This is a genomic window from Cryobacterium sp. PH29-G1 (assembly GCF_030063365.1).
GTDB lineage: Bacteria > Actinomycetota > Actinomycetes > Actinomycetales > Microbacteriaceae > Cryobacterium.
The window spans coordinates 1-57,671 of sequence record NZ_JASISY010000011.1; the positions used below are offsets into that span (position 1 = coordinate 1).

At 65.7% G+C, this 57,671-nt stretch carries 51 protein-coding genes and 2 pseudogenes; 33 read left to right on the top strand and 20 right to left on the bottom strand.

Annotated elements, in window-relative coordinates:
- Positions 1-388: pseudogene (locus QMK22_RS13180) on the top strand (hypothetical protein); the annotation flags it as partial.
- Between the two features lie 111 nt (positions 389-499).
- Here QMK22_RS13180 and QMK22_RS13185 read toward each other — a convergent pair.
- Positions 500-4,417 carry an SCO7613 C-terminal domain-containing membrane protein gene (locus QMK22_RS13185; protein ID WP_283498111.1) on the bottom strand — a complete coding sequence of 1,306 codons (3,918 nt, stop codon included), beginning with the start codon at positions 4,415-4,417 and terminating at the stop codon, positions 500-502.
- 66 nt (positions 4,418-4,483) lie between these two features.
- The gene (locus QMK22_RS13190; protein WP_283498112.1) at positions 4,484-5,299 is read right to left on the bottom strand and encodes an alpha/beta fold hydrolase; all 816 of its coding nucleotides are present in this window, start codon (positions 5,297-5,299) and stop codon (positions 4,484-4,486) included.
- A gap of 84 nt (positions 5,300-5,383) precedes the next feature.
- Between QMK22_RS13190 and QMK22_RS13195 the strand changes: the two genes are divergently transcribed.
- Positions 5,384-6,304, top strand: coding sequence for an AEC family transporter (locus QMK22_RS13195; RefSeq protein ID WP_283498113.1), 921 nt, complete (start codon positions 5,384-5,386; stop codon positions 6,302-6,304).
- A gap of 16 nt (positions 6,305-6,320) precedes the next feature.
- Positions 6,321-7,073, top strand: a complete 753-nt coding sequence (locus tag QMK22_RS13200) for a fumarylacetoacetate hydrolase family protein (protein ID WP_283498114.1) — start codon at positions 6,321-6,323, stop codon at positions 7,071-7,073.
- Between the two features lie 47 nt (positions 7,074-7,120).
- On the opposite strand, the gene QMK22_RS13205 is transcribed toward QMK22_RS13200, so the two are convergent.
- From QMK22_RS13205 to QMK22_RS13215, 3 genes are all read right to left on the bottom strand, one after another.
- Positions 7,121-7,783 (bottom strand): GntR family transcriptional regulator, encoded by a 663-nt coding sequence (locus QMK22_RS13205; protein ID WP_283498115.1) that lies wholly within the window; start codon positions 7,781-7,783, stop codon positions 7,121-7,123.
- 32 nt (positions 7,784-7,815) lie between these two features.
- Complete coding sequence (locus QMK22_RS13210) at positions 7,816-9,036, bottom strand: acyl-CoA dehydrogenase family protein (protein ID WP_283498116.1); 1,221 nt, start codon at positions 9,034-9,036, stop codon at positions 7,816-7,818.
- Positions 9,037-9,107: 71 nt separating this feature from the next.
- Entirely contained in the window at positions 9,108-10,328 is a 1,221-nt protein-coding gene (locus QMK22_RS13215) for a CaiB/BaiF CoA transferase family protein (RefSeq protein WP_283498117.1), read from the bottom strand.
- A 250-nt stretch (positions 10,329-10,578) separates the two neighbouring features.
- Between QMK22_RS13215 and putP the strand changes: the two genes are divergently transcribed.
- The gene (gene putP, locus QMK22_RS13220) at positions 10,579-12,087 is read left to right on the top strand and encodes a sodium/proline symporter PutP (protein WP_283498118.1); all 1,509 of its coding nucleotides are present in this window, start codon (positions 10,579-10,581) and stop codon (positions 12,085-12,087) included.
- Positions 12,088-12,180: 93 nt separating this feature from the next.
- Here putP and QMK22_RS13225 read toward each other — a convergent pair whose 3' ends face one another.
- On the bottom strand, positions 12,181-13,374 hold the full coding sequence (locus tag QMK22_RS13225; RefSeq protein ID WP_283498119.1) for an RsbRD N-terminal domain-containing protein: 1,194 nt from the start codon (positions 13,372-13,374) through the stop codon (positions 12,181-12,183).
- A 165-nt stretch (positions 13,375-13,539) separates the two neighbouring features.
- Here QMK22_RS13225 and QMK22_RS13230 point away from each other — a divergent pair, with 165 nt between their 5' ends.
- Genes QMK22_RS13230 through QMK22_RS13250 form a run of 5 tightly spaced genes read left to right on the top strand, consistent with a single transcriptional unit; the run spans position 13,540 to position 20,922 of the window.
- Complete coding sequence (locus QMK22_RS13230; RefSeq protein ID WP_283498120.1) at positions 13,540-14,871, top strand: MFS transporter; 1,332 nt, start codon at positions 13,540-13,542, stop codon at positions 14,869-14,871.
- Between the two features lie 34 nt (positions 14,872-14,905).
- Positions 14,906-16,558, top strand: coding sequence for a thiamine pyrophosphate-binding protein (locus QMK22_RS13235; protein ID WP_283498121.1), 1,653 nt, complete (start codon positions 14,906-14,908; stop codon positions 16,556-16,558).
- On the top strand, positions 16,558-18,240 hold the full coding sequence (locus QMK22_RS13240; RefSeq protein ID WP_283498203.1) for an amidohydrolase: 1,683 nt from the start codon (positions 16,558-16,560) through the stop codon (positions 18,238-18,240). The genes QMK22_RS13235 and QMK22_RS13240 overlap by 1 nt, the downstream gene beginning before the upstream one ends.
- Positions 18,237-19,487, top strand: coding sequence for a M20 family metallo-hydrolase (locus QMK22_RS13245; RefSeq protein WP_283498122.1), 1,251 nt, complete (start codon positions 18,237-18,239; stop codon positions 19,485-19,487). The genes QMK22_RS13240 and QMK22_RS13245 overlap by 4 nt, the downstream gene beginning before the upstream one ends.
- Before the next feature lie 52 nt (positions 19,488-19,539).
- Entirely contained in the window at positions 19,540-20,922 is a 1,383-nt protein-coding gene (locus QMK22_RS13250; RefSeq protein WP_283498123.1) for an NAD-dependent succinate-semialdehyde dehydrogenase, read from the top strand.
- Positions 20,923-20,941: 19 nt separating this feature from the next.
- Here the strand turns inward: QMK22_RS13250 and QMK22_RS13255 are convergent, their stop codons facing one another.
- Both QMK22_RS13255 and QMK22_RS13260 read right to left on the bottom strand, forming a co-directional pair.
- Positions 20,942-21,526, bottom strand: a complete 585-nt coding sequence (locus tag QMK22_RS13255; RefSeq protein WP_283498124.1) for an antibiotic biosynthesis monooxygenase — start codon at positions 21,524-21,526, stop codon at positions 20,942-20,944.
- A 6-nt stretch (positions 21,527-21,532) separates the two neighbouring features.
- A complete protein-coding gene (locus QMK22_RS13260) occupies positions 21,533-22,369 on the bottom strand; it encodes an exodeoxyribonuclease III (protein ID WP_283498125.1) in 837 nt (278 codons plus the stop codon).
- Between the two features lie 116 nt (positions 22,370-22,485).
- On the opposite strand from QMK22_RS13260, the gene QMK22_RS13265 reads away from it, so the two are divergent.
- Positions 22,486-23,487 carry a TIGR03557 family F420-dependent LLM class oxidoreductase gene (locus QMK22_RS13265; protein ID WP_283498126.1) on the top strand — a complete coding sequence of 334 codons (1,002 nt, stop codon included), beginning with the start codon at positions 22,486-22,488 and terminating at the stop codon, positions 23,485-23,487.
- 63 nt (positions 23,488-23,550) lie between these two features.
- Positions 23,551-24,348, top strand: a complete 798-nt coding sequence (locus QMK22_RS13270) for a coenzyme F420-0:L-glutamate ligase (RefSeq protein WP_283498204.1) — start codon at positions 23,551-23,553, stop codon at positions 24,346-24,348.
- 8 nt (positions 24,349-24,356) lie between these two features.
- On the opposite strand, the gene QMK22_RS13275 is transcribed toward QMK22_RS13270, so the two are convergent.
- The gene (locus QMK22_RS13275; RefSeq protein WP_283498127.1) at positions 24,357-24,737 is read right to left on the bottom strand and encodes a hypothetical protein; all 381 of its coding nucleotides are present in this window, start codon (positions 24,735-24,737) and stop codon (positions 24,357-24,359) included.
- 128 nt (positions 24,738-24,865) lie between these two features.
- Between QMK22_RS13275 and cofC the strand changes: the two genes are divergently transcribed.
- Positions 24,866-25,564: a 2-phospho-L-lactate guanylyltransferase gene (cofC, locus tag QMK22_RS13280; RefSeq protein WP_283498128.1), complete on the top strand. Its 699-nt coding sequence runs from the start codon at positions 24,866-24,868 to the stop codon at positions 25,562-25,564.
- A 6-nt stretch (positions 25,565-25,570) separates the two neighbouring features.
- Here cofC and cofD read toward each other — a convergent pair whose 3' ends face one another.
- From cofD to QMK22_RS13305, 5 genes are all read right to left on the bottom strand, one after another.
- On the bottom strand, positions 25,571-26,554 hold the full coding sequence (gene cofD / locus QMK22_RS13285) for a 2-phospho-L-lactate transferase (RefSeq protein WP_283498129.1): 984 nt from the start codon (positions 26,552-26,554) through the stop codon (positions 25,571-25,573).
- Complete coding sequence (locus QMK22_RS13290; protein WP_283498130.1) at positions 26,551-27,339, bottom strand: ABC transporter ATP-binding protein; 789 nt, start codon at positions 27,337-27,339, stop codon at positions 26,551-26,553. Before QMK22_RS13290 ends, cofD begins: the two co-directional genes overlap by 4 nt.
- Entirely contained in the window at positions 27,330-28,349 is a 1,020-nt protein-coding gene (locus QMK22_RS13295; protein WP_283498131.1) for a putative F420-0 ABC transporter permease subunit, read from the bottom strand. The genes QMK22_RS13290 and QMK22_RS13295 overlap by 10 nt, the downstream gene beginning before the upstream one ends.
- Before the next feature lie 91 nt (positions 28,350-28,440).
- Positions 28,441-29,466 carry a putative F420-0 ABC transporter substrate-binding protein gene (locus tag QMK22_RS13300; protein WP_283498132.1) on the bottom strand — a complete coding sequence of 342 codons (1,026 nt, stop codon included), beginning with the start codon at positions 29,464-29,466 and terminating at the stop codon, positions 28,441-28,443.
- Positions 29,467-29,612: 146 nt separating this feature from the next.
- Positions 29,613-30,980, bottom strand: a complete 1,368-nt coding sequence (locus tag QMK22_RS13305) for an aminotransferase-like domain-containing protein (protein ID WP_283498133.1) — start codon at positions 30,978-30,980, stop codon at positions 29,613-29,615.
- Positions 30,981-31,132: 152 nt separating this feature from the next.
- On the opposite strand from QMK22_RS13305, the gene QMK22_RS13310 reads away from it, so the two are divergent.
- From QMK22_RS13310 to QMK22_RS13350, 9 genes are all read left to right on the top strand, one after another.
- Complete coding sequence (locus QMK22_RS13310; RefSeq protein ID WP_283498134.1) at positions 31,133-32,011, top strand: nitrilase-related carbon-nitrogen hydrolase; 879 nt, start codon at positions 31,133-31,135, stop codon at positions 32,009-32,011.
- A gap of 15 nt (positions 32,012-32,026) precedes the next feature.
- A complete protein-coding gene (gene hydA / locus QMK22_RS13315; RefSeq protein ID WP_283498135.1) occupies positions 32,027-33,487 on the top strand; it encodes a dihydropyrimidinase in 1,461 nt (486 codons plus the stop codon).
- 9 nt (positions 33,488-33,496) lie between these two features.
- Entirely contained in the window at positions 33,497-34,513 is a 1,017-nt protein-coding gene (locus QMK22_RS13320) for a TIGR03842 family LLM class F420-dependent oxidoreductase (protein ID WP_283498136.1), read from the top strand.
- Positions 34,514-34,521: 8 nt separating this feature from the next.
- Positions 34,522-35,472: an ABC transporter permease gene (locus QMK22_RS13325; protein WP_283498137.1), complete on the top strand. Its 951-nt coding sequence runs from the start codon at positions 34,522-34,524 to the stop codon at positions 35,470-35,472.
- Entirely contained in the window at positions 35,469-36,323 is an 855-nt protein-coding gene (locus tag QMK22_RS13330; RefSeq protein WP_283498138.1) for an ABC transporter ATP-binding protein, read from the top strand. The genes QMK22_RS13325 and QMK22_RS13330 overlap by 4 nt, the downstream gene beginning before the upstream one ends.
- Positions 36,320-37,135 (top strand): ABC transporter permease, encoded by an 816-nt coding sequence (locus QMK22_RS13335; protein ID WP_283498139.1) that lies wholly within the window; start codon positions 36,320-36,322, stop codon positions 37,133-37,135. Before QMK22_RS13330 ends, QMK22_RS13335 begins: the two co-directional genes overlap by 4 nt.
- A gap of 102 nt (positions 37,136-37,237) precedes the next feature.
- The gene (locus tag QMK22_RS13340) at positions 37,238-38,386 is read left to right on the top strand and encodes an ABC transporter substrate-binding protein (RefSeq protein WP_283498140.1); all 1,149 of its coding nucleotides are present in this window, start codon (positions 37,238-37,240) and stop codon (positions 38,384-38,386) included.
- Positions 38,387-38,444: 58 nt separating this feature from the next.
- Complete coding sequence (locus tag QMK22_RS13345; RefSeq protein ID WP_283498141.1) at positions 38,445-39,800, top strand: aspartate aminotransferase family protein; 1,356 nt, start codon at positions 38,445-38,447, stop codon at positions 39,798-39,800.
- 28 nt (positions 39,801-39,828) lie between these two features.
- Complete coding sequence (locus QMK22_RS13350; protein WP_283498142.1) at positions 39,829-41,328, top strand: CoA-acylating methylmalonate-semialdehyde dehydrogenase; 1,500 nt, start codon at positions 39,829-39,831, stop codon at positions 41,326-41,328.
- A 107-nt stretch (positions 41,329-41,435) separates the two neighbouring features.
- Here QMK22_RS13350 and QMK22_RS13355 read toward each other — a convergent pair whose 3' ends face one another.
- A complete protein-coding gene (locus QMK22_RS13355; protein ID WP_283498143.1) occupies positions 41,436-42,350 on the bottom strand; it encodes a LysR family transcriptional regulator in 915 nt (304 codons plus the stop codon).
- A 324-nt stretch (positions 42,351-42,674) separates the two neighbouring features.
- Between QMK22_RS13355 and pyrE the strand changes: the two genes are divergently transcribed.
- From pyrE to QMK22_RS13370, 3 genes are all read left to right on the top strand, one after another.
- Entirely contained in the window at positions 42,675-43,223 is a 549-nt protein-coding gene (gene pyrE / locus QMK22_RS13360) for an orotate phosphoribosyltransferase (protein WP_283498144.1), read from the top strand.
- Positions 43,223-43,972, top strand: coding sequence for a hypothetical protein (locus tag QMK22_RS13365; protein WP_283498145.1), 750 nt, complete (start codon positions 43,223-43,225; stop codon positions 43,970-43,972). The genes pyrE and QMK22_RS13365 overlap by 1 nt, the downstream gene beginning before the upstream one ends.
- 69 nt (positions 43,973-44,041) lie before the next feature.
- Positions 44,042-44,674: a hypothetical protein gene (locus QMK22_RS13370; RefSeq protein ID WP_283498146.1), complete on the top strand. Its 633-nt coding sequence runs from the start codon at positions 44,042-44,044 to the stop codon at positions 44,672-44,674.
- Here QMK22_RS13370 and QMK22_RS13375 read toward each other — a convergent pair.
- From QMK22_RS13375 to QMK22_RS13385, 3 genes are all read right to left on the bottom strand, one after another.
- The gene (locus tag QMK22_RS13375) at positions 44,671-45,471 is read right to left on the bottom strand and encodes an HAD-IIA family hydrolase (RefSeq protein WP_283498147.1); all 801 of its coding nucleotides are present in this window, start codon (positions 45,469-45,471) and stop codon (positions 44,671-44,673) included. The two genes, QMK22_RS13370 and QMK22_RS13375, sit on opposite strands and share 4 nt — an antisense overlap.
- A gap of 135 nt (positions 45,472-45,606) precedes the next feature.
- Positions 45,607-46,257, bottom strand: coding sequence for a metal-dependent transcriptional regulator (locus tag QMK22_RS13380; protein WP_283498148.1), 651 nt, complete (start codon positions 46,255-46,257; stop codon positions 45,607-45,609).
- A gap of 21 nt (positions 46,258-46,278) precedes the next feature.
- Positions 46,279-47,550 (bottom strand): Nramp family divalent metal transporter, encoded by a 1,272-nt coding sequence (locus QMK22_RS13385; RefSeq protein ID WP_283498149.1) that lies wholly within the window; start codon positions 47,548-47,550, stop codon positions 46,279-46,281.
- Between the two features lie 89 nt (positions 47,551-47,639).
- On the opposite strand from QMK22_RS13385, the gene QMK22_RS13390 reads away from it, so the two are divergent.
- The 9 genes and pseudogenes from QMK22_RS13390 to QMK22_RS13430 all read left to right on the top strand — a co-directional run bounded on the left by QMK22_RS13390 (position 47,640) and on the right by QMK22_RS13430 (position 53,944).
- Positions 47,640-48,281 carry a TrmH family RNA methyltransferase gene (locus QMK22_RS13390; RefSeq protein WP_283498205.1) on the top strand — a complete coding sequence of 214 codons (642 nt, stop codon included), beginning with the start codon at positions 47,640-47,642 and terminating at the stop codon, positions 48,279-48,281.
- Between the two features lie 42 nt (positions 48,282-48,323).
- On the top strand, positions 48,324-48,692 hold the full coding sequence (locus QMK22_RS13395) for a nuclear transport factor 2 family protein (RefSeq protein WP_283498150.1): 369 nt from the start codon (positions 48,324-48,326) through the stop codon (positions 48,690-48,692).
- Positions 48,693-48,770: 78 nt separating this feature from the next.
- Positions 48,771-49,256, top strand: coding sequence for a DUF3151 domain-containing protein (locus QMK22_RS13400; protein ID WP_283498151.1), 486 nt, complete (start codon positions 48,771-48,773; stop codon positions 49,254-49,256).
- Positions 49,257-50,543 carry an adenylosuccinate synthase gene (locus tag QMK22_RS13405; RefSeq protein ID WP_283498152.1) on the top strand — a complete coding sequence of 429 codons (1,287 nt, stop codon included), beginning with the start codon at positions 49,257-49,259 and terminating at the stop codon, positions 50,541-50,543.
- A 57-nt stretch (positions 50,544-50,600) separates the two neighbouring features.
- Complete coding sequence (locus QMK22_RS13410; RefSeq protein ID WP_283498153.1) at positions 50,601-51,377, top strand: GNAT family N-acetyltransferase; 777 nt, start codon at positions 50,601-50,603, stop codon at positions 51,375-51,377.
- A 145-nt stretch (positions 51,378-51,522) separates the two neighbouring features.
- Positions 51,523-52,482 (top strand): DMT family transporter, encoded by a 960-nt coding sequence (locus QMK22_RS13415; RefSeq protein ID WP_502857694.1) that lies wholly within the window; start codon positions 51,523-51,525, stop codon positions 52,480-52,482.
- A 45-nt stretch (positions 52,483-52,527) separates the two neighbouring features.
- A pseudogene (locus QMK22_RS13420) lies at positions 52,528-52,851 on the top strand (chorismate mutase); the annotation flags it as partial.
- A 160-nt stretch (positions 52,852-53,011) separates the two neighbouring features.
- Positions 53,012-53,545, top strand: a complete 534-nt coding sequence (locus tag QMK22_RS13425) for an SDR family NAD(P)-dependent oxidoreductase (RefSeq protein ID WP_283498155.1) — start codon at positions 53,012-53,014, stop codon at positions 53,543-53,545.
- 18 nt (positions 53,546-53,563) lie between these two features.
- Positions 53,564-53,944, top strand: coding sequence for an SDR family NAD(P)-dependent oxidoreductase (locus tag QMK22_RS13430; protein WP_283498156.1), 381 nt, complete (start codon positions 53,564-53,566; stop codon positions 53,942-53,944).
- Between the two features lie 56 nt (positions 53,945-54,000).
- On the opposite strand, the gene QMK22_RS13435 is transcribed toward QMK22_RS13430, so the two are convergent.
- Together QMK22_RS13435 and purL are read right to left on the bottom strand one after the other, a co-directional pair.
- Positions 54,001-54,972: a putative endonuclease domain-containing protein gene (locus tag QMK22_RS13435; protein ID WP_283498157.1), complete on the bottom strand. Its 972-nt coding sequence runs from the start codon at positions 54,970-54,972 to the stop codon at positions 54,001-54,003.
- Between the two features lie 134 nt (positions 54,973-55,106).
- Entirely contained in the window at positions 55,107-57,413 is a 2,307-nt protein-coding gene (gene purL, locus QMK22_RS13440; RefSeq protein WP_283498158.1) for a phosphoribosylformylglycinamidine synthase subunit PurL, read from the bottom strand.
- Positions 57,414-57,671 lie beyond the last annotated feature (258 nt).

A 57,671-nucleotide genomic window follows, 5' to 3' on the forward strand; every position in this document is an offset into this window, starting at 1 on the left:
CCGCAACTGCGACCTCGACCACACCCGCGACAAACAATTCGGCGGCCCCACCACCGCCACCAACCTGGCCCACCTCTGCCCCGCCAACCACAACCTCAAACACTTCAGCAACTGGACCGTCACCGGCGCCCCCGACGGCACCCTCACCTGGACCAGCCCCGCCGGCAAACACTACGCCACCGACCCCGCCACCCGAATCAGACCCAAACCCCCACACACCGAACCACCCCCACCACCAGAACCCGTCATCGGACCAATCCCCCTGCCCCACGACCCCTGGGCACCCAACCGCACCACCGACCGTGCACCCAACCGCACCCCCAACCGTGCACCCAACCACACAGCCGCCCCGCACAACAACGTCGACACCAGCCCCCCACCGTTCTAACCCAGCCCCGCAGCAGCAGCCCGTGGGAAACGGCAACCCTTGAGCAGAGGTAGGAGCGGGCAGCGGTAGGCCGCGGGCCGCTCGCCGGCGGGGAGCCAGCGGCAGCGGTCGCTAACGCAGCGCGGTGATGCGCAGGGCCACCGACTTGAGATTCGCAATGCGCTGCTCGTAGCGAGCAGCGAGCACGATCAGCAGAATACCGCCGGCACCGAGCCAGAGGAACCACGGAATCACGCTGTAGGCGAGCGAGATCCACGGCCACAGCTGGGCGATGCCGTGAATGAGCAACACGGCAGCTCCGATCACGAACGGTGCCTGCAGTCGTCGTGTGCTGCCTATCACGAGCACAACGATCGCGGCGATACCGAGACCGACGATGCGCCAGAGTTCGTTGTAGGTCAAATCCTGGAGCAGCGACGGCCCGAGCAGCAGCACGAGTCCGACACCCAGCCAGCGCCAGCTGCGCGCCCGCGCATCGGTATTCAGGCGTAGCCAGCCCGAGCCGAGCAACGCGAGGGCCACCGGAACGGTGACGAGTTCGAACGGGGCGACCACACCAAAGCTGACCGTCGAAAAAGCGGCCAGGCCGGCCAACGCCAAAACGCTCCACGCTGTGAGCGGTCCGAGCGGTGCCTGCTGCCGCCACAGTGCAATCACGTGCAGCGCCGAGAGCCCCAGAACGAGCAGTACGGCCCGCGGCGTCGAGAGCCCAGCGTCGACGGGGGAGAGCACGACGGCAAGTTCGATCACGGTCACAACGGATGCCCACGCCAGCACGAGCGTGATGCTCGCGCCGCGGCGAAGTGACGCCGAGGCGGCATCCGCTTGGCGTGCCAGCAGGAAGGCGGTCGCGAGGCCGACCGTGGCAGAAAGCAGGAGCCAGAGTTCGATTCGCGCATCGGGAGCGCCCGGAGTGCCGCGCAGCCGCTGGGTTTGCGCGACCACTGTGATCACGAGGGCGACCGCTCCCGCGAGGCCGGCCGCCGACAGATAGTGCGATCGTGGCGGTGACCACCGCACTACGCCGGTACCGAGCAACAGCGCGGCTGAAACGAGCGCCACAATTGCCGGGCGCACGAGCGATCCCGTCTGCGATACGAGGGCGAGCGGCACGAGAGCGGTGAGCAGTCCGGCCAGCACGAGCAGCCCCGCCACCGGGCTCGCGGCACTGGCGCGATCGCTTTGACCGTACCGGCGAATGAGTAGAGCCGTGACGAGCACGACGCCGGCGACCGGCAGCACATACGGTTCGAGCGCGACGGTACCGGCCCGGTCGAGACCGAGCCAGAGGCCGACGGTGCCCAGCAGCAGGGCTAGCCAGCCGAAGTGACGGCGATTGGAGCCGGAGCCGAAGAGGCCGTCGGGCGCAATAGCCATGATAAGAGCCACGATGCCGGCGAGCACGATCACGAGCCACCCGAGCGAGCGGAGCGTGACCAACGCGGTGAACACGGCCGGGGCGAGCACGATAACCGCGCCGAGTTCGAGGGCCATGCGGTCGCGGCGGGCGAAGAGATCCGAGCCTGTGCCGCGGAACAGGGCGAGTGAGCAGATCACCAGAGCGAGCGCCGGTGCGGCGATGGTGAAAACGGATGCGACGGCGTCCGTCGCGAGAAGAACCTCGCGTGCCAGCAGGATCAGCGCCGGTGCCAGCGCGGTGGCGGCGATGGCGCGTTCCCAGTGCAGTTCGCCGCGGTTGGCGCGCACAAATACCCAGAGCGAACAGGCGGCGATGATCAGGCTTGTGCGCAGGATCGATCCGAACGGTTCGGGCTGCAGCAAAAAATCGTCGTCGGAAAGCACCCAGCGCCGCACGGGCAGAGCGAAGACGACGATGGTCGGAATGAGGAGGGTGAAGAAAGCCCAGCGTCGTTCGAGTTGGGTCAGCAACGTCGGCCGCAGGGCCGCGGCAGCAACCAACAGGTGCAACAGAGCCGTGGCGAGGGCGAGAGCCGCCGTGACATTGGCCACGTTGAGCGAATCCGACCCGAGCTGATCGGGGGCGAGCGCCAGTGGAACGTGCGCGACGCCGACCAGCGTGATGACAATCGCCGCGCCCACCAGAGCTCCCCGCGCGTGAGTGCGCCCCAGACTGGCCGGAATCGCGGGTCGTCGGGTAACCACCAGACGCGCACACCAGAGGGCGAGTACGAGTGACACCGTGCCGAACCACCACGTCGTGGGGTTCGCCCAGCTGATGAGATAGCCTAGGGTCTCGCCGGCAATCAGAAGACCGACGACGGCCGGAGTCAGAAACGCGAGCGAGAACGTGGCACTCGTGCGAGCGAGGAGCAGGGTGATGAGTGCTCCCGCGCCGAGTAAAAGGTAGAGCGTTACGATGAGCTCGATCGATTCGACGAAGGGCACCGCGAGAACGACAACGGCCAGCGCGAGGGCGGTCACGATCTGGCGACGCTGGTGCAGCAGCGCACCGAAGGTCCAGCCGATCAGGAGTATTGCACCGACGCCGACCAGGGCGAGCAACGCCCAACCGTTGTCGGCGGAGGCCAGCTGACCAACAACCTCGCGGCCGCGTAGCCCGTTTGCCGTGGCGTGAGTGAGAGGCCAAACGGCAGACGAGACCGTGAGAAGCAGCGGAATGGCCGCAACGATCGCTGCTGAACCGGCACCGAGGAGCCACGCGGTGCGAACAGGCGAGAGCCCGCCACTACGGCGACCGAACGACTCCAGGGCCACAGCCAGGGTCGCCGCTACGAGCAGGGGTACGGTGACGGAGAACGGCACGCTGTCGAAGCGCCCGGCAATGACCGGCGCGATGCCGGCGGCCGAGAACGCGGCCAGTGACGCCGCAGCAAACGCGAAATACCGGTACTCCGCCATCAACCGGGCGTTCTGCGGTGCCCGCAGCCCGATGACGACGTGGGCCGTGGCGACGACCGCGACCGCACCGAGACACCAGATCGGAGCGACGAGACTATCGGAGTCGACAAAGAACGCGAGGATGGCAGACGTGACGAGGGTCACCGCGCCCAGCAACACCAGCAGCATCCGCTCGGGCACGCGATCGATGGCGGGCCACCGGCTCGCCACCACCGCAGGCCGGGGGAACGTTACCCGGTGCAGCAACGCACCGATGGCGGCCCCGAGAAAGCCGACGAAAACCCGGGTGAGAGAGTCCTGGTTCTGCAGGAGACCGGCCGCGAGCAGCCCGAAACCGGGAACCGCAACGACGAAGCCGGCAATACTGCCCACCCGCAGCTTTGATTGGACGTGCCAGCCGAGGAACAACGCCGCACAGGCGAGCAGAGCGATGCCCCAGTAGATCGCCGCGTCACCCGCGGCGAGTCCGAACAGGTTGTTGCTGCGCATACCCCAGACGTCGAGCAGTACCAGCACGACGGCAAAACTACCGATTCCCTCGGCGGTGGACGTGAGCCGCGAGCGGCGTATGCGGGCAGCCACCAGAAGCGCCGCCACGGTCAATAGCGCGACAACGAAGGAACGAAAAGCGAGCCCGGCGATGATCCAGGCAACGGTGAGAAAGAAGATCGCGGCGACCGAAACCAACAGCACACCGATCGAGAGCAGCACGACCTGCACGCTGGAACGCTGGGGGCGGGTGGGCACAGCCGGCACAGCGTGCGCCGCCGCCAGGGACGGGGTTGTCGGGATCGCAGCGTTCGGTGCGGCTGGTGTTGGTGTCGGTACAGGGACCGACATAGCCGCAGGTCGTATCGGCAGGGTCGCAGGTTGCACCGGATGTGGTGCTGCGGCGACAACCGGGGGCGTCGTGATCCGGCCGGTCTTCGTTTCGTAGCGGATCCGCCCGATCAGTTCTGCGCGCCTCTCGAGCGCTGCGGCGGCCTCCGCCGACCGGTTCAGCAATTCGGTCGCGGCCGGGTTTCGCAGGTCGAGCTGGCACGCGGAACATACGGCAGACTTCAGCGGCGTGTGACAAGCCGGGCAGAGCGTCGTGTCAGTGAGCTCCAGGGTAGTGCGCGGCCAGATGATCCGACCGACATGACGCAGATAGAACTGCCCCGACGGTCCTGTTTCGAGCTCTGACATCGATCTCCCCGCGGTCGGTCACACTCGTCACAGGTTACCGGACGGCGAAAACGCGGGGCGTCGGTGTCAGAGGCTGTTGGTCGCGAGCCAGCTAATCAGTACGCGCTGAAACTCGAGCGGATGCTCCACGCTCGGCAGGTGCGCCGTATCGCGAAAAGTGCAACCGGTTGCTTGCGGAAGCATCTCGAGCAGAAATTCGTAGTGGGCCAGCGCCGACGTCACATCGAGCTCACCGACCGTGACGAGCGCCGGAACGTCGATGTCACTCACCCGGCCGAGCGCGGACGGTTCGAGCGGTATCAAGATCGGAGCTTCCGTGGCGTGCACCACGTTGCGCAGGTTGAGCTCCTGCGCGAGAGCCAGAAAAGCGGGGTCGACATCGGCCGCCTTGCGGGTCGGACCGACCGCCCAGAGAGCAACCTCAAGCCGAGCCAGCCGCGGCCATTGGCGAGCGGTGAAGGCCGCATCCAGCTTGTCGAACAGGACGTCTTCGCGCTCCGTCAGCTCCACATCGGGAAAGCCGCTGACCCCCGACCCGATCGTGACAAGGCCGGCAACCCGCTCAGGACTCGCCAGAGCCAGATCGATCGCGATCGTACCGCCGCGCGAGCAGCCGATGACGGTGACGTGGCCCACACCGAGATGATCGAGCAGGGCCAGGGCATCCGCTCGGTTGGAGAATTGAACATTCTCCGTGGTCGTCTGCCCGAAACCACGAGCGTCGAAGCGGATGACATAGTGATGCGCGGCGAGGGCCGCGACCTGCGGATCCCACATGCGCAGGGTCGCGATGCCCGCGTGGATGAGCAGCAGGGCTGGCGCGTCGGGTTCCCCCAGAGTTTCGTAATAGAGGGAAGCGCCTAGAACGTCGAGTCGGGGCATGCGATGAGCGTAACGTGCGCGCGCCCTTTCCCGGAAGAGCCCTGCGGGCCAGGCCTGCCCCGGCGAAGACTTAGGCTAGGCAGAATGGGCGGCGTGCTGGTGGGGTTTTCGATTATCGGATTTGTGATCCTGATCGGGTACTTCGTCGAGCGGTTCAGCATTGTCGGCGAGGGTGCCGGCTGGGTGCTCAACCGTATGGCCTTCTTCGTCGCGACCCCCGCGCTGCTGTTCACGGTGCTTTCCCACGCCGATGTGTCGGTGCTGTTCTCCGAGTTTCTGGTCGTCATCGTCAGTACGATCGTGGTCGGCGTGCTGTTCTACCTCCTGGCCGCACGGCTGTTCTTTCGCACGCCGGTGGCTGAGGCAGTGCTCGGCGCGTCCAGCGCCACCTACGTCAATGCCAACAACATCGGGCTCCCCGTGGCGATCTACGTGCTCGGCAGCGCCCAGTACGTAGCTCCGGTGCTGCTGCTCCAACTCGTGATTCTGGCCCCGACCATACTGGCGGTTCTCGATATCACCACCCGAGGTCGGGCCTCGTTCGTGTCGATTCTCACCCAGCCGATTCGAAACCCCATGATTGTCGCCTCGCTCGCCGGAGTACTCGTGGCGATCTTCGAAATCCAACTGCCGGCGACGGTACTGGCCCCGTTTGAACTGATCGGTGGCGCCGCGATCCCCCTGGTGCTGCTCTCCTTTGGCATGTCGCTGCACGGCCAACGCCTGCTGAGGGCCGGGACCGGCCGTAAACAGGTGCTCGCGGCCACCGTGATCAAGGTCGTGCTCATGCCGATCATCGCCTACGTGTTCGGGGCCTTCGTATTCCATCTCCAGGGCGCCGAGCTGTTCGCCGTGGTCGCCGTGTCGGCCTTACCGACAGCGCAGAATATCTTTAACTTTGCCTCGCGTTACGACCGGGCCATCGTCGTCACCCGAGATACTGTTTTGCTCACGACAATCACGTCCATGCCCGCTTTGCTCGTCATTGCGGCGCTTTTGGCCTGAGTCCCGAAAGGACCCGATGTCCCTATCCAGCCCGTCCCTATCCAGCCCGTCCCAGTCCAGCCCGCTCGCCGCGTTCGAATCCACCAGTTTGCCCATCGTTGATTCGAGCGAGCGGTTCTACGTGAACCGGGTGTACTGCGTCGGTCGTAACTACGCCGAGCATTCCCGCGAGATGGGCAACGACCCCGAGCGTGAATCGCCGTTCTTCTTCACCAAGCCGGCCGATGCTGTCTTTGCGGTCAACGAGGGCGTTGCCGAGCGTGGCGTTGCTCCCCACACCGTTCCCTACCCGCCGATGACCGACAACCTGCACTTCGAGATGGAACTCGTCGTCGCGATCGGCGTCGGTGGAGCCGACCTAGCGGCAGCGGATGCCCTCAGCCACGTCTTCGGCTACGGCGCCGGTATCGACCTCACCCGGCGTGACCTGCAGGCCGACGCCAAGGCTCAGCGCCGCCCCTGGGACCTCGCCAAGGGGTTTGATTTCTCCGGACCGGTCAGCCCGCTCGTCGCCGCGAGTGCGATCGGCCACCCGGCCAAGGCGCGCATCTGGCTCGATGTTGACGGTGAGACCCGCCAGGACAGCGATCTCGCCGATCAGATCTGGCCGGTCCCCGACGTGATCGCCGAACTATCCCGGTTCGTGACCCTGCGCCCCGGCGATCTTATTTTCACCGGCACCCCGGCCGGCGTCGGCAAAATCGAGCGGGGCAGCGCCATTACCGCTGGCATCACCGGAATCGGCGACCTCGACGTGCGCGTGGTCTGATCCACCGGCAGCTGCCGCTGTGTCGGCAGTCGCTGTGGCGGCGGCAGCTAGGTCGGCAGCAGTGCGCCGAGCGCGGTCGTGGCATGACCGCGATGCTCGTCGAGCAGGCGGATGACCAGCTCGGCATCACCGGCAGCGAACGCATCAACGATGCCCGCGTGCTCGTGTTCTACCCGCTGCCGGTTGCCGGATTCTTCGTAGTAGAGCCGGCGGTAGGCCTCGGTGGAATCCCACAGCGCCCGCAGGATGCGTTCGAGTCGGGGCATCCCGGCGCTCGTCACGAGCACGAAGTGAAAGCGCCGGTTGGCCTCGTTCATGGCCAGCAAGTCACCGACCTCGTTGGCGTGCTCCACGTCGGCGGCCGCCGCACGCAGGTCGACGAGCACCCGAGCGCCGCCCGCCGCGATCGTGGCACGCACGGCCTCCGCTTCCAGCAGCTGGCGCAGCCGGTAGACCTCGAGCATGTCGGCGAGCGACAGCGCGGTCACCCGATAGCCGCGATGCGGCTCGTGCACGACATGCCCCTCGGACTCCAGCGTGTTGAGCGCCTCGCGCACCGGGACCCGGCTGACGCCGAGGCGTTCAGCCAGGTCCTCCTGCCGCAGGGGCTGGCCGGGAACCAGCTCGCCGACTGCGATCAGGCGCCGCAGCTCGCCGAGGACGAACGCCGGAACGGTCGGCGGCCGGGAAGTTCGCTCGGTGGAAGGCACGTTGAAAACCCTAACTCAGCCCTTCCCGGGAATCAGCGAAAAGCTGCGATGCCGGTGATGTGCTGACCGAGAATCAGGGTGTGCACGTCGTCGGTGCCCTCGTAGGTGCGCACGCTCTCCAGGTTGTTAGCGTGGCGCATCGGCGAATAGTCGAGGGTGATGCCGTTGCCGCCGAGCATCGCGCGAGCCTCACGGCAGATGGCGATGGCCTCTCGGCAGTTGTTGAGCTTGCCCACCGAGATCTGGTGCGGAGCGAGCGTACCGGCGTCTTTCAGCCGGCCCAGCTGCAAGGCGAGCAGGGTGCCCTTGTTGATTTCGAGCGCCATATCAACGAGCTTCTGCTGCGTGAGCTGGTAGCCGGCGAGCGGCTTGCCGAACTGCATCCGCTCCTTCGAGAACGCCAACGCGGTGAGGTAGCTGTCGCGAGCAGCACCCATAACGCCCCAGACGATGCCATACCGGGCCTCGTTGAGGCACTCGAACGGCCCACGCAGCCCGCGTGCCTTCGGCAGCATGGCCGAGTCGGGCAGGCGTAGTTCGGTCAGTTCGATCTCGCACTGGATGGAGGCCCGCATCGACAGCTTCTGCTCGATCGGCGTTGCGACGAAACCGGGGGTGTCGGTGGGTACGACGAAGCCGCGGATTCCCTCGTCGGTCATCGCCCAGATGATCGCGACGTGGGCGACCGAAGCGAGACCGATCCAACGCTTGGTGCCGTTGATCACCCAATCGGTGCCGTCGCGGTGCGCGAAGGTGGTCATGCTGGCCGGGTCGGAGCCGGCACTCGGTTCGGTCAGTCCGAAGCAGCCGATGGCCTCACCGGCCGCCATGCGCGGCAGCCACTCGTTCTTCTGCTCCTCGGAACCGTGCTTGTGGATGGCACTCATCGCGAGTGAACCCTGCACGCTCACGAAGGTGCGCAGTCCGGAGTCGCCGGCTTCGAGTTCGAGCGCGGCGAGACCGTATTCCACCGAGCTGCGTCCGGGGCAGCCGTAGCCCTTGAGGTGCATACCGAGCAGACCGAGCTTGGCCATCTGCGGAATGATTTCGAGCGGAAAGACCGCCTTCTCGTACCAGTTGGCGATGTTCGGCTTGATGGTCGTGTTCACGAAGGCCCGCACCTCGTTGCGCAGGGCGATCTCGGAGTCAGTCAGCAGGGAATCGATGCTCACGAGGTCGGCGGCGTCGGTCAGGTCGGGTTCGGTCAGGTCGGTCTCGGTCAATTCGGCATTACTGAGAGCTGCAGCAGGCATGAGTCGTCTTTCGGTCGGTGAAGCGGATGCGGGGTGGCGGGGTGGCGGTGGAGCGGTGGAGCGGAAAACAGTTAGGCGTCGCGGGCGCTGAGTGCGCCGCTCAGGTCGGCGCCTTGGGGCTCGGCGCCCCGATCGGCGAACGTCGCGCCAGCGTGCTCACCGAGCAGGGGTGGCGGACGCAGGTAGCGCGCCGGGGTGTCGGAGAGGTTGATCGGGTTGGCGATTTGGCGACTCACTCGGGAGCCGTCGGCATCGGTGACCGGCACGATGGGTGCCAGGCCAAGCTCAGCGGCCAATTCCAGCGCCTCGGCGATCGAGTTCACCTTTCCGGCCGGCACTCTCGCGGCCGACAGCAGGGCCGTCCACTCGGGGGCCGGCCGAGTTTCGAGCTGTTTCTCGAGCATGGTCTTGAGCACGTCGCGGTGCGCGAGGCGGTCTGCATTGCTGCCGAATCGGGCATCCTCGGCGAGATCGGGCACCCCGAGTACCTGTACGAGGGCGGCGAACTGTTTGTCGGTACCGACGGCGACCGCGATCGGGTCGTCCAGCGTGCGAAAGGTCTCGTAGGGCGCGATGCTCGGATGTGCGTTGCCCAGCCGTTTCGGAGCGATCCCGGTCGCGAGTGTGCTCGAGGCCTGGTTGACGAGTCCGGCGAGCAGGGAAGAGAGCAGGTTCACGTCCACCCGCTGGCCGCGACCGGTCTCATCGCGGGAGCGCAGCGCCGCGAGAATGCCGATCACCGCGTTTTGTCCGGTGAGCACGTCGACCAGGGCCACACCAACCTTGCTCGGTTCAGAATCGGGTGATCCGGTGACGCTCATCAGTCCGCCGACGGCCTGCACGAGCAAGTCGTAGCCGGGCAGGGCCGCACCGCCGGCGCGGCCGAATCCGGTGATGGAACAGTAGACCAGTTCCGGGCTTTCAGCCTTCAGCGTGGCGTAGTCGAGGCCGTACTGCTCCATGACTCCGGGACGAAAATTCTCGATCACCACGTCGGCCTGCAGAGCGAGCGCGCGCGCCTCGGCCAGGCCGCGCTCGGTGCGCAGATCGCAGGTGACCGAACGCTTATTGCGGTTGACGCTGGCGAAGTAGCTGCCCATGCCGTTCTCATCGACCGGAGGCACCCAGGCGCGGGTGTCGTCGCCGAGCGGATGCTCGATTTTGATCACGTCGGCGCCAAAATCGGCGAGCATCATGGTGGCGAATGGCCCGGCCAGCACGCGGGAAAAGTCGGCGACACGGATGCCGTGCAGCGGCCCGGTCGCGGATATTTCGTCTTCATTCCAAGTCATCTGGATACTGTATCCAATTTGGTGGGAAAACGGAAGAGTCGCTGAGATTACGCGCCGTGTGGGTCAGGTAACGCGTCCATTGACCAGCCGCGGAGAGGGGATTGGCCTCGCTTCGGACCTCGACCGCAGCGGCGGAGCCAACTTTCTTTCTGGCAAAAAGCCCCTTTTTCTGCGAGAATGGAGTTTTGACCTAGCTCGGATCTCGGGCGGTCACGTCCAGAAACATCGGGCATCCCAAAGAAGGAAACCCATGACGGATCAAACTTTTCAAATTATCGCGATCGTCTTATATCTCGCTGGCATGGTCGCCATCGGCTATTTTGCGTTCCGGCAAACCAACGATCTTGACGACTACATGCTCGCCGGCCGTGGCCTCAAACCCGGCACCGCAGCGCTGAGCGCTGGTGCCTCTGACATGTCCGGTTGGCTGCTGCTGGGTCTGCCCGGTGCGATTTATGTTTCTGGACTCGTCGAAGCCTGGATTGCCATCGGCCTCACCATTGGCGCGTGGCTGAACTGGAAGTTCGTTGCCCCGCGACTGCGCTCCTATACCTTCGTGTCGAAGAACTCGATCACGATCCCGAGCTTCTTTGAAAACCGGCTCAAAGACACCTCACGCGTGCTGCGCGTCGCCTCCGGTGTCATCATTCTGGTGTTCTTCACGTTCTACGTCTCTTCCGGCATGGTCGCCGGTGGTGTGTTCTTCGAGAACTCCTTCGGTTCGACCTTCCTCACCGGCATGCTCATCGTCGCGGGAGTCACACTGCTCTACACGCTGTTCGGTGGCTTTCTCGGGGCAACCCTCACCGACGTGGCGCAGGGCATCCTCATGTTCGTCGCGCTGGTGGCCGTTCCACTCTTTGCCCTCAACGCCACGGGCGGTGTCACGGCCACGCTCGACTCCATCCGCGAGGTCAACCCCGACCTGCTCTCCATCACGGCCGGCGGTTCCGTGCTCGGTGTGATCTCCGCAGCGGCCTGGGGCCTGGGGTACGTCGGCCAGCCGCACATCATCGTGCGCTTCATGGCCATGCGCACCCCGCAGGACGCCACCGCCGGCCGTCGGATCGGCATCGGCTGGATGGTCATCACCGCGCTCGGCGCCATCGCCACCGCGCTGATCGGCATCGCGTACTTCCAGCAGCACCCCGAAGTGACGCTGGGGAACCCCGAGACGGTCTTCCTGCTGCTCTCGCAGACGCTGTTCCACCCCTTCATTGCCGGCCTGGTCCTGGCCGCCGTGCTCGCCGCGATCATGAGTACCATCTCCTCGCAGCTGATCGTCTCCTCCTCCGCCCTGGTCGAGGACCTGTACAAGATCGTCGGCAAGAAAGATGCATCTCCCAAACAGCTCGTCATGCTTGGGCGCCTCGGCGTGCTGGTCGTCGCTGTCGTGGCCGGCCTGATCGCCCTCAATCGCGATTCGACCATTCTGGAACTGGTCGGCTTCGCCTGGGCCGGTTTCGGTGCCGCCTTCGGACCGGTAGTCCTTCTCTCCCTCTACTGGAAGAAGCTCACTACCTGGGGCGCCTTGGCCTCCATGGTCACCGGTGCCGTCGTCGTCTTCATTTGGGGCAACTCCCCGCTCGGCGACATCATGTACGAGATCGTGCCCGGCTTCATCGCCAGCCTGATCGTGGCCGTCGTCGTCTCGTATGCCACCTACAAGCCGAACGCCGAGATCGACGCCGAATTCGATACCGCTGCCGAACAGGCGCACCCGAAGTACAAGGCGTCTACCGAGAAGACTTCCGCATAGCGCACCTCGTCGACGGAAATCTGATCTGACCCGGCACCTGTCTTCAGCCTCGCGGCCGGGGACAGGTGCCGTTGGCGTTGGCGATAAAGGCAACTACGCCCAGGCCACCACGAGCCGGGCAGCCTGCTGCGGCACCGTGACATCAACCCCGGTGACGGCCGCGAACCGGTGGAGACGATTCATCAGGGTGTTTCGATGGCAGAACAGGGCATCCGCTGACGTGGCGATATTTCCCGACGTGAGGTAGGCACGAACCGCCTCCACCAGTCGCGTTCGTTCGGCCACTCCGCAGCGGTCCAGCGCAGCATCCACGTCGGCGGCGATAGGCGACCCCGACGCACCGAGCCGCAGCCGCGCGATCCGCGCCCAGGCGATCGTCATGGTGAGCGCTCGCCGGTCGTCGGGAGTTACCAGGTGGGCCAGCTCGCGGGCCAGGCGAGCGGCGTCAGGGAGATTCGCGATTCCCGGCACGCCCTCCACGAGTCCCAGGCGAAGGGCGCTGATTTGTGACGCCGCCTCGTGCACGGCCGATCCGGGTCGGTCGTCGCGCACCCAGAACGCCACGAGTCCGTCACCGAGGTGATGGGTGAAGATCTCCGCGTCGCGATGAGCGGCCGACGCGACGACGACACGCAGTCCTGCCATTTCCTCACCGATTGCCAGCGCCACGCAGAGCGGGGCGGTCTCGTCGATCCGCAATGCACCGGTGATCTGGCTGAGCATCTCGGCCGAAGGGCTCATCTCCCCGAAGACTGCCGCCACGTAGCCCTGCCGCACCGAGGAGGCTTCATTGTGCATCCGCTGCCGTTCGGCCATATAGGTCGACTGGGTTTGGCTGGCATAGGAATCGACCATGTTCCACACGCGATCAGCGTGGCGTACCAACAGGGCTGCGTCATCGTCAGCGGCGATCGCAGTGAGTTCGCCCCAGAGCACCGAGAAGTCCAACCGGATCGCGGTCATTAAAGACTCGATCGGAATTCCGGCGCGGGCCCGAGTGACCCCGACATCGGTGGCGATGGCCAGTCGCTCCTCCCAGCCGCTGAGCACTGTGCTCTCGTCGGCGGCCTCCTGCAGTCCCCGAATCAGAGCGTCGAAGGAAGCGGCTCCGGTGCGGCGGATTTCGCCGCCGGGGAGTGGCAGCGTGTCATACCCCGGCACGCGAAGAACGCGGTCCAGGAAGAGGTCGGTGAGGCTATCGACTGACAACTGGGCCAACAGCGCGCTCCACCGTTTCGCATCGTCAATGACCGATTCAACAATTTGGGTGTCATCACGGGAGCTCATTCCAGCATTTTATGTGCTTTTGCACAGGTTTGGTGTGTCAACCTGTTTCATTTCGTTAATACTGCGATGGCCATCCCCTGAAAGACTTCTATGAATTCCTTCCGGAGGCCGCCCCGCGTTCAAGCTGAACCGCGGTGGGCTTCGCCCCTCACCACGGAGATGCCGATGACGAAAACCAGCGAAGTTACAAATGTGGAGGCTGGCGCGACGCGCCAGATCACGGATAAAGAAGCCACGCGAGTTGCCATCGGAGCCCTGATCGGCACCGCGATGGAGTGGTACGACTTCTTCCTGTTCAGCGCGGCTGCCGCGCTCGTTTTCAACGTGCAGTATTTTTACAGCGAGAACGCGACGGCTTCAGCTTTGGCCGCCTTCGCAACCTTCGGCGTCGGGCTCGTCGCTCGCCCGATTGGTGGGATGTTCTTCGGGGCGATGGGCGACAAAATCGGCCGCCGCAAGACCCTGATGATCACCATCGCCGGAATCGGAATCATCACCGGCCTGATCGGACTGCTGCCCACCTACGCCGCCATCGGCGTGGCCGCACCGATCCTGCTCGTTCTGCTCCGCGTACTGCAGGGCCTCTTCGTCGGTGGCGAATGGTCTGGCGCCATGACCCTCGTCGTCGAAAACGCCCCCCTGCACCGCCGAGCGCGCTATGCGGCCATCCCGCAGATCGGCTCGCCGATCGGCACGATCCTCTCGTCGGGCGGATTCTTCCTGATGACCTACTTCTTCTCGCAGGAGAACTTCACCTCGTTCGGCTGGCGCATCCCGTTCCTGGCCGCCTTCCCCATGCTTCTGCTCGCGCTCTACATCCGTAGCCGCCTCGAAGAGTCCCCGGTCTTCACCGAACTCGTGGAAAAGGGCGAGACCGAGAAGGCGCCCATTCGGAGCACCCTCGTGAACCATTGGAAGCAGATCATTGTCGGTATGGCCGCCGGCATGCTCGGCGTCGGCGGGTTCTACCTGGTGACGGCATTCGTCGTCTGGTACGGCGTCAACACCCTGGGCTACAGCCCTCGACTGATGCTGCTCGGCGGCATGATCGCTGCTGTCGTTGAGATCCCGGTGCTGATCATCGGAGGCCGCCTCGGGGAACGTTTCGGTTCCAGCCGCGTCATCTTCTACGGCGGGATCGTCTCGGCGATCGTCGCGGTTCCGGCTTTCCTGCTCATCGTCAGTGGAATTCCGACCCTGGTCGTCGTCGGCATGACCCTGGCCGTCGCCGCGCTCTCCTTCCCCTACGCAGCATCCGGTACGGTGCTCACCGGTCTGTTCCCGGCCCGCACGCGCTACACCGGCGTTGGGTTCGCCCAGAACACTGCGGGAATGGTGAGCGGTTTCGTACCGCTGCTCGCTACGGCCCTGGTCGCCTCCGCTGGCAACCAGTGGTGGCCGGCGGCAGCCATGTTGGTCTTCCTGTCGCTGTTCACCGCCGTCGCGGGCCACCTGGCCCCGCGCATGAGCGTTGACCTGCCCGGATTCAAGCACTAACCACCAACACCGGCCCTACCGGAAGGTTTCTCTCATGTCACAGTCAGCTGGCCACCTCATCGTCGCCCAACTCGAAGCCCACGGCGTGCGCCGCGTTTACGCGGTGCCCGGCGAGAGCTACCTCGACGTGCTCGACGGCCTGCACGATTCGCCCATCGAGACCGTGGTGTGCCGCCACGAGGGCGGTGCCGGGTTTATGGCATTGGCCGAGGGACGGCTCACCGGTACCCCCGGTGTGGTGATGGTGACCCGCGGTCCCGGCGCAGCGAACGCCATGATTGCCGTGCACACGGCCTGGCAGGATGCCACGGCACTCGTTCTGTTCGTTGGCTTGATCCCCGTGTCGGACCGCGAACGTGATTCCTTTCAGGAGTTCAGCCTGACCGGCTGGTTCGGCAGTACCGCCAAGCGCGTCATGGTGCTCGATGATCCCGACCGGGCCGGTGACCTGGTGGCCGAGGCCATGCACATGGCCGCGTCGGGCCGGCCAGGGCCCGTCGTCATCGGACTGCCGGAAGATATCCTGATTCACCAGGTTGAGGTGGCCCCCGCCCCGGTGCGCCCGCTCGCCCGCGCCACACCGTCGACGAGCGAGATCGCGATGGTCGCCGAGCAGCTGGCGGCAGCACAACGCCCACTCATCATCGCCGGTGGCGACGGCTGGGACGACGCGACCGGGCCGGCGTTGATGGCGTGGGCGGCGAACGCGGGGATACCGGTAGCAACGGACTGGCGGGCCTATGACGTCGTTCCACATGACGCTGCTCCCCACGGCGCCGCCTACGCGGGCTGGTTGGGCTACGGCCGCGCAGACACGCTCGCGGCTCGGCTGGACGAAGCCGACCTCCTGCTGTTTCTCGGCTGCGGCCGTTCGGATGTGCTCAGCGACGGGTACACCCGCGGATTCGCGCAGCCGACTCTGCTGGTGCTGCCGGATCCTGCCGCCACCATGCACGCCGGCCGCATCGACCAGCACGTGCTCAGCGCCCCAGAGGCTTTCGTCGCCGCACTGCCCACCCCCGAATCCGCGCGCGGGAGCCGCACGGACGACTGGATGACGGCGCTGCACCGAGACCAGCAACGTTTCGCAACACCGCACCCCGACGGCGGCCTCGGGGTTGACCTTGGCGTGGCTTTCGAGGCTTTGGAACGGGTGCTGCCCCGCGAACGCGTGCTCACCTACGGTGCCGGGAACGCCACGATCTGGGGCCACCGCTACCTCTCCCACACACAGGCGCATTCCCTGGTCGCCCCGCGCAACGGTGCCATGGGACTGGCCGTACCGTCGGCCGTCGCCGCCTCCCTGATCTTTCCTGACCGACAGGCCGTTGCCATCTGCGGTGACGGTGATTTCTTCATGAATGCGCAGGAAATCTCCGTTGCCTTCGCCCAGGGCGGCTCGCCGCTGGTCATCGTCGTGGACAACGGAATCTACGGAACGATCGTGCAACACCAGCGCGCGCACTATCCGGGCCGCCCCTCGGGAACGGCCATGACGAATCCCGATTTCGCCGTCTGGATGCGATCCTTCGGCGGACACGGTGAACTCGTGGAGCGCACCGAAGACTTTGAAGCGGCGCTGCTGCGCGCCCTGTCCAGTGGCGTTCCGGCACTGCTGCACTTGCGCACCGACCCCGAAACGATGCCGCCGTCCGCTAGCAACACGAGCCCGGCGGCACGCTCGTGATGCTCGACCGAATCGTTCAGGGAGCAAACATCCTGACCCTGGATGAGCACCGCCCCACCGCGCACCGCATGGGCATCCTCGACGGCCGGATCGTCGGCTTCGATGAACAAATAGAGGGCTGCACGGCCACCAGCATCGATGATTTCGCCGGGGCGACCATCGTGCCGGGCTTCATCGACGCCCACTGCCACACCACCTGGTGGGGACTCGGCCTGTCCGCCGTGGACCTGCACGACGCGCGCGGCCTGGACAGCCTGTACGAGCTCATCGCGAATGAAGCTCGGCGCCTCGACGCGCAGCCGGGCGAGTCGGGAGCCTGGGTGAAAGGCACCGGCTTCAACCACAAGCACCATGACGGTCAGTATCCCGATATTCGGCGGCTCGACGAACTCACCGGCGACCGACCGTTGTATCTGCGCCACGTCTCCGGGCATCTCTCCATCACCAACTCCGCCACGCTGCGGCTCGCCGGTGTCTTTGAACCGGACTTTGAGAATCCGTCCGGCGGAGCCGTGCTGCGCGACACCGACGGCTACCCGACCGGGGTGATCGAGGAATCCGCCCAGGCTTTGATCCAAAACCTGTTGCTGCCCTACTCCGTTCCGCAAATCGTGCAGGCGCTGGACGACGCCACCATCCGATATGCCGAGCAGGGCATCACGAGCTTCACCGAGGCCGGAATCGGCGCCGGTTGGATCGGGCACAGCCCGATCGAAGTGCAGGCCTACCAGCAGGCACACCGCGACAACCGGCTCCACGCACGAGCTCAGCTGATGCCCACCCTGGATGTCCTGCGTCCGCTCACCGCGCACGCGGCCGACATGCACGAGACCGGCCACGGTCTGGGAATCGATCTGGGCATCGGAGCCGGATTCGGAAACGACTGGCTCTCCCTCGGACCGATCAAGGTCTTCATGGACGGGTCACTCCTGGGGGCGACCGCCGCGGTCACGGAGGATTATTGCGGGCATCCGCACAACAGCGGCTATCTGCTGGACAACCCGCAGGCCTACCGAAATCGCGTCACCGACGCCTACCGGGCCGGTTGGCCGATTGCATTGCACGCCATCGGCGACGCGGCGATCGACCTGGCCTGCGAGATCATCATCGACTGCCAAAATCGCTTCGGTCGAAACGCGCTACCGAACCGCATCGAGCACTTCGGTATCTCGCGCCCGGATCAGGTCGCCCTCGTCGCCGAGGCCGGAATCGCCGTCACCCCCCAGGCCGGCTTCATCGGCCCGTTGGGTGACCAGTTCGCCCAGCTCGTCGGCGCCGATCGTGTGGGCTGGTTGTATCGAGGCCGCTCTCTCGTCGATGCCGGTGTCATCGTTGCCGGCAGTTCAGACCTGCCGGTCGCCGACAACAATGTGCGTCGTGCCCTGCAGTCCTCCGTCGATCGAAAAACGGAGAACGGTTTGGTGCTCGGCGGACCAGACGAGGGAATGACCCCGGAGGAGGCGCTGCGGAGCTACACCGAGTGGGCCGCCATCGCCACCGGCACGATCGACAGCCGGGGAACCCTGGAGCGCGGAAAACTCGCCGATTTCGTCGTCCTGTCCGGCTCGCCGTTGGCCTCCGCCGACATCAGCACACTCGACGTCATTGCGACCGTTGTTGATGGGAATTTCAGCTTCGATTCGCGCACATTGCCAACTACCCCGATCGGAGCACATTCATGAGCACGCCGCAGCAACAAGCATTCCTGGCCGATTTTCGCTCCATGAGCTCCTTCGGAGCCACCGCAGGCGGCGGCGTCGACCGACAGGCCGCCACCTGGGCCGACGGCCAGACCCGAAACTGGTTTCGCGGACTCGTCGAGGGCCATGGATTTGAGGTGCGCTACGACCAGGTGGGAAACCAGTTCACTCTCGTGGAGTTTGTTCCCGGCGCCCCGTACATTGCCATCGGTTCGCACCTGGATTCGCAGCCTCTCGGCGGTCGCTTCGATGGGGCCTACGGTGTGCTGGCCGGAGCGCATGCCGCCATGCGACTGCACGAGGCTTTCCGGGTTCAGGACGAGACTCCGCTCTATAACATTGTCATCATCAACTGGTTCAACGAGGAGGGCTGCCGGTTCAAGCCTTCAATGATGGGCAGTTCCGTCTTCACCGGCAAGATCCCCGCCGCGCAAGTATTGGCCACGACGGATCCGCACGGGGTGACGGTACGCGAAGCGCTCGAGTCGATCGGAACAATCGGAGATTTCAGCCTCGACGTCGCCGCTTATCTGGAAATCCACATTGAGCAAGGACGCTCGTTGGAGGATGACGGGCTCAGTATCGGCCTGGTCGAATCCACGTGGGGCGCCAACAAGTACGAGTTCGTGGTGCACGGAGAGCAGGCCCACACGGGCGCCACCGTGATCGCCGACCGCTCAGACGCCCTGCTGGGCGCCTCCTCGCTGGTGGTTGCAGCTCGAGAGATTGCCAACCACTTCACCACGGCGGAGCACATGGTCATCACCTCCTGCGGCGAGTTCACAGTGTTCCCGAACTCACCGGTTGTCGTGGCCAATCGGGTCAATCTGCTGGTGGACATTCGCAGTACTGACCCCACCGTGCTGGCCGCTGCCGATGCCGAACTGCACCGCCGGGTGGCTCAAATCGAGCAGTGGGCCGCGGTGCGAATCGAACGCGGCGCCGAGCACATCTGGGCGGCGAAAGACTACGACGCCGCGGGACTGCTGTTGGCAGCGGCCAGCGCCGAAAAATTGGGTCTGACCTACGGCACCGTTCGCACCCGCGCCGGCCACGACTCGACGAATATGAAGGACATCGTGCCCACCATCATGCTCTTCGTGCCGAGCGCCGAGGGTATCTCGCACAACGAGCGTGAGTTCACCGCTGACAACGACATGCTCGCCGGAGTCGATCTGCTCACCGACTTGGCCCGGCGGCTCGTCACGGGCGAACTGGTTCGCCCGTGACCGGCGGCCAGTCATCCCCAATTTTCATTAGGAGCAGCCCGAGGAGGGCATCGTGACCGTTTACGCCGTATCCAACCCCGCCACCGGGGAATTCGTGCAGGACTACCCCACGGCGACGACCGCCGCGGTCGAGGCCGCGGTCAACTCCACGGCAAGAGCCTACGAGACCTGGCGATACTCCGCCATCGCCGATCGGGTGAGCCTGCTGCGCCGGGTCGCCGAGCTGTACGCGACGCGACGCGACGCTCTTGCCGCCACCATCACCCGTGAAATGGGTAAAACTCTCTCGCAGGCTCGGCTTGAGGTTGACCTCGTCGTTTCGATCTACACCTACTACGCCGACAACGGTCCGAAATTCCTGCAGGACGAGGTGCTGGACGTCGTCGGCGGAGGAAGCGCTGTGGTGAGAAAAGAGGGCCTTGGCCCCATCTTCGGCATCATGCCGTGGAACTATCCGTACTACCAGGTCGCTCGTTTCGCCGCGCCCAACCTCATGAACGGCAACACGATCCTGCTCAAGCATGCCCCCCAATGCCCAGAATCTGCCCTGGCCATTGAACAGATCTTCCGGGATGCCGACGCACCGGACGGCGCCTATGTAAACGTCTTCGCCACCAATGATCAGGCCGCCCAGATCATCGCCGACCGCCGTGTTCAGGGTGTCTCGCTGACCGGATCAGAGCGCGCGGGAGCCATCGTGGCGGAGATCGCCGGACGCAACCTCAAGAAGGTTGTGCTCGAGCTGGGGGGATCCGACGCGTTTGTGGTGTTGGAGTCGGCCGATATCCCGCACGCGGTCGAACAGGCTGTGCTTGGTCGCTTCGGCAACGCTGGGCAGGCCTGCAACGCGGCCAAACGCTTCATCGTGACCGAGGGCGTCTACGACGACTTTCTCGCGCAGTTCGCCACCGCGGTTTCCGCCATCGAGGTGGGTGACCCCCGCCTCGCGGAGACGTTCATGGGCCCTATGTCGTCGGTCGGAGCGGTCGATGGGCTCGCCGAACAGGTCGAGGACGCCATCGGCAAGGGCGCCACGGTGGTGGTCGGTGGCGCCAGGCTGGAGCAGCCCGGCGCCTGGTACCAGCCGACCATCCTTACCGGAGTGACACCAGAAATGCGGGCGTACTCGGAAGAGCTGTTCGGTCCGGTCGCTGTGGTGCACCGGGTCGCCTCCGATGATGAGGCCGTTGAACTGGCCAACGCGTCGGTGTACGGCCTCGGCGCGGCAATCCAGGCCACCGATCTGGCCGCCGCTGAACGGATGGCGGAGCGTCTGCAGGTGGGAATGGTCACCGTGAACGCGGCCTCCGGCACGTCAGCGGAGTTGCCGTTCGGTGGAGTCAAGCGCAGTGGAATCGGCCGGGAGCTGGGCAAGTATGGCATGGAAGAGTTCGTCAACACCAAGCTGCTGCGCATCGCTGCGATGACCAACTGATCAAGCGCCCGCGCTGCCGTCAGCGCGGCTGCCGCTGCAACCAGGGCCGCAGCATCCGTGTCACCCAGGGCAGTATGAAATAGGCCATGAGCGGTGTGAGGGCGAGCGTCGTCAGCAGCACTTTGAGTGCGGTCGGGAGGGTGCCCCAGCCCGGCACGAGCCAGGGGATGAGCAGTGTGAAGGCCAGATTGACCGGAAAAAAACCCAGCCAAATGCTGATGGCTTGTTTCCACCGCGGCGGCGGTAAAAGGGACGGGGCACCGGGCGGTACCTGCTGCAGGTCGAACCAGCCCTCGATGCCGGTGCGTTTCTCCACCTGGGCGTCAAGAACGAGGTCGGTACCGGCTTCCAACCACTCGGTGCGCTCGTCGGAGTTCTCCCAGGCCTCGAGGCTTTCGGGGTTGGAGAAGCGATAGAGCATGTTCCAGGTGGCTGAGTCTTCGCTGCCGCGCACCCAGCCCGATCCGAGAAAACCCGGGTACGTGTGGGCGAGATTGATGCCGAACTGCACCCACTCGCTCGCCTCGGTGAAGCGCTCGGGGTCAACGGTGCGGGTAATGGAAACGGTGACGGATGCTGACGCCGGCGGGGGTGATGCTGGCATCACGCTTTAGAAAATCATCGGGCGGTCGTCGTCATCGCCGCCGAGGTCGAGGTCGACCAGCACCGGAACATGATCACTCGGGGCATCGCCCTTGCGCTCGTTGCGGTGGATGCTCGCATCCGTCACGAGGTCCGCGAAAGCGGGAGACCCCAGGATGAAGTCGATGCGCATGCCCTCGTTGCGTGGAAAGCGCAGCTGCTTGTAGTCCCAGAAGGTGAACCCCTCCGGCACGATCGGACGCACGACATCGGCCAGTCCGGCCTGCTCGAACGCATCGAACGCTGCGCGCTCGGCCGCCGAAATGTGCGTGGACTGGCCCGGCACAAAGCTGGGGTCGCCCATGTCCTCATCACGCGGAGCGACATTCCAATCGCCCATCATGGCCAGAGCCAGCGCGGGGTTGGCGGCGAGCTCTTCGGCGGCGTGGGCCTCGAGGGCCTTCAGCCAGGCCAGCTTGTAGGCGTAGTGCGGGTCGTCGATCGAGCGACCGTTCGGCACGTAGAGGCTCCACAGCCGCAGGTCGTTCACGGTCACGCCGAGGGCACGCGCTTCGAGCGGCTGGTCGGGGCCGACCGCACCCTTCTCGAAGCCGGGCATCTGCGGAAAGGCGGTGACGACATCCGTCATCGGTTCGCGACTGGCAAACGCCACGCCGTTCCACTGGCTCAGGCCGTGAATGGCGAGGTCATACCCGGCGTCTTCAAATATCTGCGCCGGAAACTGCTCGGGCTTGCACTTGATCTCCTGCATGGCCAGAACGTCGATGTCTTCGCGTTCCATCCAATCGACGACTCGCCCGGAGCGGGCACGAATGGAGTTCACGTTCCAGGTGGCGATGCGCATGCCTCCAGCCTATAAGGGGTGAAGCGGATGCCGGCGGTAACGAATGCGCCCAGGCCCGTGTTGCGATTGAATAGACGAAACTGAATCGGTACACACCAACAGGCAGGAAGATCACGATGACCCAGTTGCAGATTGGCTACGCGGCCATGTTGGAGCAGTTCGCACCGGCCGAGGCGGTCGCGCTCTCTGCCTATGCCGAGGAACACGGCTTCACCGGCGTGATGGCGGCCGATCACTTTCAACCGTGGGTCCCAGCCCAGGGCCAGTCCAGCTTTGTCTGGAGTGTGCTTGCTTCCATCGCCGAGCGCACCAAGGGCGACTTCGGCCCCGGCGTGACCGCCCCGACCTTTCGCTGGCACCCGGCCATGGTCGCCCAGGCCTCCGCAACTCTCGCCTCGATGTACCCCGGCCGGCACTGGCTCGGACTCGGCTCCGGCGAAGCGCTGAACGAGCACATCGTCGGCGGCTACTGGCCCGAAGCGCCCGAGCGCATCAACCGCATGTTTGAGGCCATCGAGATCATCTCGAAGCTGTTCGCCGGTTCGATTGCCGGCAAGGATGTCAAGCACTCCGGCCAGTTCTTCAAGCTCGAGTCGACGCGGCTCTGGACCATGCCCGAGGTCGCCCCCGAGATTTTGGTCGCCACCGCCGGCCCGGTCACCGCCAAGCGCGCCGGCCGACTCGCCGACGGACTCATCACGGTGGGTGCCCCGCGGGAGAAGATCTCGATGCTGTTCGGCAAGTTCGACGACGGAGCCCGCGAGGCCGGCAAGGACCCCTCGGCGATGCCGAAGGTGCTGCAACTGCACATGAGCTGGGCCGAGACCGACGAAGAAGCCATGACCAACGCGCTGCACGAGTGGCCCAACGGCGGCATGAAGTTTCCGAAGGGAGACATCCGTTCGCCGTTCGAGTTTGAGCAGATGGCCAAACTCGTGCGCCCCGAAGACTTCGAGGGCCGCATGATCATTTCGGCCGACCCCGACGAACACCGCAAGTACATTCAGAAGTTCGTCGACCTCGGCTTCGATCGCATCTACCTGCACAACGTCGGCCGCAATCAGAAGCAGTGGATCGACGTCTTCGGCGCATCCGTTCTGCCGAAGCTCGTTCGGTAGATGACGCACGATTCGCCGCCGCACGATTCTCGGCCCGACGCGGCGGCCGCCGAAGTCGGGGCCATGGAACTGTTCGGCCTCAAGGTGTTCACGCTCGGCGGTTTCGGCGAGATTCGCACCGGCGATGACCTCGCCGCGCTGATTGCGGAGGCCGCGCAGTCGCGTCTGATTGACGGCGATATTGTGGCGGTAACCAGCAAGATCGTTTCCAAAGCCGAGGGACGTCTTGTCGCAGCGACCGATCGTGAGCAGGCGATCACCGACGAGACCGTGCGCGTCGTCGCGTCGCGCACCCACCCGGGCGGGGTCACTCGCATCGTGGAAAACCGGCAGGGCCTCGTGATGGCCGCGGCCGGCGTCGACACAAGCAATGCGCCCGACGGTGTGGTGCTGTTGCTTCCGGTTGATCCGGATGCGTCGGCGCGCGCCATCTGTGCGGCCCTGCGCGAGCACACCGCGCTGCGGCTCGGCGTGGTGATCACGGACACCGCCGGCCGACCCTGGCGCGAAGGTCAAACCGATATTGCCATCGGTGCCGCCGGGCTGGCCGTGCTCGATGACCTGCGTGGCACAGTGGATGCCTCCGGGAGGCGCCTCGACGTGACGGTAGCCGCGGTCGCCGACGAGATCGCCGGCGCCGCCGACCTGGTCAAGGGCAAGACCAGCGGCAATCCCGTTGCGGTCGTGCGCGGACTCGGCCGCCTAGTCGGCGAACTCGATAGCGTGGGCGCTCGGGCGCTGCAGCGACCGAGCTCCACCGACATGTTTCGCCTGGGCACCAATGAGGCCTACGCCGATGGCTACGCCGAGGGCTACGCTGCGGGCTTTGCCGCCGGACGGATCACCGACGAGCTGCGCTAGCGGTACGGCTAGATCGTGATGGTGAGTGCCTGGATCAGGCCGCTCTCCGCATCAAGCTCGAACCGGTAGTTCAGGTCGACACTGCGGCCCGGAAAGTTGCCCGCAATGCGGTTGACGACGGTCGTTGACGACTCGTCTTTGGCGGTGCGCAGCAGGGTGGTGGTGTATTCGAACTCGGCGGTGTTGCCGGCGAGCCACGTGGCGATAGCAGCCTCGCCCGTGTACGTCTTGCCGTCGTCGACGACGACCGCGTTCTCGGTGAAGGTGTGGCGAGCCGAGGCCGGCTTCGCGCTCGCGCTGCGTTCCAGGTAGGTGGTGATCGCCATGGGCAATGCGTGCGCGGTAACAGGCTGTGCGGTAACAGGCTGCGCGGTGAGTGACTCTGACATGGGACCTCCTGGGCCGAAATCAACGTAATCGGGTCGACGGATGTGTGCGCTCGACCCTTAAGGCTACCGCGCGCCAGATCCGGGGTTCACCCCGAACCGAGTGCACGCGCGCTGGTAGCGTAGTGCGTATGCCAGCCGCTCGCGCCCCCGCGGCCGGAAGCTGGGTCTGTGTCGTGCCCGTCAAGGGCAGTGCGAGAGCCAAGAGCCGACTCGGCGAGCTGCCGGAGGACTTCCCCGCTCGACAGCAGCTCGCCCAGGCATTCGCGCTGGACACCGTCGCGGCATTGCTTGCCGCTTCGCCGGTGGAGGGGGTTCTCGTGGTCACCGCCGACCCCGCCACGGGCACCGCTCTGGCGGCACTGGGCGCCCAGATCGTGCCAGAGCCACCGGCTGCGCTACCGGGCCTATCCGGCCGGAGCGATTCGCTCAACCTGGCCATCAGCGCGGGGATCCGCGTGGCGAACGTGCGCTACCCGCACAGCAACGTTGCGGTGTTCACCGGTGACCTGCCCGCACTCACCGTCGGGGACGTCGAATCGGCGCTTAGCGCGGCTGCAGCCTGCGATCTCGCCATGGTCGCTGACGAGGAGGGTACCGGAACCACGGTGCTGCTCGCCCGCGCCGGCCTGCCCCTCTTGCCACGGTTTGGGCTGGGATCTCGAGCGGCCCATGAGGCTGCCGGCCACATTCCGCTCGACCTCCCCACCCACTCGTTGATCCGCCGTGACGTCGATACCGTCGACGACCTCGCCGCGGTGCTGCGACGGGGTGTCGGCCCACACACCAGCGCACTGATCGCCCGCGGGCAGCCTGACCGGTTTCGCTGATTCCGATCAGGCGCCGAGATCCAATGCTGCCGCTGCGATCGCGGTTGTGGTGGGCAAGTCGGTCATCCAGAGCGGAACGGCGGTAGAACGGATGCCGGCAGCCGCGAGAACGGGCAGCGCCGCGGCATCCGTGACGTCAATCAGCCAGGCGTCGAGCAGCCCGCCCGCGGCACGGGCACCGTAGTGCAGCCCGACGGCTTCGGCGGAGGTCGCCACGCCGATGGTGTGCAGGCACGCGTCGGCCATGCCGCGCACGGCGGCCCCGCCAATGATGGGCGATACCCCCACAACCTGCGCGGGAGTGGACCGGAGGGCAGAACGGATGCCCGGCACCGCCGTGATCGTTCCGACGGACACCACGGGGTTCGACGGGGGCAGAATGATCAGGTCGGCGTTTTCGATCGCCTCGAGCACTCCCGGCGCGGCCACGGCATCGGCCAGGCCCACCTGCACGAACTCGGTGACCGCAATGCCGGCGCGGTACCGAACCCACCATTCCTCGAAGTGCATCAGCTCACCGGCTCGGTGCTCGTCAATGTCTGCGGCCAGGCGCACATGCGTCTCCACCGGCTGATCGCTCATCGGCAGCAACCGGGCGCCGGGCTGCCAGCGGCGGCAGAGAAAGTCCGTCGCCTCGCTCAGAGTCGACCCGCTGCGCAGCAGATCGGTGCGCACAATGTGGGTGGCGAGGTCGAGATCGCCCAGCGTGAACCAGGACCAGCCACGGCCATAGGCGGCGATTTCGGCCGCGGCCCGCCGGGTTTCGGCGGGGCGGCCCCAGCCCTGTTCTTCGTTGATGCCGCCGCCGAGGGTGTACATGACGGTGTCGAGGTCGGGGCAAATGCGCAGCCCGTCCAGCCACATGTCGTCGCCGGTGTTCACCACCACCGTGACGGCCGCCTCCGGCGCCACCCCGGCGAGGTGGCCCAGCAGCCCGCGGGTGAACCGGGCGCCGCCAACGCCACCGGCCAAAACGGTCACATTCTTCATGCGGTGGGCGCCGATACCGCCGCCGAGTACACGATCACCGGATGGCCGCCGCGGGGATGCTCCAGAATGAAGCAATCCACCCCGTAAACGGCACCAATGATCTCGGGGGTCAGCACCTCGGTTGGCGTACCGCTGGCCACGAGCGCGCCCCCGTCGAGCAGTAGAATCTGGTCGCAATATGCCGCCGCGAGGTTGAGGTCGTGCAGGGCCATGATCGCCGTCACCCCGAGTTCCCGCACCTGCCCGAGCAGTGAAAGCTGAGCGCTCACGTCGAGGTGGTTGGTCGGCTCATCCAGCAGCAGCAGGCTCGGCTGCTGCGCCATGGCCCGGGCAATCTGCACGCGCTGTTGCTGTCCGCCGCTCAAGGTTTGCCAGAAACGGTCGGCCAACGCCGCGGCGCCGACCGCCGCGAGGGCGTCGTACGCGATCGCGCGATCGTCGTCACCGCTGAAGGAACCCATGAGCCTGGTGCGATGCGGAATGCGCCCGAGCAGCACCACGTCGAGCACGGTCAGCTCCACGCTCGGCGCCGCGTTCTGTTCGAGCAGGGCGATGCGCCGGGCGGCTTCACGCCGGGGCAGCGACCCGATCGAGACGCCGTCGAGGGCGGCCGTACCGGCATCCGCTGTGTCGATGCCGGCCACGAGTCGCAGCAGGGTGGACTTGCCCGCGCCGTTCGGCCCGAGCAGTCCGGTGACGCTGCCGGTGGGCAGTGAAGCCGAAATTTCCCGCAAAATCGTGGTGCCGTCAATGGTGAACGACAGCTTCTCAAGGTCTACGCCCACAGGTGCGACTTCTTTCTCTTGATCAGCAGAATAAACACCGGCACGCCGATGAACGCGGTGATAATGCCCACGGGCAGCTCACGCGGATCGAACACGGTGCGGGCTAGGGTGTCGGCGATGACCAGAAACAGCCCACCGCAGACCATGGCGAGCGGCAACAGCCGACGGTGACCGGGGCCGCTGATGCCGCGCACGAGGTGCGGCAGGATGAGCCCGACGAACCCGATCGACCCGCTCACGGCGACCATCGCGCCGGTCAGCAGGGCGACCGAACCCAGCAACGCCCAACGGGTGCGATTGACGTTGATGCCCAGGCTCGCCGCCGAGGTATCGCCGAAGGCGAAGGCATCCAGCCGGGTCGCCGACACGAGGATTCCGGTGCCGACGACCAGTATGGCGGTGGCCGCGATCACCACGTTGTCCCAGGTGGCACCGGCCACCGAGCCGAGCAGCCAGTTGAGTATCTCCCGATAAGAGTCGCCCTTGGCCGCCCAGAAAATGATGAACGAGGTCAGGGCGCCGGCCAGCTGCGCGATGGCCAGCCCCGCGAGCACGGCCCGCACCGGCGTGATCGTGCCGCCGACCCGGGCAATGCTCAGGGTGGCGATCAGGGCCAGCAGCGCGCCGAGAAAGGCGGCTGCGGGCAGGGCGAATCCGATACCGAGGATGACCACGCAAACCGCGCCGACGGATGCCCCGCTGGAGAGCCCGAGCAGGTACGGGTCGGCGAGAGGGTTGCGGGTCACGCTCTGCATCACCGCGCCGCTGAGGGCGAGGCCGGCACCGACCAGCGCGGCCGTGAGCACCCGTGGCAGCCGGAGCTGCCAGACGATCGAGTCGACCAGTATCGGCACCGGAGTATCGGTGGGAATGCCGAGATGCGCGCCGATGCTGCCCGCCACCTGGGCCAGGCTGATCGCTGCCGGCCCGATGGTCACCGCCACCAGGCAGCCGAGAATCAGCGCACCGGTCGCTGCCAGCAGCCAGCCGAAGTACCGCCGCCGACTCAAGTTCTCCCCCAACCACCCCGCGAGAGCGGGAAATTCGTTGCTTCAGCCCTGGTGAAGCAACATTTATCCCGCTCTCGCGGCTTGGGGGTGCTCACTTATCCAGCGCGGCTAGCTGAGTGATGGCGGAAGAGGCGGCTTCGACGTTACGGATGCCGGCCTCGGTGGCGGCGAACGGCAGGATGATGTAGCGCTGGTTCTTCACGGCGTCGAGCACCTGGGTGGCCGGGTCGGACTCGAGGTGGGCGATCTTTGCTGCGGCGGTGTTCCACGTGGCATCGACGAGCACGATGACACTCGGGTCGGCTTCGATGATTGATTCCCAGCCCGCCGAGGTCCAGGTATCGCTCACGTTCGCGAAGATATTGCTGAGACCGGCGGCTTCCATAATCATTTGCGGCGAGCCGATGCCGGCACCGACATAGGGGGTGGTCGTGCCGCTGGAATACCAGAGCGCTGTCGTTTTTTCGGAATTCGCCGGCGTCAAACCGGCGAGGTCGTGCTCGAGCGAGGTGACCAGCGCGGTCGCTGCCGGTTCGGCGCCGAAGATTTTTCCGGCCTCGTTGATTTCGCTGAAGACCGTCTCGAAGGTGAGCGGGTTCGGCATGAAATCGCCCTTGCAGGCGGCGGGCGACACGTAGCTACCCACGCCGAGCGTTGTGAGAGCGTCGCGTTCGCCCACGCCGTCGGCGCTGAAGTTGGACTCCCAGCCGCCGTAGATGAAGTCGGGGTTCAGCCCGAGCACGGCCTCCTGGCCGGGCAGAAAGTCGCTGATCAGGTTGAGGTCGGCGCCCGCAGTGGCCAGCGACTCCGGCAGCGGGCCGTCAAGAAAGGCCGAACCGACGATGCGGTCACCGAGGCCGAGCGCGAGCAGTAGCTCGGTTGCCGACGATTTGATCGATACGATGCGTTCCGGCGCGGCCGTGACGGTCACGCTCACTCCGCAGTTGTCGACGGTGACCGGGTAGTCGGCGGCAGCGGCGGAGGTGGCGCCGCCGGTCTCGGTCGGCGTGGCACCGGGAGTCACCGCGGCTGCGCATCCGCTGAGCAGCAGCGTGGCGCAGGTCGCGGCGCTGGTCGCGACGACAATGGCGGAACGACGCACGTTGATTCGGTTCATGAGGTCTCTTTCGACTGGTCGCGACTCCATGCCGAAGGCATGCGCGCGAACGGGCGGAATAGTGGTGGACCTCAGCCCAAATCCAGGCCTGCAAAACCGATCAAAGCAAACCGGTGGTCTGGCTCAACCCTAGGCCCCCGGCAGCCCTACGACCACCTGGCACCCACCGCGTGCACGGCCGAATCAAACGGATGCGCCGCAGCCGCCAGCGCCTCGGCCACCGGGATGACGTCGTCGGGCAGGGCGCCGGCGGTCACTCGAATGAACTCGGGTCCGCCCTCCGTGGCCGAAAACGGCGACCCGCCGGCGACGCGGATCCCCGAGGCGGCGAGGCGCACCATGGCGTCGCGCTCGTTTTGCACGGGCAGCCAGGTGTTGATGCCGTCGGCCTGCACGACGTCGAGTCCGCAGTCAGTCAGCGCCTCGGCGAGGGCTCGCTGGCGGGCGAAGTAGATGCGGCGGGCCTCGCTGACCTGCGCCATGCTCTCACCGTTGGTGAGCAGATCGTGCAGGATCGTTTGCAGCATGCGACTGGTCCACCCGGGGCCGAGCATGCGCCGCGACACGATCGGGTCGATGAGCGCGGCCGGCCCGCCGAGCGCGGCCATGCGCAGGTCGGGGCCGTGCGACTTCGAGAAGCTGCGCACGTGCACGGTGCGGCGCGGCAACCAGAGACCGAGACTCACCACGGGGGCGATGCTGATGTCGGCGGAGTGGTCGTCTTCGATGACGATGGTCTCGGCGCTCGCCGGCGTGCTGCGCAGGAGGCGGGCGAGTTGCTCGGCCCGCTGCGCGGTCATCGAAGCTCCGGTGGGGTTTTGCGCCCGGGGTTGCAGCAGCACGACGGCCGGACCGAGCTTGAGTGCTCGGGCAAAATCGTTCGGAATGATGCCGTGCTCGTCGATGGCCACCGGCAGGCGTTCCAGGCCGAGTTGGTCGAGCAGGTCGAAGAACGGTGGAAACGACGGGTTCTCCACGATGACGCGGTCGCCGAACCGGGTCACCGCATCGAGGGTGCGGGAGATCGCATCGAGGGCACCGTCGACGATCGTGATGGTCTCGACCGCGTAGGGCCACTCCGATCGCAGCACCTCGAGCAGTTCCGGAATGATCGGCAGATCCTGGTAGCTCGGGGTCACCGCACGCTGGGCGACCCTGGAGAGCGCCGGTCCGAGCGCCGGCAGCAGCAACGGGTCCGGCGTGCCGCGCGAGAGGTCGAGACGAGTCGGTGCGCTCGAGCCAATCATGGACTGACTGCGGGCCGGCAACCACTTAGGCGCAGCATCCTGCACGAACGTGCCACCCCGCCCACGCGACACGATCAGGCCGACGGCCGAGAGGGCCTGCCAGGCGTGGCTGACCGTTGCCGGGCTCACGCCGAGCTCGCCGGCCAGTACCCGCACCGTGGGCAGACGGTCGCCCGGCGCGAGGCGACCGGACGCGATCTGCCGCCCGATGGCCGCGGCGATCCCCGCCGGGGTGCGTTGCTCGATTTCATCAATAAAGTTCTGCATTGCTCTTGCCCCTGAGTGCGTTGGACGACAGGATGATTAATGCGTGCGTTACACAGAGAAACACATTTGAAATGTTTACGTCAAATAATAACAATACGAACAGCGCGGTTCGTAACGACCCTTGACTAACCGAAGCAAGTGGAAGGCACAGCATGAGCACGGTTCCCACGAACACCGACAACAATCAGATTGTTCGAACCGCCATCACCCAGGCCACCTGGACCGGCGACGAAGAATCCATGATCGTCAAGCACGAAGGGTTCGTTCGCACCGCGGCAGCCCAGGGCGTGCAGGTTATCTGCTTTCAAGAACTCTTTCACGGCCCGTATTTCGGCATCGTGCAGGACTCCAAGTACTACGACTACGCTCAGGCCGTTCCCGGCCCCATCGTCGAGCGGTTTGCGAAGCTCGCCGCCGAGTACAAGATGGTCATCGTCGTGCCGCTGTACGAAGAAGACCAGCCCGGCGTGCTCTACAACACCGCCGCGGTCATCGACGCTGACGGAACCTACCTCGGCAAGTACCGCAAACACCACATCCCCCACCTGCCGCAGTTCTGGGAGAAGTTCTACTTTCGCCCCGGCAACCTGGACTACCCGGTCTTCGACACCGCCTACGGCAAGATCGGCGTGTACATCTGCTACGACCGCCATTTCCCGGAAGGTTGGCGGGCGCTCGGCCTGAACGGCGCCGAGATCGTCTTCAACCCCTCCGCAACCAAGCCCGGCCTGTCCAACCGCCTGTGGGAGCTCGAACAGCCGGCCGCCGCGGTCGCCAACCAGTATTACGTCGGCGCGAACAACCGCATCGGCAACGAGGAAGCCGAATTCGGCGACGAGGCGGTGACCTTCTACGGCAGTTCCTACTTCGTTGACCCCAAGGGCAACTACGTGGGCGAGCGCGCATCCACCGACACCGAGGAGATTCTCGTGCGCGACCTCGATCTCGGCGTGATCCGCGAGGTACGCAACTCCTGGCAGTTCTACCGCGACCGTCGCCCCGACTCCTACGGACCCCTCGTCGCGCCGTAAATAGAGAGGACTGCCATGAAGACTTTGATTAAGAACGGCACCGTGGTCAACGCCACGGGACGCGGCCTCGCCGACGTGCTCATCGACGGCGAAAAAATCGCCGCGGTGCTCGCACCCGGCTCCACCCTGCTCGGATTCGACGTGGCGGGCAACGTTGACCGTGTCATCGATGCCCGCGGAAAGTACGTGATTCCCGGGGGTATCGACGCCCACACCCACATGGAGATGCCGTTTGGCGGCACCCAGGCCAGCGACACGTTCGAAACGGGCACCCGCGCCGCCGCGTGGGGCGGCACCACGAGCATCGTGGATTTCGTCGTGCAGTATGCCGGTGAAGACGTGCTCGAGCGCTACGCCACCTGGCAGCAGAAGGCCGCCGGCCAGTGCGCGATCGACTACGGCTTTCATCAGATCCTCTCCGACGTGCAAGACAGCTCGCTGACCGCGATGGACGAACTCGTCAACGAAGGCGTGTCGAGCTTCAAACTGTTCATGGCCTACAAAGGCGTCTTTCTCAGCGACGACGGCCAAATCGTCAAGGCCATGCAGCGCGCCGCCACGAACGGCAGCATGATCATGATGCACGCCGAAAACGGCAGCGTCATCGACCTGCTCGTGCAGCAGGCAGTCGCCGCCGGCAACACGAGCCCGCTCTACCACGGTCTCACCCGGCCCTGGCAGGCCGAGGAAGAAGCCACCCACCGCGCGATCATGCTCGCCAACCTCACCGGTGCTCCGCTCTATATCGTGCACGTCTCGGCCAAGCAGGCCGTGGACCAGATCGCCCAGGCCCGCGACAACGGTCAGAACGTGTTCGGCGAGACCTGCCCGCAGTACCTCTACCTCTCGCTCGAGGACAACCTCGGCGCCGAGAGCGAAGAGTGGGGCAGCTTCGAGGGGGCCAAGTGGGTCTGCTCGACACCACTGCGCGCCAAGGCCGAGGGGCACCAGCACCACATGTGGCAGAGCCTGCGCACGAACGACATTCAAATGGTCTCCACCGACCACTGCCCGTTTTGCATGAAGGGTCAGAAAGATATGGGCCTGACTGACTTCTCCAAGATCCCCAACGGCATCGGCTCGGTCGAACACCGCATGGATCTCTTGTATCAGGGCGTGGTCGACGGCAAAATCTCGCTTGAACGCTGGGTCGAGGTGTGCTCCACCACCCCGGCGCGCATGTTCGGCATGTACGGCCAGAAGGGCGTGATCGCCCCCGGTGCCGACGGCGACGTCGTGGTCTACGACCCGAACGGGCACACGTCCATTGGTGTTGCCGTCGACGCTCGCGGCGAGCAAACGGGACGTACCCACCACATGAACATGGACTATTCCGCCTGGGAAGGCTACGAGATCGACGGCCACGTCGACACCGTGATCTCCCGCGGCAAGGTCGTCATTGATGACAATGCCTATCTCGGCACCAAGGGTGACGGTCGCTACATCAAGCGCGGCCTGAGCCAGTACCTCATCTAGGGAGCAGAGATGGATTTCGGAGCAGTACTACAGACCAACCCGCCGTCGGCGCGCACCGTTCAACTGGCCAAACTGGCCGAGGCCCACGGTTTCAGCCACGTCTGGACCTTCGACTCGCACCTGCTCTGGCAGGAACCCTATGTGATCTACAGCCGGATCCTGGCCGAGACCAGCAAGATCATCGTCGGCCCGATGGTGACCAACCCGGCCACCCGTGACTGGACGGTCACGGCGTCGACCTACGCGACCCTCAACGAGATGTACGGCAACCGCACCGTCTGCGGCATCGGCCGCGGCGACTCGGCGGTGCGCACCACCAACGGTGCACCGACCACCCTGAAGACTCTGCGCGAGTCGATCCACGTCATTCGCGAACTCGCCAACTCGCGCCCGGTCGAGTACAACGGGGCCACGGTGCAGTTTCCGTGGAGCCGCGGCTCGAGCCTAGAAATGTGGGTCGCCGCCTACGGTCCGCTCGCGCTCAAGCTCGCCGGCGAGGTCGGTGACGGTTTCATCCTGCAAATGGCCGACCTCGATGTGGCCGAGTGGATGATCGCGAGCGTGCGCACCGCCGCCTCCAACGCCGGCCGTGACCCCCTGTCGATCAAGTTCTGCGTCGCCGCCCCCGCCTATATCGGAACGGACTGGGAGCATATGCGCAATCAGTGCCGCTGGTTCGGCGGCATGGTCGGTAACCACGTTGCCGACATCGTGGCCAAGTACGGCGCCGATTCCGCCGTGCCGACGGCGCTCACCGACTACATCAAGGGCCGCGAGGGATACGACTACAACCAGCACGGCAAGGCGGGCAACGAGCACGCCGCCTTCGTGCCCGACGAGATCGTCGATCGGTTCTGCCTGCTCGGCACGGCGAAAGATCACATCGAGAAGCTCGAGGCGCTGAAAGAACTCGGCGTCGACCAGTTCGCCGGGTACCTGCAGCACGACAACAAGGAAGAAACGATGCGCGTCTACGGCGACACCATTATTCCGGCGTTGACCGACCCCATCACGGCCAAGAAATAGCGAAGCGGATGACGCGCCAGACCGAGCCGACCCAGCAGACCGCCACGCCCACGCGTGGCGTGGCAGGACCGCGCCGACGCGCGATCCTGCACCCGCGCCTGCGTGGTGGCCTGTTCGGCCTGGCCGGTCTCGCGCTGCTGGCCCTGGTCTGGGAGCTCTACAAGACCCTCGGGCCGGCCGACGGTGTCATTCTCGGCGGCATCACGGTGCTGCCGCGCACCACCGACCTCGCTATGCCGCACCTCGCGGTCATGGCGGTGCGCCTGTTTGAGCCCGTGACGGGCGCGGCATCCGCTCTGCCGCTCTGGCAGGCCGTGCTGGCCGGCGCGCTGTTCACCCTCGGTATCGCCGCTGTCGGCTGGCTGGTGGGAGTGACCGTTGGGCTGGCCCTGGCCCTGCTGATGCAACGCTTTCGCCTGGCAGAGTCGGCGATTCTCCCGTGGATCATTCTGAGCCAGACCGTGCCGCTGATCGCGATCGCCCCGCTTGTACGACGCTGGGGCGCGCAGATTCAGTTCGGCGAATTCACCTGGGAGAGTTGGATGTCGGTGGCCCTGATCGCCTCCTACCTCGCCTTCTTCCCGGTATCGATCGGCGCCCTGCGCGGCCTCAGCTCGCCCGACGCCAACCATGTCGACCTCATGCACTGCTACGCGGTGGGTTGGTGGAAGACGCTCTGGCGGTTGCGGCTGCCGGCGAGCGTGGGCTATCTGCTGCCCGCGCTGCGCCTCGCCGCGGTCAGTGCGGTGGTCGGCAGCGTCGTCGCCGAAGTGTCGATCGGACTGCGCGGCGGCATCGGCCGACTCATCGTGGAATACGCCGGCGCCGCCGGCGGCGATCCGGGAAAGCCCTGGGCGCCCATCTTCGGATCGATTCTGGTCGGCCTCGTCGCCGCCGGTTTCGTGGGCCTGATCGGACTGTTCCTTCGACGCTTTCGCAGGGGAGAGATTTCACTATGACCGACAGCAAGCCGGCATTCACCAGCATCCCCGCCGTCAACGTGCGCGGTGTCAGCCGCGTCTTCAGCGCCCGCAAGGGTGCGGGCGTCACCGCGCTCGAAGACGTCAGCCTCACGGTCGCGCCCGGTGAGTTTGTCTCCCTGATCGGCCCGAGCGGCTGCGGGAAGAGCACCCTGCTGCGCCTCATCGCCGACCTCGACGCTCCCACGAGCGGCAGCATCGAGGTGTTCGGTAAGCCGGCCCGCCAGGCTCGGATCGACCAGGACTACGGCATCGCTTTTCAGCAGGCCGGCCTGCTGCCCTGGCGCACGGTGGCCGGCAATATCGAGCTGCCGCTTGAACTGCACGGCCTGGGAAAGGCTGCCCGCCGCCGCCGAGCGGCCGAACTGATCGCCCTCGTCGGGCTCTCCGACTTTGCCCGGCACTACCCCGATCAGCTGTCCGGCGGCATGCAGCAGCGCGTCGCGATCGCCCGTTCGCTCGCCGAGAGCCCCAGCCTGCTGCTCATGGACGAACCGTTCGGCGCCCTCGACGAGATGACCCGGGAGCGCATGCAGAACGAACTCGTGCGCATCTGCGCCGAGACCCAGGCCGCCGTGGTCTTCGTCACCCACTCCATTCCCGAGGCGGTGTTCCTCTCCAACCGGGTGGTCGTGATGTCCCCGCGACCGGGTCGCATCCGCTCGATTGTTGATGTGTCGCTCGGTGACATGGCCGGTCGCGGCGAAGACCTGCGCGAAGACGAAGGTTTCTTTCGCGCCCTCAGCCAGGTGCGCGACCTGCTGCACGGCGACGAGGCGTCCGGTGCCGGAACCCGTCCGGCGGGCGCCCGCGGGGTCGAGACCCGATGACAGCCACCCGGCCGGGCGGCGCCCCCGGTGCAGCGACCTCCAGCACAGCGGTGCCCGCTACAGCGGCGCAGACCGTGCTCGCTCCGATTGTGTTCGGGGTGGCCGTGATTCTGCTCTGGCAGGGGCTGGTCACCGCGCTCGCAATCAAGGCATTCGTGCTGCCGGCGCCCTTTGCGATCGGTGCCGAATTCGGCGCCAACCTGCAGAATGTCGGCAACGGCATGGCCGTGACCGGCCGAAACGCCCTGATCGGGCTGATTCTGGGTGCCGTGCTCGGAATCGTGCTCGCGATCGTGTCCGCGCTCGCCCACCTGTTCGATGAGATGGCGGCGCCGGTCGTAGCCGCGCTGTCGGTTGTACCGATCGTGGCGCTCGCCCCGGTGCTCTACACGATGTTCGGGGCCGGCGCCGAGACCGCCCGGCAGCTCGTCGCAGCGCTCGCGGTGTTCGTGCCGGTGTACTTCAACACACTCAAAGGTTTGCGCCAGGTTCGCCCGGTGCACCGCGACCTCATGCGCTCCTACGCCGTGACCAGCTGGCAGGCCACCCGCGTGGTCACCCTGCCCACCGCGCTGCCGTACGTCTTCACCGGCCTGCGCATCGCGTCGTCGCTCGCCGTGATCAGCGCCCTCATCGCCGAATACTTCGGCGGACCGGTCGGCGGCCTGGGCAAGTCGATCACCTCGGCGGCGTCGAGCAGTAACTACGGCCTGGCGTGGGCGTACGTGCTCGGCTCCATCATTCTCGGTCTCACGTTTTATTGTGCAGCTCTCATCGTGGAGAAGCTCATCACCCGCCGACCCGGCGGCTAAAGCTCGGCCGGTGCAAAGCGCCGGCGGTTGATCCACCCAGCATCAGACACAGCAACCCATCAGACACAGCAACCCATCAGACACAGCAACCAAGGAGGCACCATGAATCACCGCATCAAATGGCTTGGCACCGTCGGAGCGATCTCAGCTGTCGGCGCGCTCGTACTCTCCGGCTGCAGCAGCACCGGCAGCGATACGGCGTCAACGGATGCTGGCAGCGACCTCACCCCGATCACCCTGCAACTGCAGTGGGTCGCCCAGGCCCAGTTCGCCGGGTACTACGCGGCCGTCGACCAGGGCTACTACGCCGATGAAGGTCTCGACGTGACCATCGAGGAGGGCGGCCCTGACATCGTTCCGCAAGACGTGCTCGCGGCCGGCGACGTGGACTACGCGATTTCCTGGGTGCCCAAGGTGCTCGGCTCGATCGAGCAGGGCGCCAACATCACCGATGTCGCCCAGATCTTTGAGCGCAGCGCCACCACGCAGATCTCGTTCACGGACAAGAACATCACGACGGCCGCCGACCTGGCCGGAAAAACCGTCGGCAGCTGGGGCTTCGGCAACGAGTGGGAACTCTTCGCCGGCATGCAGAAAGCCGGCGTCGCCCTCGATGACATCTCGCTGATCCAGCAGGCCTTCGACATGAACGCGTTCCTCTCCGGCGACATCGACGCGGCCCAGGCCATGACCTACAACGAATACGCCCAGGTGCTCGAGACTGAGAACCCCGCCACCGGCGAGCTCTACCAGCCCGAAGACCTCAACGTTATCGACTGGAACGACGAAGGCACGGCCATGTTGCAAGACGCGATCTGGGCCAACGCGGATCAGCTGGCTAGCGACTCGGACTACGCCGCCAACACGGTGAAGTTCATCAAGGCCTCGATCAAGGGCTGGATCTTCGCGGCGAACAGCCCCGAAGACGCCGCCGGCATCGTCACCGCCGCCGGCTCCTCGCTCGGCCAGAGCCACCAGCTCTGGATGACCAACGAGGTGAGCAAACTGATCTTTCCGTCGACCAACGGCGTCGGAATGATCGACGAAGCGGCCTGGGCCAACACGGTCGACATCGCCAAGAACACCAAGAACGAGACCGGCGCGACCATCATCTCGACGGACCCGCCCGCCACCGCGTACTCGAACGAGTACGTGACCCAGGCGCTCGACGAGCTCAAGGCCGACGGCGTTGATGTCATGGGCACCGACTGGGCCCCCACCGAGGTCACCCTCAACGCCGGCGGCAACTAGCTACCCTCCAATTTTTCAATTTCCACCACAACACCAACACAGAAAGCCAGCGATATACGTGACTGATACCAGTACACACACCGTTTCCCCCGCATCCACTGACCCGGCAACGAGCCTCAATGCGCGCACGAGCGAGCTCGACCGGGCGCACGTTTTTCATTCCTGGTCGGCGCAGGCAGCACTGAAGCCGCTCGTCATCGCCGGAGGGCTGGGCTGCCGGGTCTGGGATCATGACGGACGAACGTACCTCGATTTTTCGAGTCAGCTGGTGAACGTGAATATCGGCCACCAGCATCCGGCTGTGGTGAAAGCCATCACCGAGCAGGCCGCGCTGTTGACCACCATCGCGCCCTCCACCGCCAACCTCGCCCGTGGCGAAGCGGCCCAGCGCATCACCGACCGCGCGCCGGCCGGTTTCAACAAGGTCTTCTTCACCAACGGGGGAGCGGATGCGAACGAGAACGCCATGCGCATGGCGCGCCTGCACACCGGTCGCGACAAGGTGCTCTCGCTCTACAAGTCGTACCACGGCAACACCGGGTCAGCCGTTGTGGCCACCGGCGACTGGCGCCGACTTCCCAACGAATACGCGCGCGGCCACGTGCACTTCTTCGGTCCGTTCCTGTACCGCAGTGAGTTCTGGGCCACGAGCGAGGCCGAGGAATGCGCTCGGGCGCTGCATCACCTCGAACGCGTCATTCAGGGCGAGGGCGTATCGTCGGTCGCCGCGATTCTGCTCGAGTCGATTCCCGGCACCGCCGGAATCATGATGCCGCCGGCCGGCTACCTGCCCGGCGTGCGCGCACTCTGCGACAAGTACGGCATCATGCTCATTCTCGACGAGGTCATGTGTGGCTTCGGTCGCACCGGCAACTGGTTCGCCTTCCAGGCCTACGACGTCGTACCCGACCTGATCACCTTCGCCAAGGGGGTCAACTCCGGCTATGTGCCCACCGGCGGCGTGATCATTTCCGATGCCATCGCGGCTACCTTCGACGAGACGGTTTTTCCCGGCGGACTCACCTACAGCGGGCATCCGCTTGCCATGGCGTCGATCGTCGGCGCCCTCGACGCGATGGAGACCGAGGGCGTCGTTGAGAACGCCGCCCGGATCGGCTCCGATGTGCTCGAGCCTGGACTCAAAGCGCTGCAGGCCAAGCACCCCATCATCGGCGAGGTGCGCGGAGTCGGTGTGTTCTGGGCGGTCGAGCTCGTTGCCGACGCCGTGACCCGCGAGCCGGTGAGCGCCGCCGTCATGGCCCGCGTGAAGGCTGAGCTGCTCGGCCGCGGCCTGCTGCCGTTCCTGATGGAGAACCGCATCCACGTTGTGCCGCCGTGCGTCGTCACCGAAGCCGAAGTGGCCGAAGCGCTCGCCATCTACGACGAGGTGCTCAGCCTCGACCTACTTTCCTAACCGTTTCAACCCTTAAGGACGTTTCACCATGACCGACATTCCTACCATCCAGCACTACGTCGACGGGGCCGCTTCCGCCGGCACCTCCACCCGCACGGCCCCCGTCTACAACCCGGCCACCGGTGTCGTAGCCAAGAATGTACTGCTGGCCAGCACCGCTGATCTCGACGCTGCTGTCGCCAGCGCCCAGGCCGCCTACCCGGCCTGGCGCGACATGAGCCAGGCCCGCCGCCAGACCATCATGTACAACTTCCGCGAACTGCTGAACGCCCGCAAGGGCGACCTCGCCGATATTCTCACCGCTGAACACGGCAAGGTCACCTCCGACGCGCTCGGCGAAATCATTCGCGGCCTCGAGGTCGTCGAATTCGCGCTCGGCATGCCGCACCTGTCCAAGGGCGAGTATTCCGAGAACGTCTCCACCGGCGTCGACGTCTACACCCTGCGCCAGTCGCTCGGCGTCGTCGGTATCATCAGCCCGTTCAACTTTCCGGCCATGGTGCCGCTGTGGTACTTCCCGATCGCGATCGCGGCCGGCAACACCGTGGTGCTCAAGCCGAGCGAGAAAGACCCGACCGCTTCGAACTGGCTTGCCGAGCTGTTCACCGAGGCCGGGCTTCCGGCCGGTGTACTCAACGTCGTGCACGGCGATAAAGAAGCCGTCGACGCGCTCCTCGTGAACCCCGACGTGCAGGCGATTTCCTTCGTCGGTTCCACCCCGATCGCCCGCTACATCTACGAGACCGCGTCGAAGCACGGCAAGCGCGTGCAGGCCCTCGGTGGCGCGAAGAACCACATGCTCGTACTGCCGGACGCCGACCTCGACCTGACCGCGGATGCCGCCGTCAATGCCGGTTTCGGATCCGCCGGTGAGCGCTGCATGGCCATCAGCGTGGTCGTCGCCGTTGAACCCGTCGCCGACGAGCTCATTGCCAAGATCGCCGAACGCGTCAAGGGCCTCACCGTCGGCGACGGCACCCGGGGCTGCGACATGGGTCCGCTGATCACCAAGGTGCACCGCGACAAGGTCGCCGGTTACATCGACATCGCCCAGGCCGATGGCGCCGACGTCGTTATCGACGGTCGCGACATCAAGGTCGACGGTGACGCCAACGGCTTCTGGCTCGGCCCGACCCTGTTCGACAAGGTCAGCGTCGACTCGGACGTGTACCTCGACGAGATCTTCGGACCGGTGCTGTCGATTGTGCGCGTGGCCACCTACACGGAGGGCCTGGACCTCATCAACTCGAGCCAGTACGGCAACGGCACCGCGATCTTCACCAACGATGGCGGCGCTGCTCGCCGGTTCCAGAACGAGGTGCAGGTCGGCATGGTCGGCATCAACGTGCCGATTCCGGTTCCGGTCGCGTACCACTCCTTCGGTGGCTGGAAGAACTCGCTGTTTGGTGACGCCAAGGCGTACGGCCCCGCCGGTGTGAACTTCTTCACCCGCGAAAAGGCCGTGACCAGCCGGTGGCTCGACCCCAGTCACGGCGGCATCAACCTGGGCTTCCCCCAAAACGAGTAGCCCCTAGCCCCACCCCGAGCCCCACCCCCGAGCACCATCTGGCCGCGAGAGCGGGAAAAACGTTGCTTCAGCAGACTTGAGGCAACGAATTTCCCGCTCTCGCGGACCTATTGGGGGGCTTGGGAGTGTTGCACCCTTGCGGCTTCGGATTGGAGGGACTGGATTACGGTGCGCACGGCCAGGCGCTCGGCTCGGTCGGGGCGCATGAGGGCCACGATTTGGCGTTCGGATTCGACGCCGCGCAGGGGTTTCAGCACCAGGCGGCCGGGCTGGCCGCCGCCGGAGGTGTAGCGCGGCACGAGCGCAATGCCGAGCCCCGCGATCACGAACGATTCGATCAGGGCAAGATCGGCGAAGCGCTGCGACATCGATAGTCGGGCGCCGGCCTCCTGTTCGATCGCGTGCAGAATGCGCTCGAACGGGTACCCGTCGGTCACGCCGATCCAGGTCTCCCCAATGAGGTCACTCGGGCGCACCCACGCGCGATCGGCGAGCGGATGCCCCACCGGCAGCCCCACATCGAGCGGCTCGGTCATAAGCGGAACGACCGTGAGACCGCGGCCGGCCCAGGACAACGCTCCGCTCATGGAATGGGCCAGCACAATGTCGTACTCGGCGGTGAAGGCGGGAAAGTCGCTCAGTTCGGGGTCTTCGTCGGCGCAATTGAGCACGAGGTCGGGTCCCAAACTCGTGATGACGCCGGGCAGCAACATCTGACCGGCGGTAGGAAAGGTGACCAAGCTCACTTCGCCGCTGGCCTGGTTGCGAAATTCGTCCCAGAGCGCGGTGGCCTTCGCGAGGGACACCGCGACATCCGTTGCGCTGCGGGCCAGGGCGCGACCCGCATCGGTGAGCACAAGGCCGCGACCCTGCCGCTGGGTCAGCGGCAGTCCGGCCTCGCGCTCGAGCACCTTGAGCTGCTGCGAAACGGCCGAGGGAGTGCGGTGGGTGGCGGCGGCGACCGCCGTGACGCTGCCGCGGTCGGCGAGTTCGCGGAGCAGTTCGAGTCGTTGCACGTCCATGCAGTCAATCTACACAATGTAGCTACGCTACATGGTGCTTACAGAACAATACGATTGTGCTGCAAGGTTATCGGTGATCAAATGACAGAGTCATACACGAGCAATGTCGCCTCCGTGCGGGCCACTCCATCTGCTTCGAAAGGTATCTCGTGTTTATCCTCCTCGCCATCCTGCTCGTTTCTGTTGCGTCTATCGCCGCTCTCGTCGTCGAGGTTCGCCGCGATGGTTATCGTCAGACGGATCGCCGCAACCTCGTTCGCATCTTCTAGGGCGGCACCAGCAGCGGCGGCACCAGCTGTGGGGGCGTGCCCTAAACTTGCCTGTGTGACTGATACACGGCAGAAACTCATCGACTTCATCGCGGCCGAGGCCGTTTTTCACGGAGACTTCGTTCTCACGAGCGGCAAGAAGGCCACGTACTACGTGGATCTGCGCCGGGTGAGCCTCGATCATCGCGTGGCTCCGCTGATCGGGCAGGTCATGCTGGATCTGATCCAGGACATTCCCGACGTCGTCGCCGTTGGCGGCCTCACCATGGGCGCCGACCCGATCGCGGCCGCCGTCATGCACCAGGGCGTGGCCCGTGGCGCCACCTACGACGCGTTCGTCGTGCGCAAGGAGCCGAAGGATCACGGCCGTGGCCGCCAGGTTGAGGGCCCCGATCTCGAAGGTAAGCGCGTGATCGTGCTCGAGGACACCTCGACCACCGGAGGGTCCCCGCTCGCAGCGATCGAAGCCCTGCTCAAGGTCGGTGCCGAAATCGCGGGCGTAGCCGTCGTGGTCGACCGCAACACCGGTGCCCGCGAAATAATCGAAGCGGCCGGCTACCCCTACTTCGCTGCGATCTCCCTTGAGGACCTGGGACTGAACTAGTGGCATCAGGCGACGACGAGCACGGCGAAGTCGAAGCCGAAACTGATCAGCCGACGGAGTTGCTTCCCGTAGCCGGGACGCCCGGTGCGGTTGCACCCATCACCGCTCCGAGCGCTGCCGCCGGTGTTCCAGGGGCGCCGAGCCGCCACCGATCCCGGCGCGGTACGTCCGGGTTCCGCCAGGCGGCCCTGATCTGGACGGCCGTCGGGCTGCTCGCGCTGATCGTGCTCGTGGGGTTGTTCTATCTCGGCCAGCGGCTCGTCGCGAGCCCCGTTCCGGTGGCGGCGCCGATGGCATCCGCTTCGCCGACGCCAACACCGACGCCCACCCCCACTCCCACGCCGGAGATCACGGCCACGCAGCCCGCCGGTGCGCACGAGTGGAACACCCTGTTCGGCGGCGAATGCCTCGAACCCTATGTGTCGCCGTGGGAGGAGGACTTCACCGTTGTCGATTGCGCGGCCGCGCACACGGCGCAGCTGGTCTACCGGGGCAGCTTCGGCGACGACGTCACGGCAGAATTTCCGGGCGAGGCTGCACTGGCCGCGCAGATCACTGTGCTCTGCACCGCTCCCGGCGTTCTCGACCTGAACGCGGCCGGTGCTTACCCGAACCTGCAGGTGCAGGGCAGCTACCCGATCACGGGCGAGCAGTGGAGCGATGGCCAGCGCAACTACTACTGCTTCGTCAGTCGAACCGCGGCCGAACCGCTGACCGCGAGCATCGCTGGCCCCGGCCCCGCCGCCTAGCCGGGCCAGCAGTTTCGGTCGCGTGAGGCGCGCTGCGACCGCGCGGCGCGGCAGATGCTGCGTTCGGGAATGAGCGAGACGAGCGGGCCGAACTCGAACGACATTGCCACGGGTTGGGTGCGAGTCGACCGCGCCGGCTGGTGGGACACCTTCGCGGCGACTCCGGCCAACGGACTGCTCCTGGCCATCGTGCCCCTGCAAGTCGGATCCTTTGTTGCTCGAGGTCTGGAAATATCGTTGTGGTGGGGACTCCTGATCAGCCTCGGCGTGATGCTGCCGGTCACCCTGGTGCTCTATTTCGTGCAGAGGCTGCGCTACCTGCAGCCGTGGGTGAACTTCGACACCGGGCAGCTGCGTGCCGGCCGGCGCACCGTGCCACTGGCCGACATCGTGTGGGCCCGCCTCGACCTGTTCGACCAGCGCCGGCGGCGCAACCGGATGCTCACCCTGCGGTTTGGCGCCGACGGCGGCCCACGGGCATCCGTTCGTCTGCGCGGCCGCACCGGGCGGACCCCCGCTGCCTCGGTCACCGATGTCTTGGCGCACATCGTTCGTCGCTCGTCGATAACCGTGCCGCAAACTCCCGACGACCCGAGCGCGCGCTTCGCTCGCTACAATTTTCCCGGTTTTCTCAGCCGTGACGACGCCCTCGATGTCGTGTTGAACCCGCCGACGATCGACGATCCGGCTCCCGTGCTCTAGATCTCGTCGCTCTCGATGAGCTCGGTGGAGAGCAGCTCGTGCACTCCGGCCACGATTTCGTCGGGACGGAACGGGTACCGGTCGATCTCGGCCTGGTCGGCGATGCCGGTCAGCACCAGAATCGTGTGCAGCCCGGCTTCGATGCCCGCGACGATGTCGGTGTCCATGCGGTCGCCGATCATGCCGGTGTTCTCGGAGTGAGCGCCGATCTTGTTCATCGCCGAGCGAAACATCATCGGGTTAGGCTTGCCGACGACGTAGGGTTCCATGCCGGTGGCTTTGGAGATGAGCGCCGAAATCGCGCCGGTCGCCGGCATCGGGCCGTCTTTGCTCGGTCCCGTCGCGTCCGGGTTCGTTGCGATGAATCGCGCCCCGCCCAGAATGAGCCGAATCGCCTTGGTGATCGCCTCGAACGAATAGTTGCGCGTCTCGCCGACGACAACGTAATCGGGGTCGGTCTCGGTCATGATGAACCCGGCCTCGTGCAGCGCGGTCGTGATACCGACCTCGCCGATCACGAACGCGGTGCCGCCGGAGACCTGGGACTTGAGAAAATCTGCCGTGGCCAGAGCCGAAGTCCAGATGCGGTCCTCCGGCACATTCAGCCCGCTCGCGCGCAGCCGGGCACTCAGGTCGCGCGGGGTGAAAATAGAGTTGTTGGTGAGTACGAGAAAGGGTGTACCCGAGTCGGTCCACTGCTGCAGCAGCTCGGCTGCCCCGGGGAGGGCCTGGTTCTCGTGCACGAGCACACCGTCCATGTCGGTGAGCCAGCATTCAATTTCGTCGCGTCGTGCCATCAGGCGCTCCATTTCGTTGACTCTCAGCCTAGCCTCGCGAGGTTTCACCGCGGTTAACCGTTACCGGCTGCCGGTTTCCGAGCCGGATCGCGGGTCGCGCTCGCCGCATCCGCTGCCGCATCGGCTCTGAAGCTCTCAGTCGGGAGCGGTGACCCAGATCGATGCCGCCGCGGCCACGGAAATCAACCGACTCTGGCCATCGGCCAGCGCGATCGTGAACGGCGCCGTCAGGGTGAACTCGGTGCCGGGCCCGATCAGGTCGGCGGCCAGCTCCCGCAGCACGGCCGGGTCGCGGTCGCTGATGCGCAGCACGGTGCCGGACTGCCCGACCGTGGCATCGGTCAATAGCGACGCCGGCGGTCGCAGGACCGTGCCATCGGCGGCCGGAATCGGATCACCGTGCGGATCGTGCGTCGGAAACCCGAGCCGGGCGTTGATGGCTTCGAGTAGCCGGTCCGAGATGGAGTGTTCCAGAACCTCGGCCTCGTCGTGCACCTGGTCCCAGTCGTAGCCCATCTCGCCGACCAGCCAGGTTTCGATCAGGCGATGCCGGCGCACCACGGCCGTCGCGCGCAGCCGACCGGCATCCGTGAGGGCGAGGGGGCCGTAGGGAACGTGGGTGATGAGCCCGCTCGTGGCGAGCTTCTTCACCATTTCGGTCACGGACGAAGGTGCCACGCCTAGCCGTAGTGCGAGCGCCGAGGGCGTAATGAGGTCGCCCTGCCACTCGGTATGGGAATAGATGGTCTTGAGGTAGTCCTCGGCCGCGCCGGTCGTGTACGTCATGTCTGTTTCAGGGTAGTCGGGTCAGGCGCCGGTGAACACGAGCACGAGCAGCACCACGTTGAGCGCGATGAGGGCCAGTGCGCACACGATACCGGCGGCCGTCGTGAACCAGCGGTTTGTGAACGTGCCGAGCAGGCCGCGCTGCGCGGTGAGCCAGACCAGCGGAACCAGCGCGAACGGAATGCCAAACGACAGCACCACCTGACTGAGTACGAGCGCCTCGGTCGGGTCAAATCCCACGCCGAGAATGAGCAGCGCCGGAATTAGGGTAACCAGGCGGCGCAGCAACAGCGGAATGCGCACGTGCAGCAGGCCGTGCATAATCTCGGATCCGGCATACGCGCCCACCGAGGTCGAGGCCAGGCCCGAGGCGAGCAGCCCCACCGCAAAGAGGGTCGCGACGATCGGCCCGAGCGAGTCTTTGATCGCCGCATATGCCCCCTGCAGGCTGTCGGTTCCCTCCACACCCTGCAAAGCGGATGCCGCGAGCAGCAGTATGCCCAGGTTCACCGTTCCCGCAATCGCCATGGCGATGGTGACATCCCACTTCGTGGCCCAGATCAGGCGACGAGTGGCGACCTCGCCCTGCCACTCCGGAAAACGGTCCCGAGTGAGGGACGAGTGCGCGTAGATGGCGTGTGGCATGATCGTGGCGCCGAGGATGGAAGCGGCGAGGAGGACCGAGTTGGAGCCGTCGAACCGCGGCACCAGTCCGGCAAGCACGCCGCCGGCATCGGGCGGAGAGATGAAAACACCCGCTGTAAAACCAACGGTAATAATGAGCATGAGCGCGATGATGACGCGTTCGAAAATGCGCGGCCCGCGGCGGGTGTGCACCATGAGTACGATCATCGAGATGGTGCCGGTGATCACGCCACCCCAGATCAACGGCAGGTTGAACAACAGATTCAGGGCGACCGCACCGCCGATAATTTCGGCCAGGTCGGTGGCCATGGCGACCAGCTCGGCCTGCACCCAGTACAGGCGCCGAGAGGTCGGTCGGGTCATGCGCACGCCGAGAATCTCCGGCAGGCTTTGGCCGGTGACGATTCCGAGCTTGGCGGAGAGGTACTGGATGAGCCAGGCCATGACATTTCCGGCCACGACCACCCAAACCAGCAGATAGCCGTAGCGGGCACCGGCGGTCATATTGCTCGCGACGTTGCCCGGGTCCAGGTAGGCGACGCCGGCAACGAGAGCCGGTCCAAGCAGCCAGAGCAACCGGGTGGAAGCGACCGTGGTCGGAGCCGCCGAGATCACGCGGCCGTGGGTCGGCGCATCCGTTTTAGTCATACCGAAATCCTAGCCAGAATTTAGGCACCCCGAAACCCCGATTTGGGGTGTCGAGGGCAGGATACGGTTGGATAGTGACTGAGCCAGCCGTGCATCCCCCCCTTAACGCCGCGCAGAACCCGACGCCGGAACGTTCGACCTACGGTGTGGGGCCGTGGCCGGGGGAGTGGCCGAGCGAGGACCGCTATGACGCTGATTTGCTCGAGCACGGCGATACGCGCAATGTGATCGACCGCTACCGCTACTGGACCATGGCCGCAATCGTGGCTGATCTGGACGAGCACCGAAATAAGTTTCACGTGGCCATTGAGAACTGGCAACACGACATGAACATCGGTTCGATCGTGCGCAGCGCCAACGCATTCGGCGCGCACACCGTGCACATCATCGGTCGTAAACGGTGGAACAAGCGCGGCGCCATGGTCACCGACCGCTACCAGCATATTTTGCATCACACCGATGTCGCCGCGTTCGTCGAGTGGTGTGCCGGTGAGTCGCTGCCGGTGATCGCGATCGACAACGTGCCCGGCAGCGTCATTATCGAGACCTTCAGCTTTCCAGAACGCTGCGTGTTGGTGTTCGGGCAGGAGGGTCCCGGACTATCGGAAGAGGCCATCATCGCCGCCGATTCCATCGTTGAGATCAGCCAATTTGGGTCAACCCGGTCGATCAACGCCTCGGCCGCGGCCGCCGTGACCATGCATTCCTGGGTGGTTCAGCACCGGTTCTGACGATTTCTGGTTCGCGCGCTCGATTGGGGCTAGCGTGGCGGTATGACTGCGATCACTGACGATCTTCCGGCCCGACTCCTCCATGAAGAAAACGCCGGCTGGCAGGCCATCCTGGACGGCCAGGGCGGCGCCTACTACCAGCGCGAAATGACCGACGACGGCCTGATGATCGTGCCCGGCGCCGTCATTACTCGCGACGAGGTTACCGCCTACTTCGACCAGGCGGCACCGTGGGAGAGCTACGGCATTCATGAGCCCGCCATTATCCGCCTCGGCGAGCATGCCGGCGTTGTCGTGTACCGGGCGGTCGCGATGCGCGGCGGTGTCGTAGCCGAGCTAAACATGTCGACCACCTACCTGTTCGTCAACGGCGGCTGGCGAGTCGCCGCCCGGCAGCAAAGCCCGGCCTGATCGGACGGGTCGCCGCCGATTCCGGGTTGCCCGGCCCGGCGCTGGGAGCGACCGGGCCTGGGCTTGGTAGGATTCAGTGTGACCGGCGACAATTTGATTTCAGAGCCCGAGACCCTTCTTCCCGCGGAACCGGAGGTGCTCGAGGCCTTGCGCCGAACCGCGAGGAGCGAGATCGCCGGCATCGTGCAGGTGCATCCGACCTCTCCGCTCGCGTGGGCTGAGCTGGCCGATGCCACCCACTCTGAAGGACGCATCCTCGAGTCGTACGCCTACGCCCGGGTCGGCTATCACCGCGGACTCGACGCCCTGCGCAAGGCCGGCTGGCGCGGCCACGGACCCATTCCGTGGGGCCATGAACCCAATCGTGGCGTGCTCCGCGCCCTGTTCGCGCTGCGCCGCGGCGCCGAAGAGATCGGTGAGGCCGACGAAGTTTCGCGCCTGACAGCTTTTCTGATGGATGCCGACGCGAACGCCATTTCGATTATCGCCACCCTGCACACCGGCAGCCCGGGTTTCGACCCGGCGCCGCCCACCGAAGCTTTTGTTATTCGAGGAGAAGACTAGATGCCCGCGATCGTACTCATCGGAGCCCAGTGGGGCGACGAGGGCAAGGGTAAGGCCACCGACCTGCTCGGCAGCCGGGTCGACTATGTCGTCAAGTTCAACGGCGGTAACAACGCCGGTCACACCGTCGTCGTCGGTGATGAAAAATATGCGCTGCACCTGCTGCCCTCGGGAATTCTGAGCCCCGGGGTCACCCCGGTGATTGCCAACGGCGTCGTTGTCGACGTCGAGGTACTGTTCGAAGAACTCGATGCCCTCTCGGCCCGTGGCGTCGACGTCTCCCGGCTCAAGGTCAGCCTCAACGCGCACGTCATTACCGCGTATCACCGCACCCTCGACAAGGTGTCCGAGCGTTTTCTCGGCAAGCGCCAGATCGGCACCACCGGGCGCGGTATCGGCCCGGCCTACGCCGACAAGATCAACCGGGTCGGCATCCGCGTGCAGGATCTGTTCGACGAGAACATTCTGCGTCAAAAGGTTGAGGGCGCCCTCGACCAGAAAAACCACATGCTGGTCAAGGTGTACAACCGTCGTGCCATTGAGGCCGAGGAGATCGTCACCGAGTTGCTCGGCTACGCCGAACGCCTGCGCCCCATGGTCACCGATACGGCCCTGCTGCTGCACCAGGCGCTCGATGCGGGCAAGACCGTCTTGTTCGAGGGCGGCCAAGCCACCATGCTCGACGTCGACCACGGCACCTACCCGTTCGTCACCTCATCGAACGCCACCTCCGGCGGGGCGGTCACCGGTTCCGGTATCGCACCGAACCGCATTGACCGGGTCATCGCCGTGGTCAAGGCGTACACGACCCGGGTGGGCAGCGGCCCGTTCCCCACCGAGCTCTTTGACGAATCCGGCGAATACCTGCGCAGCAACGGCTTCGAGTTCGGCACCACAACGGGTCGTCCGCGCCGCTGTGGCTGGTACGACGCACCGATCGCGCGCTACACCGCGCGCATCAACGGCGTCACCGACTTCGTGCTGACCAAGCTCGACGTTCTCACCGGCTTGGCCGAAATTCCGGTCTGTGTGGCGTACTCCGTCGACGGTGTCCGAGTCGAGGAGGTTCCGGTTTCGCAGAGCGACTTTCACCACGCCGTGCCGATCTACGAAAACTTCCCCGGCTGGACCGAGGACATCACCGGCGCGCGCACCTTCGAGGAACTGCCGCAGGCGGCGCAGCACTATGTACTCGCCCTCGAGGCCATGAGCGGATCGCGTATTTCGGCGATCGGCGTCGGGCCCGACCGCGAAGCCATCGTGGTGCGTCACGATTTGATCGATTAAAGAAAATCCGCTGCTCAACGCCTATAATTCCTCACTTTCACCTGCCACACTAAGCAGGTGAGCGCCGTGAGACCCCATTCCCTGACCCTGACCGGTCGGTTTGTGCAACTGCAACCGATGGGTAGCGCCGTGCTGCCCGAACTCCACCGCGCCATCGCTCACCCCGAGGTATTCGCGGGCGGCTACGGGGGCGGTCCGGCCGCGCTGCGCCGCGACGAAGCCGGCTTCATCAGATGGGCTGACGGCTACTTCCAGTGGGCAAGCCTGCCCTACGTCGTGCGCCTTCTCGGCGGCCCCAACGACGGTGACGTCGTTGGCACCACCACCCTCGGCGACATTGACGAAGAGAACGAATCAGCAGAACTCGGCTGGACCGCGTACGACCCGCGCGTCTGGGGCACCGTCGTCAACGCCGACTCCAAGCTGCTCGTGCTCGGAACCGCCTTCGACAACGGCTTCGGCCGGGTCAAAATTCAAGCGGATGCCGCCAACGAGCGCTCCCGCGCGGCCATCCTCGGCATCGGTGCCACCTTCGAGGGCATCCGGCGCCGCGACCGCCCGCGTGCCGACGGCACCTGGCGGGACAGCGCCGTCTATTCGATTCTCGCCGACGAGTGGCCGGCCGTGCGCACCGGGCTGCAGGCCCGACTGGACGCGTTCGAGGGCAAATTCATCACCTACCGCAGCGTGCGCCCACCGGGCCCGAGCGGCACCATCCTGGGTAGCGGCCCGCGGGATGGCGTCCGGGGTGGCGTGCGTGGTGGTGTGCGGGGTGACGGCAGCGGCAGCGGAACCGATCGGGAGCATAATGCTGGAGCCGACGCTTCGCAGTAGCCGACGCTTCGCAGTAGCCGACGCTTCGCAGTAGCCAACGCCGCGCAGTAGCCAGCGCGCGGCATCCGCTGCCATTCTTCGGCGCTTTTCAGACGCTGCGCTCCACCGGGCGTGCGCTCGGAACGGCCGGCTATAGGCTCTGATCGTGCCTTCAACGCCCTCCACCCGCCAGACGCTCGTCACCCTGCAATTTCTGGGGATGGGGCTGATCTGGGGCTCCAGCTTTCTCTTCATGAAGGTAGCACTCGACGGGGTGAGTTTTGGTCAGGTGGCCTGGTCACGGCTGGTGTTGGGTGGCCTGACTCTCGGGCTGATTGTGATGGTGAACCGTCCCCGCATCAACAATGGCCCGGTGCTGCCGAAAGAGGGCGTGGTCTGGCTGCACTTTGTGGTGATCGCGATCAGCGGATGTGTGATTCCGCACCTGCTGTTCGCATGGGCCGAACAGTATGTATCGTCAAGCCTCGCCAGCATCTATAACGCGGTCACGCCGATCATGACGGCGCTCATGGCGACCCTGGCTTTTCGGGTGGAGACGCTCGTGCGCGCCCAGGTCGCCGGCATCGTGCTCGGCATCGGCGGTGTCGTGGTGATCATTGCCCCCTGGCAGTATTCCTCGCTCAACGGCGACCTGTGGGGGCAGCTGGCCTGCCTCGGCGCAGCTGTGTGTTACGGCTTCACCTTCAGCTACACGCGCCGGTTTCTGAGCGGTCGGCCGATCGCCGGTAGCACGTTCGCCTTTCTCAATATCGGCATTGCCGGGGCGATCATGCTGGTGCTCACACCGGTGCTGGCCTGGTCTCCGGTGCAGTTGACAACCCCGATCGTGCTGAGCCTGCTGGCTCTGGGCGCACTCGGCACCGGGGTGGCGTACATCTGGAACATCCACGTGCTGCGCGCCTGGGGGCCGACGAATGCGTCCACGGTGACCTATGTGACGCCGGTCGTGGGCGTGCTGCTGGGCGTGCTCGTGCTGAGCGAGACGTTCTCCTGGCATGAACCCACGGGCGCCGTCCTCGTGCTCATCGGAATTCTGCTCACCCAGAAACGAGTGCCGCTGCCGGCGTTCGGGGCACGCAGTCGGCGGGCGCGGGCTTCCGCCTGACGCGGGTGGGCAACCGTTCGCACGGGCATGCATTATCGTGAAACCATGGCCGAATATGAGGAATCACCCGTCGCCGCTGACGCGGATGCGACTGCGCAGCTGCACAGCATTCGCGAAAGCATCGACAATATTGACGCCGCGCTCATCCACCTGCTCGCTGAGCGATTCAAATTCACCCAGCAGGTTGGGCGGCTCAAGGCGGCCCACGGGTTGCCGGCCGCCGATCCGGCGCGTGAGCTTCTGCAGATCGACCGGTTGCGCGGCCTCGCCGGCGAAGCGCACCTCGACCCCGCCTTCGCTGAAAAATTCTTGAACTTCATCATCGCCGAGGTGATCCACCACCACGTAAAGATCGCCGGCGGTGGCGAGTCGGTCGATGCCGCGCGGGTTGCCGGCGCCGCGGGAACGTCGACGGGCGCTGCGGCGGACCCGGTGCCGCACCCGGTGCCGCACCCGGTTCCACACCCGGTGCCGCACCCCGTTCCGCACCCGCCGACCGCGCCCCGCCCGACGTCGTAGTTTTTTCTCGGTGACCTCAACGCGGTGGAACCCCCGCTCGCTGCCCGACCAATCCGGAAAAACCTTTGTTGTCACCGGTGCCAACGCCGGGCTCGGCTACTTCACGAGCGAGCAACTCGCCGGTGCGGGCGCCCACGTTGTGCTCGCCTGCCGCAACCCTGCCAAAGCGGATGCCGCGGCGGCGGCGATCCGCTCCCGCGTGCCGGGGGCATCCGTTTCTGCGTTGCAGCTCGATGTGGCTGACCTGGAGTCGGTGCGCGAGGCGAGCGAGACGGTGCGCGCTATGCCGCGTCTGGACGGTCTGGTGCTCAACGCCGGGATCGTGCACCCGCCGCAGGACCGCGAAGTGAGCCTCGACGGCAACGAGCTGGTCTTCGCCACGAACTTTCTCGGGCACTTCGCTCTGACCGCGGGGTGTCTCCCGACGCTGCGCCGCACGCCCGGCAGTCGGGTGGTGTCGCTCGGATCCATGATTTCCCGGCTGATGGACTCCTCCCTCGACGACCTTCAGCTGGCCACCACGTACGGCGGGTGGAAGGCCTAAGCCCAGTCGAAGATCGCCATGCAGGTGTTCGGGTTTGAGCTGGACCGGCGGCTGCGGGCGAACGGCGCCGGCATGGTGCAGTCTCTTGTGGCGCATCCGGGATATTCCATTTCAGGGTTGACCCCCGGCATCCGCTCGGTCAATGAGGTATCACGGGGCAAACGCGTGGTCGACGGCCTGCAGTTGCTGGTGGGCGCACAGAGCAAGCGTCAAGGCGCCTGGCCGACCGTGCGGGCCCTGACCGACCCGGATGCCCACGGCGGCGACTACTTCGGCCCGCGGCTGCTCACCCGCGGCACCCCCACCCGGCAAAGAGCCACCCGAACCTCCCGTGACCGCGCCGTGGCCGCCCGCCTCTGGGAGCGCGCCGAGACCCTGATCGGCGAGCCCTTCCTCTAACCCTCTCCCCTTCCTCCCCATCTAGAACCGGCCGCGAGAGCGGGAAAATGGTTGCTTCAGCTACCGGGAAGCAACAAATTTCCCGCTCTCGCGGGGCTTGAGGCGGGACTGGAGGCGGGGCGCCAGCCGCGGGAACGCAGCGCCGTCTCCACTTTGCGGATCACGGTCGCTGGGCGCGTGGCCAAGTGAGACTTGTTGATTCGGATCACCCGCCAGGTGTCCTCCATGAGGTTGTCGAGGCGGTCGACATCCCAGTGATACTGATTCTCATCGGTGCGGTGCTGTTCACCGTCGTACTCGAGCAGAATGCGATAGCGGCGGTAAACCAGGTCGCCGGTGGCGAGCTTCACACCGGTACGGCTCATGATGACGGCGTTGACTTCGGGCTCGGGCAGGCCCGCCCGCATGATCAACAGCCGCAAGTCGGTCTCGCGCGGAGAATCGACGCCCGGTCGAATCCAGACCAGCGCCTCGCGCAGCAGCTTCACGCCGCGGTGCCCCGAGTAGCGGCGCACGGCAGCCAGCAGATCGCTCATCGCCGCAAACGGATGCTGTCGACGCACCAGCGCATCGCCGATCCGGATCAGGTCGTCGAGTCCGAGCATTGTGGACAGCTGGCACCAGGTGTCGAGCGCACCGGTTACGCGCAGCCCCCGCACCTCGAGCACGGTGAGGCGACCGGGTTCGCTGTGGTGCCCGATCACCTCGCGCAGCTCCGGACGGGTAGTCGCCTCGTCCGTGCAGATGTGCAGCACGGTGGCCTGCTGCAGCGCCCAGGGCAGCGGTAAACCGTGGATGATGGCTGCCGTCACGTGACTGAAATAGTGGGCCGGCGGCATCCGATGGCTGTAGGTCTCGATGCGCGACTGCACGCTTTCGGTACCGCCGCGCGGCGCTCGCGTGCCGGGGAACGGATGCCCGAGGTCCGCGCCGCGCATGCGCATGGGGCTCAAGCCGAAGTCGGCACCCTCGCGGGTGCTAAAGGCTCGGCGTTGTAGTTCCGGTGGCAGCCCACTGGCACGTTTCATACCCCAGAGAATGCCCGACAACCGAGGCGCCCCGACACTTATCCACAGACCACCCCGCAATCTTCTCGCGAGAGCGGAAAAAATGTTGCCTCAGGTACCGTGAAGCAACCATTTTCCCGCTCTCGCGAGAAGTTTTAGGCGAAGGCGGCGGGGAGGGTGGTGCGGTGGCGCGAGTGCATCTCCGGCAGGGGGGCAGCGAAGACGTCCTGAATTTCCAGGGCGTTCAGGGTGGCATCGGTCACACCGATGCGCAGCACCGGAACGTACCGACCGGCGCACAAACCGAGAAACTTCACGTCGTCTTCGCGGGGCACGCTCACGATGACGCGACCGGCCGACTCCGAGAACAGGGCAGTGGATGCGTCCACCCCGTCGCGATCCTGAATGTCACCCAGCCAGACCCGCGCGCCCACGCCGAAGCGCATGACGGCTTCGGCGAGAGCCTGGGCGAGCCCGCCCTCGCTGAGGTCGTGCGCGCTGTCGATGAGGGCTTCCTTCGAGGCGGCGTGCAGCAGCCCGGCGAGGGCCTTCTCCTCACCCAGATCCACAACCGGCGGGCGGCCGCCGAGGTGGTTGTGCACGACGCCGGCCCAGGCCGAGCCGTCCAGCTCCAGCGCGGTCGTGCCGAGCAGGTAGATGTTGTGTCCGTCGTCCTGCCAACCGCTCGGGATGCGGCGGGCGACGTCATCGATCACGCCGAGCACGGCCACGACCGGGGTCGGGTGGATCGGCTGATCGCCGGTCTGGTTGTAGAAGGAGACGTTGCCGCCGGTGACTGGGATCTCGAGTTCGAGGCATCCGTCGGCGAGGGCAGTGACGGCCTCACGGAACTGCCACATGACCTCGGGGTTCTCGGGGGAGCCGAAGTTGAGACAGTCGCTGACGCCGGCCGGTACCGCACCGGTCGCGGCGACGTTGCGGTACGCCTCGGCCAGGGCCAACTGCGCTCCGCGGTAGGGGTCGAGCTGGCAGTAGCGACCGTTCGCGTCGGTGGCGATGGCGAAACCGAGGCCGCTCTCTTCGTCGACGCGGATCATGCCGCCGTCGTCGGGAAAGGACAGTGCCGTGTTGCCCTGCACGTAGTGGTCATACTGGTCGGTGATCCAGCTCGGGTCGGCCAGGTTCGGTGAGCCGAGCAGATCGAGGAACTGCTCGTGCAGCGTTGCGCCGTCAAGGGCGCGCGGCAGAACGGATGCCGTGTCGGCTTGCAGGGCGTCGATCCAGGTCGGGTAGGCGAGCGGACGCTCGTAGACCGGGCCGTCGACGGCGACAGTGCGCGGCAGTACGTTGACGATCTCTTCGCCGTGCCAGTTGATGATCAACCGGCCGGTGTCGGTGACCTCGCCGAGCACGCTGGTCTCGACATCCCACTTCTTCGTGACGGCGAGAAAACCCTCGAGCTTCTCCGGCGTGACGATCGCCATCATGCGTTCTTGGCTCTCGCTCATCAGAATCTCTTCGGCGGTGAGCGTGGGGTCGCGCAGCAGCACCTTTTCGAGCTCGATGAACATGCCACCGTCGCCGTTGGAGGCGAGTTCACTGGTCGCACAGCTGATGCCGGCCGCACCGAGGTCCTGGATACCCTCGACGAGCTTGCCTGCAAACAGTTCGAGGCAGCACTCGATGAGCACCTTCTCGGCGAACGGGTCGCCGACCTGCACGGCGGGCCGTTTGGTGGGGCCGCCGGCGCTGAACGTGTCCGAGGCCAGAATGGATGCCCCGCCGATGCCGTCGCCGCCGGTGCGGGCTCCGAACAGGACCACCTGGTTGCCGACGCCGCGGGCGTTGGCGAGGTGCAGGTCTTCGTGACGCAGCACGCCGACCGAGAGAGCGTTGACCAGCGGGTTGCCCTGATATACGGCGTCAAAGTAGGTCTCGCCGCCGATGTTGGGCAGACCGAGGCAGTTGCCGTAGAAGCTGATGCCGCTCGTGACGCCGTGCACGACGCGGGCGGTGTCGGGATCGTTGATATCGCCGAAACGCAGGGCGTCCATGACGGCGACCGGGCGGGCACCCATCGAGATGATGTCGCGCACGATGCCGCCGACGCCGGTGGCGGCGCCCTGGAACGGCTCAATGTAGGAGGGGTGGTTGTGCGACTCGATCTTGAACGTGACCGCCCAGCCCTCACCGACATCGAGCACGCCGGCGTTCTCGCCCATGCCCACCATGAGGTTCTTCTTCATGGCCGGGGTGACCTTGTCACCGAACTGGCGCAGGTACATTTTCGAGCTCTTGTAGGAGCAGTGCTCGCTCCACATGACCGAGTACATCGCGAGCTCGCCGCTCGTGGGGCGGCGGCCGAGGATTTCGCGGATCTTCGCGTATTCATCGGCCTTGAGCCCGAGCGCGCCGTAGGGCTGCTCCTTCTCCGGCGTGGCGAGGGCGTTGGATACGGTGTCGGCGACGCCGCGGGACGAGGTGTTGGAAACAGCGGTCACGTGTGGAATTCTCCCCGAGATAGCGGATGCTTGACCCACCAAGTCTACCTGTCGCCCCGCCCTCGACCGCGGGCAGCGAAATACCCACTCGGTGGTCTGCTTTCGAAAAGCCCGGCGGCCGCGAAATACCCGCGACGGCCGGACGCTGCCCCGCGCATAACTCCTGCAATCCGTGACCGGCTTGAAGATCAGCCGCGTAATCATGCGGCCGCGCGGCTCGGTCTGCGGAAATTACAGGAGTTATGCGCAGAGCCGGTG

Bases quoted from the DNA above. Each gene is read 5' to 3' on its own strand.
- QMK22_RS13185 (WP_283498111.1), bottom strand. From the start codon at position 4,417: ATGTCAGAGCTCGAAACAGGACCGTCGGGGCAGTTCTATCTGCGTCAT.
- QMK22_RS13190 (WP_283498112.1), bottom strand. From the start codon at position 5,299: ATGCCCCGACTCGACGTTCTAGGCGCTTCCCTCTATTACGAAACTCTG.
- QMK22_RS13195 (WP_283498113.1), top strand. From the start codon at position 5,384: ATGGGCGGCGTGCTGGTGGGGTTTTCGATTATCGGATTTGTGATCCTG.
- QMK22_RS13200 (WP_283498114.1), top strand. From the start codon at position 6,321: ATGTCCCTATCCAGCCCGTCCCTATCCAGCCCGTCCCAGTCCAGCCCG.
- QMK22_RS13210 (WP_283498116.1), bottom strand. From the start codon at position 9,036: ATGCCTGCTGCAGCTCTCAGTAATGCCGAATTGACCGAGACCGACCTG.
- QMK22_RS13215 (WP_283498117.1), bottom strand. From the start codon at position 10,328: ATGACTTGGAATGAAGACGAAATATCCGCGACCGGGCCGCTGCACGGC.
- putP (WP_283498118.1), top strand. From the start codon at position 10,579: ATGACGGATCAAACTTTTCAAATTATCGCGATCGTCTTATATCTCGCT.
- QMK22_RS13225 (WP_283498119.1), bottom strand. From the start codon at position 13,374: ATGAGCTCCCGTGATGACACCCAAATTGTTGAATCGGTCATTGACGAT.
- QMK22_RS13230 (WP_283498120.1), top strand. From the start codon at position 13,540: ATGACGAAAACCAGCGAAGTTACAAATGTGGAGGCTGGCGCGACGCGC.
- QMK22_RS13235 (WP_283498121.1), top strand. From the start codon at position 14,906: ATGTCACAGTCAGCTGGCCACCTCATCGTCGCCCAACTCGAAGCCCAC.
- QMK22_RS13240 (WP_283498203.1), top strand. From the start codon at position 16,558: ATGCTCGACCGAATCGTTCAGGGAGCAAACATCCTGACCCTGGATGAG.
- QMK22_RS13245 (WP_283498122.1), top strand. From the start codon at position 18,237: ATGAGCACGCCGCAGCAACAAGCATTCCTGGCCGATTTTCGCTCCATG.
- QMK22_RS13255 (WP_283498124.1), bottom strand. From the start codon at position 21,526: ATGCCAGCATCACCCCCGCCGGCGTCAGCATCCGTCACCGTTTCCATT.
- QMK22_RS13260 (WP_283498125.1), bottom strand. From the start codon at position 22,369: ATGCGCATCGCCACCTGGAACGTGAACTCCATTCGTGCCCGCTCCGGG.
- QMK22_RS13265 (WP_283498126.1), top strand. From the start codon at position 22,486: ATGACCCAGTTGCAGATTGGCTACGCGGCCATGTTGGAGCAGTTCGCA.
- QMK22_RS13270 (WP_283498204.1), top strand. From the start codon at position 23,551: ATGGAACTGTTCGGCCTCAAGGTGTTCACGCTCGGCGGTTTCGGCGAG.
- QMK22_RS13275 (WP_283498127.1), bottom strand. From the start codon at position 24,737: ATGTCAGAGTCACTCACCGCGCAGCCTGTTACCGCACAGCCTGTTACC.
- cofC (WP_283498128.1), top strand. From the start codon at position 24,866: ATGCCAGCCGCTCGCGCCCCCGCGGCCGGAAGCTGGGTCTGTGTCGTG.
- cofD (WP_283498129.1), bottom strand. From the start codon at position 26,554: ATGAAGAATGTGACCGTTTTGGCCGGTGGCGTTGGCGGCGCCCGGTTC.
- QMK22_RS13300 (WP_283498132.1), bottom strand. From the start codon at position 29,466: ATGAACCGAATCAACGTGCGTCGTTCCGCCATTGTCGTCGCGACCAGC.
- QMK22_RS13305 (WP_283498133.1), bottom strand. From the start codon at position 30,980: ATGCAGAACTTTATTGATGAAATCGAGCAACGCACCCCGGCGGGGATC.
- QMK22_RS13310 (WP_283498134.1), top strand. From the start codon at position 31,133: ATGAGCACGGTTCCCACGAACACCGACAACAATCAGATTGTTCGAACC.
- hydA (WP_283498135.1), top strand. From the start codon at position 32,027: ATGAAGACTTTGATTAAGAACGGCACCGTGGTCAACGCCACGGGACGC.
- QMK22_RS13320 (WP_283498136.1), top strand. From the start codon at position 33,497: ATGGATTTCGGAGCAGTACTACAGACCAACCCGCCGTCGGCGCGCACC.
- QMK22_RS13325 (WP_283498137.1), top strand. From the start codon at position 34,522: ATGACGCGCCAGACCGAGCCGACCCAGCAGACCGCCACGCCCACGCGT.
- QMK22_RS13330 (WP_283498138.1), top strand. From the start codon at position 35,469: ATGACCGACAGCAAGCCGGCATTCACCAGCATCCCCGCCGTCAACGTG.
- QMK22_RS13335 (WP_283498139.1), top strand. From the start codon at position 36,320: ATGACAGCCACCCGGCCGGGCGGCGCCCCCGGTGCAGCGACCTCCAGC.
- QMK22_RS13340 (WP_283498140.1), top strand. From the start codon at position 37,238: ATGAATCACCGCATCAAATGGCTTGGCACCGTCGGAGCGATCTCAGCT.
- QMK22_RS13350 (WP_283498142.1), top strand. From the start codon at position 39,829: ATGACCGACATTCCTACCATCCAGCACTACGTCGACGGGGCCGCTTCC.
- QMK22_RS13355 (WP_283498143.1), bottom strand. From the start codon at position 42,350: ATGGACGTGCAACGACTCGAACTGCTCCGCGAACTCGCCGACCGCGGC.
- QMK22_RS13370 (WP_283498146.1), top strand. From the start codon at position 44,042: ATGAGCGAGACGAGCGGGCCGAACTCGAACGACATTGCCACGGGTTGG.
- QMK22_RS13375 (WP_283498147.1), bottom strand. From the start codon at position 45,471: ATGGCACGACGCGACGAAATTGAATGCTGGCTCACCGACATGGACGGT.
- QMK22_RS13380 (WP_283498148.1), bottom strand. From the start codon at position 46,257: ATGACGTACACGACCGGCGCGGCCGAGGACTACCTCAAGACCATCTAT.
- QMK22_RS13385 (WP_283498149.1), bottom strand. From the start codon at position 47,550: ATGACTAAAACGGATGCGCCGACCCACGGCCGCGTGATCTCGGCGGCT.
- QMK22_RS13395 (WP_283498150.1), top strand. From the start codon at position 48,324: ATGACTGCGATCACTGACGATCTTCCGGCCCGACTCCTCCATGAAGAA.
- QMK22_RS13405 (WP_283498152.1), top strand. From the start codon at position 49,257: ATGCCCGCGATCGTACTCATCGGAGCCCAGTGGGGCGACGAGGGCAAG.
- QMK22_RS13430 (WP_283498156.1), top strand. From the start codon at position 53,564: ATGCAGGTGTTCGGGTTTGAGCTGGACCGGCGGCTGCGGGCGAACGGC.
- QMK22_RS13435 (WP_283498157.1), bottom strand. From the start codon at position 54,972: ATGAAACGTGCCAGTGGGCTGCCACCGGAACTACAACGCCGAGCCTTT.